Source organism: Sphingomonas aliaeris, from assembly GCF_016743815.1.
Classification (GTDB): Bacteria; Pseudomonadota; Alphaproteobacteria; order Sphingomonadales; family Sphingomonadaceae; genus Sphingomonas; species Sphingomonas aliaeris.
This window is the reverse complement of record NZ_CP061035.1, coordinates 2,501-60,171: the sequence shown is the minus strand read 5'-3', so window position 1 is coordinate 60,171 and position 57,671 is coordinate 2,501. Positions and strand designations below refer to the sequence as shown.

50 protein-coding genes, 1 tRNA gene, 2 rRNA genes and 2 pseudogenes (1 of these 55 cut by a window edge) are annotated in these 57,671 nt (G+C 62.6%); 30 read left to right on the top strand and 25 right to left on the bottom strand.

From position 1 onward, the window contains the following. Window positions 1-1,112, top strand: the final stretch of a protein-coding gene (locus H5J25_RS00295) for a TonB-dependent receptor plug domain-containing protein (RefSeq protein WP_202093715.1). Its footprint begins 1,987 nt before the window's first position; 1,112 of the gene's 3,099 nt are visible here — the last part of the coding sequence; its start codon lies beyond the left edge, outside the window; its stop codon occupies window positions 1,110-1,112. 235 nt (window positions 1,113-1,347) lie between these two features. On the opposite strand, the gene H5J25_RS00290 is transcribed toward H5J25_RS00295, so the two are convergent. Both H5J25_RS00290 and H5J25_RS00285 read right to left on the bottom strand, forming a co-directional pair. Continuing rightward, on the bottom strand, window positions 1,348-2,301 hold the full coding sequence (locus H5J25_RS00290) for an IS110 family RNA-guided transposase (protein ID WP_202090443.1): 954 nt from the start codon (window positions 2,299-2,301) through the stop codon (window positions 1,348-1,350). Between the two features lie 412 nt (window positions 2,302-2,713). After that, the gene (locus tag H5J25_RS00285) at window positions 2,714-3,988 is read right to left on the bottom strand and encodes an MFS transporter (protein ID WP_202093714.1); all 1,275 of its coding nucleotides are present in this window, start codon (window positions 3,986-3,988) and stop codon (window positions 2,714-2,716) included. Window positions 3,989-4,135: 147 nt separating this feature from the next. Between H5J25_RS00285 and H5J25_RS00280 the strand changes: the two genes are divergently transcribed. Together H5J25_RS00280 and ribB are read left to right on the top strand one after the other, a co-directional pair. Next, the gene (locus H5J25_RS00280) at window positions 4,136-5,710 is read left to right on the top strand and encodes a DUF5060 domain-containing protein (RefSeq protein WP_225883242.1); all 1,575 of its coding nucleotides are present in this window, start codon (window positions 4,136-4,138) and stop codon (window positions 5,708-5,710) included. 83 nt (window positions 5,711-5,793) lie between these two features. Further along, a complete protein-coding gene (gene ribB, locus H5J25_RS00275; protein ID WP_202093713.1) occupies window positions 5,794-7,095 on the top strand; it encodes a 3,4-dihydroxy-2-butanone-4-phosphate synthase in 1,302 nt (433 codons plus the stop codon). Window positions 7,096-7,955: 860 nt separating this feature from the next. Here ribB and H5J25_RS00270 read toward each other — a convergent pair. Further along, window positions 7,956-8,944 (bottom strand): IS630 family transposase gene (locus H5J25_RS00270; RefSeq protein ID WP_404829556.1). Its coding sequence is split into 2 segments (ribosomal slippage): window positions 7,956-8,489 and window positions 8,492-8,944, totalling 987 coding nucleotides; the frame shifts between segments, so codons are not numbered across the junction. A gap of 632 nt (window positions 8,945-9,576) precedes the next feature. Between H5J25_RS00270 and H5J25_RS00260 the strand changes: the two genes are divergently transcribed. Both H5J25_RS00260 and H5J25_RS00255 read left to right on the top strand, forming a co-directional pair. After that, window positions 9,577-10,308, top strand: a complete 732-nt coding sequence (locus H5J25_RS00260; RefSeq protein WP_202095833.1) for a zinc ribbon domain-containing protein — start codon at window positions 9,577-9,579, stop codon at window positions 10,306-10,308. Between the two features lie 190 nt (window positions 10,309-10,498). Beyond that, window positions 10,499-11,746 carry a tyrosine-type recombinase/integrase gene (locus H5J25_RS00255; RefSeq protein ID WP_202093712.1) on the top strand — a complete coding sequence of 416 codons (1,248 nt, stop codon included), beginning with the start codon at window positions 10,499-10,501 and terminating at the stop codon, window positions 11,744-11,746. Window positions 11,747-11,885: 139 nt separating this feature from the next. Here the strand turns inward: H5J25_RS00255 and H5J25_RS00250 are convergent, their stop codons facing one another. Together H5J25_RS00250 and H5J25_RS00245 are read right to left on the bottom strand one after the other, a co-directional pair. Beyond that, on the bottom strand, window positions 11,886-12,332 hold the full coding sequence (locus H5J25_RS00250; protein WP_202093711.1) for a hypothetical protein: 447 nt from the start codon (window positions 12,330-12,332) through the stop codon (window positions 11,886-11,888). Then, the gene (locus tag H5J25_RS00245; protein ID WP_202093710.1) at window positions 12,333-13,124 is read right to left on the bottom strand and encodes a trypsin-like peptidase domain-containing protein; all 792 of its coding nucleotides are present in this window, start codon (window positions 13,122-13,124) and stop codon (window positions 12,333-12,335) included. Between the two features lie 194 nt (window positions 13,125-13,318). Here H5J25_RS00245 and H5J25_RS00240 point away from each other — a divergent pair, with 194 nt between their 5' ends. From H5J25_RS00240 to H5J25_RS00230, 3 genes are read left to right on the top strand one after another with little or no spacing between them, the layout of a single operon-like run. Beyond that, window positions 13,319-13,684 (top strand): HEPN-associated N-terminal domain-containing protein, encoded by a 366-nt coding sequence (locus H5J25_RS00240; RefSeq protein WP_202093709.1) that lies wholly within the window; start codon window positions 13,319-13,321, stop codon window positions 13,682-13,684. Beyond that, window positions 13,624-14,505, top strand: a complete 882-nt coding sequence (locus H5J25_RS00235) for an RES domain-containing protein (protein ID WP_202093708.1) — start codon at window positions 13,624-13,626, stop codon at window positions 14,503-14,505. Before H5J25_RS00240 ends, H5J25_RS00235 begins: the two co-directional genes overlap by 61 nt. Window positions 14,506-14,515: 10 nt before the next feature. Further along, the gene (locus H5J25_RS00230) at window positions 14,516-15,307 is read left to right on the top strand and encodes an HNH endonuclease (RefSeq protein WP_202093707.1); all 792 of its coding nucleotides are present in this window, start codon (window positions 14,516-14,518) and stop codon (window positions 15,305-15,307) included. On the opposite strand, the gene H5J25_RS00225 is transcribed toward H5J25_RS00230, so the two are convergent. Together H5J25_RS00225 and H5J25_RS20400 are read right to left on the bottom strand one after the other, a co-directional pair. Next, window positions 15,308-16,843, bottom strand: a complete 1,536-nt coding sequence (locus H5J25_RS00225) for a hypothetical protein (RefSeq protein WP_202093706.1) — start codon at window positions 16,841-16,843, stop codon at window positions 15,308-15,310. Beyond that, entirely contained in the window at window positions 16,827-17,384 is a 558-nt protein-coding gene (locus tag H5J25_RS20400; protein WP_225883241.1) for a hypothetical protein, read from the bottom strand. Before H5J25_RS20400 ends, H5J25_RS00225 begins: the two co-directional genes overlap by 17 nt. A gap of 411 nt (window positions 17,385-17,795) precedes the next feature. Between H5J25_RS20400 and H5J25_RS00215 the strand changes: the two genes are divergently transcribed. The 7 genes from H5J25_RS00215 (at window position 17,796) to H5J25_RS00185 (ending at window position 26,680) form a co-directional block, all read left to right on the top strand. Beyond that, window positions 17,796-19,007 carry a helix-turn-helix domain-containing protein gene (locus tag H5J25_RS00215; protein ID WP_202093702.1) on the top strand — a complete coding sequence of 404 codons (1,212 nt, stop codon included), beginning with the start codon at window positions 17,796-17,798 and terminating at the stop codon, window positions 19,005-19,007. Continuing rightward, entirely contained in the window at window positions 19,007-19,627 is a 621-nt protein-coding gene (locus tag H5J25_RS00210) for an RES family NAD+ phosphorylase (protein WP_202093701.1), read from the top strand. Before H5J25_RS00215 ends, H5J25_RS00210 begins: the two co-directional genes overlap by 1 nt. Window positions 19,628-20,221: 594 nt before the next feature. Continuing rightward, a complete protein-coding gene (locus H5J25_RS00205) occupies window positions 20,222-21,514 on the top strand; it encodes a TRM11 family methyltransferase (RefSeq protein ID WP_202093699.1) in 1,293 nt (430 codons plus the stop codon). Next, window positions 21,511-23,595 carry a sensor histidine kinase gene (locus H5J25_RS00200; RefSeq protein WP_202093697.1) on the top strand — a complete coding sequence of 695 codons (2,085 nt, stop codon included), beginning with the start codon at window positions 21,511-21,513 and terminating at the stop codon, window positions 23,593-23,595. The genes H5J25_RS00205 and H5J25_RS00200 overlap by 4 nt, the downstream gene beginning before the upstream one ends. 51 nt (window positions 23,596-23,646) lie before the next feature. Next, window positions 23,647-24,309, top strand: coding sequence for a hypothetical protein (locus H5J25_RS00195; RefSeq protein ID WP_202093695.1), 663 nt, complete (start codon window positions 23,647-23,649; stop codon window positions 24,307-24,309). Next, on the top strand, window positions 24,306-25,325 hold the full coding sequence (locus H5J25_RS00190) for a ComEC/Rec2 family competence protein (RefSeq protein ID WP_202093693.1): 1,020 nt from the start codon (window positions 24,306-24,308) through the stop codon (window positions 25,323-25,325). Before H5J25_RS00195 ends, H5J25_RS00190 begins: the two co-directional genes overlap by 4 nt. A 203-nt stretch (window positions 25,326-25,528) precedes the next feature. Beyond that, window positions 25,529-26,680 (top strand): hypothetical protein, encoded by a 1,152-nt coding sequence (locus tag H5J25_RS00185; protein ID WP_202093691.1) that lies wholly within the window; start codon window positions 25,529-25,531, stop codon window positions 26,678-26,680. Window positions 26,681-27,011: 331 nt separating this feature from the next. On the opposite strand, the gene H5J25_RS00180 is transcribed toward H5J25_RS00185, so the two are convergent. The 3 genes from H5J25_RS00180 to H5J25_RS00170 all read right to left on the bottom strand — a co-directional run bounded on the left by H5J25_RS00180 (window position 27,012) and on the right by H5J25_RS00170 (window position 30,122). After that, window positions 27,012-28,793, bottom strand: a complete 1,782-nt coding sequence (locus tag H5J25_RS00180) for a YbhB/YbcL family Raf kinase inhibitor-like protein (protein WP_202093689.1) — start codon at window positions 28,791-28,793, stop codon at window positions 27,012-27,014. A 520-nt stretch (window positions 28,794-29,313) separates the two neighbouring features. Beyond that, window positions 29,314-29,655: a hypothetical protein gene (locus H5J25_RS00175; protein ID WP_202093687.1), complete on the bottom strand. Its 342-nt coding sequence runs from the start codon at window positions 29,653-29,655 to the stop codon at window positions 29,314-29,316. Between the two features lie 176 nt (window positions 29,656-29,831). After that, window positions 29,832-30,122 (bottom strand): hypothetical protein, encoded by a 291-nt coding sequence (locus H5J25_RS00170; protein WP_202093685.1) that lies wholly within the window; start codon window positions 30,120-30,122, stop codon window positions 29,832-29,834. 1,511 nt (window positions 30,123-31,633) lie between these two features. Here H5J25_RS00170 and H5J25_RS00165 point away from each other — a divergent pair. Genes H5J25_RS00165 through H5J25_RS00155 form a run of 3 tightly spaced genes read left to right on the top strand, consistent with a single transcriptional unit; the run spans window position 31,634 to window position 35,899 of the window. Then, window positions 31,634-32,320 (top strand): ABC transporter ATP-binding protein, encoded by a 687-nt coding sequence (locus H5J25_RS00165; protein ID WP_225883240.1) that lies wholly within the window; start codon window positions 31,634-31,636, stop codon window positions 32,318-32,320. Continuing rightward, window positions 32,310-34,838 carry an FtsX-like permease family protein gene (locus tag H5J25_RS00160; protein WP_225883239.1) on the top strand — a complete coding sequence of 843 codons (2,529 nt, stop codon included), beginning with the start codon at window positions 32,310-32,312 and terminating at the stop codon, window positions 34,836-34,838. The genes H5J25_RS00165 and H5J25_RS00160 overlap by 11 nt, the downstream gene beginning before the upstream one ends. Continuing rightward, window positions 34,838-35,899: a lipocalin-like domain-containing protein gene (locus tag H5J25_RS00155; RefSeq protein WP_202093681.1), complete on the top strand. Its 1,062-nt coding sequence runs from the start codon at window positions 34,838-34,840 to the stop codon at window positions 35,897-35,899. The genes H5J25_RS00160 and H5J25_RS00155 overlap by 1 nt, the downstream gene beginning before the upstream one ends. A 61-nt stretch (window positions 35,900-35,960) precedes the next feature. Here H5J25_RS00155 and H5J25_RS00150 read toward each other — a convergent pair whose 3' ends face one another. Beyond that, the gene (locus H5J25_RS00150; protein ID WP_202093679.1) at window positions 35,961-36,728 is read right to left on the bottom strand and encodes a hypothetical protein; all 768 of its coding nucleotides are present in this window, start codon (window positions 36,726-36,728) and stop codon (window positions 35,961-35,963) included. A 78-nt stretch (window positions 36,729-36,806) separates the two neighbouring features. Here H5J25_RS00150 and H5J25_RS00145 point away from each other — a divergent pair, with 78 nt between their 5' ends. Genes H5J25_RS00145 through H5J25_RS00135 form a run of 4 tightly spaced genes read left to right on the top strand, consistent with a single transcriptional unit; the run spans window position 36,807 to window position 40,048 of the window. After that, window positions 36,807-37,697 (top strand): fatty acid desaturase family protein, encoded by an 891-nt coding sequence (locus tag H5J25_RS00145; protein ID WP_202093677.1) that lies wholly within the window; start codon window positions 36,807-36,809, stop codon window positions 37,695-37,697. 25 nt (window positions 37,698-37,722) lie between these two features. Then, entirely contained in the window at window positions 37,723-38,160 is a 438-nt protein-coding gene (locus H5J25_RS21055) for an enoyl-CoA hydratase-related protein (RefSeq protein ID WP_318781338.1), read from the top strand. Further along, on the top strand, window positions 38,151-38,525 hold the full coding sequence (locus H5J25_RS21050; RefSeq protein WP_263973943.1) for an enoyl-CoA hydratase-related protein: 375 nt from the start codon (window positions 38,151-38,153) through the stop codon (window positions 38,523-38,525). Before H5J25_RS21055 ends, H5J25_RS21050 begins: the two co-directional genes overlap by 10 nt. Beyond that, complete coding sequence (locus H5J25_RS00135) at window positions 38,522-40,048, top strand: AMP-binding protein (protein ID WP_202093675.1); 1,527 nt, start codon at window positions 38,522-38,524, stop codon at window positions 40,046-40,048. Before H5J25_RS21050 ends, H5J25_RS00135 begins: the two co-directional genes overlap by 4 nt. Window positions 40,049-40,425: 377 nt before the next feature. Here the strand turns inward: H5J25_RS00135 and copD are convergent, their stop codons facing one another. Together copD and copC are read right to left on the bottom strand one after the other, a co-directional pair. Continuing rightward, window positions 40,426-41,349: a copper homeostasis membrane protein CopD gene (gene copD / locus H5J25_RS00130; protein ID WP_225883238.1), complete on the bottom strand. Its 924-nt coding sequence runs from the start codon at window positions 41,347-41,349 to the stop codon at window positions 40,426-40,428. 1 nt (window position 41,350) lies between these two features. After that, window positions 41,351-41,722 carry a copper homeostasis periplasmic binding protein CopC gene (gene copC, locus H5J25_RS00125; RefSeq protein ID WP_202093667.1) on the bottom strand — a complete coding sequence of 124 codons (372 nt, stop codon included), beginning with the start codon at window positions 41,720-41,722 and terminating at the stop codon, window positions 41,351-41,353. A gap of 390 nt (window positions 41,723-42,112) precedes the next feature. Between copC and H5J25_RS00115 the strand changes: the two genes are divergently transcribed. From H5J25_RS00115 to H5J25_RS00085, 7 genes and pseudogenes are all read left to right on the top strand, one after another. Beyond that, the gene (locus H5J25_RS00115; RefSeq protein WP_056399383.1) at window positions 42,113-42,553 is read left to right on the top strand and encodes a periplasmic heavy metal sensor; all 441 of its coding nucleotides are present in this window, start codon (window positions 42,113-42,115) and stop codon (window positions 42,551-42,553) included. A 10-nt stretch (window positions 42,554-42,563) separates the two neighbouring features. Further along, window positions 42,564-43,133 carry an RNA polymerase sigma factor gene (locus H5J25_RS00110; RefSeq protein ID WP_202093666.1) on the top strand — a complete coding sequence of 190 codons (570 nt, stop codon included), beginning with the start codon at window positions 42,564-42,566 and terminating at the stop codon, window positions 43,131-43,133. A gap of 66 nt (window positions 43,134-43,199) precedes the next feature. After that, window positions 43,200-45,137, top strand: a pseudogene (locus H5J25_RS00105) (copper resistance system multicopper oxidase); the annotation flags it as partial. 246 nt (window positions 45,138-45,383) lie between these two features. Beyond that, a complete protein-coding gene (locus H5J25_RS00100) occupies window positions 45,384-46,298 on the top strand; it encodes a copper resistance protein B (protein ID WP_404829599.1) in 915 nt (304 codons plus the stop codon). 104 nt (window positions 46,299-46,402) lie between these two features. Next, window positions 46,403-46,957, top strand: coding sequence for a hypothetical protein (locus H5J25_RS00095; protein WP_225883237.1), 555 nt, complete (start codon window positions 46,403-46,405; stop codon window positions 46,955-46,957). A gap of 160 nt (window positions 46,958-47,117) precedes the next feature. Further along, window positions 47,118-47,498 (top strand): DUF305 domain-containing protein, encoded by a 381-nt coding sequence (locus tag H5J25_RS00090; protein ID WP_202093664.1) that lies wholly within the window; start codon window positions 47,118-47,120, stop codon window positions 47,496-47,498. 59 nt (window positions 47,499-47,557) lie between these two features. Beyond that, a complete protein-coding gene (locus tag H5J25_RS00085; RefSeq protein WP_202095828.1) occupies window positions 47,558-47,989 on the top strand; it encodes a DUF411 domain-containing protein in 432 nt (143 codons plus the stop codon). Between the two features lie 35 nt (window positions 47,990-48,024). Here H5J25_RS00085 and H5J25_RS00080 read toward each other — a convergent pair whose 3' ends face one another. The 3 genes from H5J25_RS00080 to H5J25_RS00070 are packed head-to-tail and all read right to left on the bottom strand — an operon-like array spanning window position 48,025 to window position 49,421. After that, window positions 48,025-48,228 carry a hypothetical protein gene (locus H5J25_RS00080; protein WP_055818803.1) on the bottom strand — a complete coding sequence of 68 codons (204 nt, stop codon included), beginning with the start codon at window positions 48,226-48,228 and terminating at the stop codon, window positions 48,025-48,027. Window positions 48,229-48,270: 42 nt separating this feature from the next. Then, window positions 48,271-48,612: a hypothetical protein gene (locus H5J25_RS00075; protein ID WP_202093663.1), complete on the bottom strand. Its 342-nt coding sequence runs from the start codon at window positions 48,610-48,612 to the stop codon at window positions 48,271-48,273. A gap of 41 nt (window positions 48,613-48,653) precedes the next feature. Then, window positions 48,654-49,421 (bottom strand): MauE/DoxX family redox-associated membrane protein, encoded by a 768-nt coding sequence (locus H5J25_RS00070; protein WP_202093662.1) that lies wholly within the window; start codon window positions 49,419-49,421, stop codon window positions 48,654-48,656. Between the two features lie 62 nt (window positions 49,422-49,483). Between H5J25_RS00070 and H5J25_RS00065 the strand changes: the two are divergent. Further along, window positions 49,484-49,890, top strand: a pseudogene (locus tag H5J25_RS00065) (MerR family transcriptional regulator). Here the strand turns inward: H5J25_RS00065 and arsH are convergent. The 9 genes from arsH to H5J25_RS00020 all read right to left on the bottom strand — a co-directional run bounded on the left by arsH (window position 49,887) and on the right by H5J25_RS00020 (window position 57,662). Further along, window positions 49,887-50,639: an arsenical resistance protein ArsH gene (arsH, locus tag H5J25_RS00060; RefSeq protein WP_202093661.1), complete on the bottom strand. Its 753-nt coding sequence runs from the start codon at window positions 50,637-50,639 to the stop codon at window positions 49,887-49,889. The pseudogene H5J25_RS00065 and the gene arsH overlap by 4 nt on opposite strands. Next, the gene (locus H5J25_RS00055) at window positions 50,639-51,922 is read right to left on the bottom strand and encodes an arsenic transporter (protein ID WP_202093653.1); all 1,284 of its coding nucleotides are present in this window, start codon (window positions 51,920-51,922) and stop codon (window positions 50,639-50,641) included. Before H5J25_RS00055 ends, arsH begins: the two co-directional genes overlap by 1 nt. Further along, window positions 51,922-52,350 carry an arsenate reductase (glutaredoxin) gene (gene arsC / locus H5J25_RS00050; protein ID WP_202093651.1) on the bottom strand — a complete coding sequence of 143 codons (429 nt, stop codon included), beginning with the start codon at window positions 52,348-52,350 and terminating at the stop codon, window positions 51,922-51,924. The genes H5J25_RS00055 and arsC overlap by 1 nt, the downstream gene beginning before the upstream one ends. 11 nt (window positions 52,351-52,361) lie before the next feature. Continuing rightward, window positions 52,362-52,694, bottom strand: a complete 333-nt coding sequence (locus H5J25_RS00045) for an ArsR/SmtB family transcription factor (RefSeq protein ID WP_202093649.1) — start codon at window positions 52,692-52,694, stop codon at window positions 52,362-52,364. Between the two features lie 32 nt (window positions 52,695-52,726). Continuing rightward, on the bottom strand, window positions 52,727-53,659 hold the full coding sequence (gene dmeF, locus H5J25_RS00040; protein WP_202093648.1) for a CDF family Co(II)/Ni(II) efflux transporter DmeF: 933 nt from the start codon (window positions 53,657-53,659) through the stop codon (window positions 52,727-52,729). Between the two features lie 8 nt (window positions 53,660-53,667). Continuing rightward, window positions 53,668-53,940, bottom strand: a complete 273-nt coding sequence (locus H5J25_RS00035) for a metal/formaldehyde-sensitive transcriptional repressor (protein ID WP_202093642.1) — start codon at window positions 53,938-53,940, stop codon at window positions 53,668-53,670. Between the two features lie 480 nt (window positions 53,941-54,420). Further along, a tRNA-Met gene (locus H5J25_RS00030) sits at window positions 54,421-54,497 on the bottom strand. A gap of 62 nt (window positions 54,498-54,559) precedes the next feature. Further along, window positions 54,560-54,674: ribosomal RNA gene (gene rrf, locus H5J25_RS00025) — 5S ribosomal RNA — on the bottom strand. 196 nt (window positions 54,675-54,870) lie between these two features. After that, a 23S ribosomal RNA gene (locus H5J25_RS00020) occupies window positions 54,871-57,662 on the bottom strand. Window positions 57,663-57,671 lie beyond the last annotated feature (9 nt).

The window sequence follows — 57,671 nt, the reverse complement described above, 5'->3', positions numbered from 1 at the left end:
CGTTCGTCGCCTATAATGCCGGCCTTGAATGGAGCCCGGTTCGCGACTTGCGACTGCGCGCCGTCTACGCGCATGCCGTCCGCGCACCGAACATCGGGGAACTGTTTGCCGCCCCGACCGCAACCGTCAGCTCGGTCAACGATCCGTGCGCGGGCGTGACGGCGACGACGACCGGTACCACGAGCACCGTCTGCCGCGCCAATGCCGGTGTGCAGGCGAATATCGCGCAGAACGGCGTGTTCACGCTCAACCAGTCGGATCTTCAGGGCGTCGGCGGGCTGAACATCAGCAACCCGAACATCCAGCAGGAAACGGCGCGCACCTACACGCTGGGCGCGGTGCTCAACCCGGTGTCGATCCGCGCGTTGCGCAACCTCACGCTGACGGTGGATTACTACAACATCAAGCTGGACGACGCGATCAGCTCCACCGGTCGCGACTTCATCCTCCAGCAATGCTATCTGAACAACGACCCGCAATTCTGCTCGCTGATCTCACGGCGCACGGTCGCCTCGGGGCCATATAGCGCAGGTTCGATCCAGCAGGTGGATACGCAGCTGATCAACAGCGGCGGCGCCTTCACCAAGGGTATCGATGCGACCTTCTCCTACCGCCAGAATCTCGCGGACTGGGGGCTCGGCAACGGCATCGCCAACCTGTCCTTCGCCTATACGCACCTGATCAAGCAGTATCTCATTCCGCTGGCAGGCGCCGCGATCGACCGGTCGGATGGGGAGATCAACAATCCGAACGACCGCTTCCAGGCGTCGCTCAGCGCCGATATCGGGGCGTTCGGCTTCACCCTGAACGGCCAGTATATCGGTGCATCGTATCTCGACGACCAGTATCGCGCGCGCTTCCTGCTGGCCGATGGATCGTTGCCGGACAAGAAATTGTTCCGCATCGGCGCCAAGTTCTACACCGATGCGCAGGTCCGCTTCAACGTCGCGCAGAAGTTCGAATTCTTCGTCGGCGCGAACAATCTGCTCAACACCCAGCCGCCGCCCATCATCACCGGTCTGACGGGCAGCGTGACGGGCACCGAAACGGCGGCCGGGACATACGATCCCATTGGACGCCGCTTCTATTCGGGCTTCCGCCTGAAGCTTTGATCTCACGATCTCCCCCTTGGGGCGGCCTTCTGGCCGCCCCTTTTTTTGTCCGGCGAGGATGGCGGGTGCAGCGTCACCGCGGCGGGAGATCGAAGTGGCGGTCGGGCCACTTTCCAACGATTGGTTCGGGCATAGCCGAGCGACGGGCTGCGCGCTGCCGAGCCGTTTATGGCAACGCTAGAGCAGGATGACGTAAGGTCGGTCCATCTCTACCGTTCGTCCTGAGCAACTGTGTTCACGCGGTGCGATATTCGGTATTGTTTTTGACCATCGCGTTGAGGGTTACGAGCAGTTTTCGCATTGTGGCGACGATGGCAAGCTTGAAGGGTTTGCCGGCCTCTCGCAGGCGGTTGGTGGTAGCGGCGAGTTGCCCCTTGCCCGAGCGCGCGATGCTGAGCGCGGCCAGATAGAGACAACGCCTGATGCTGGGCCTGCCGCCCGAGCATCGCCCCGGCCGGCTGGTCTTGCCGCTTTGGCGATCGAAGGGGGCGAGGCCAGCAAGCGCTGCGACCTGTCGACTGGAGAGGCGTCCGAGTTCTGGCATGCGTGCCAGCAGGCATGCGGCAACGACCGGCCCGACGCCGGGTGCTGTGCGGAGCAGGGCTTCGCGAGCGGCCAGATCGGGCGAGGCGGCGATGACGCTGGCAATGGCTTTTTCGATGCGCAGAACCAGGGCCTTGAGCCGTGCGACCTGCGCGACGACGAGGCGGCGCATGGCGGGATCGGCGATGCTCTCCAACTGATTGCCGAACTGGACCGCCTGGGCGACGGCAAGATCGCGCATGCGGACATGCTCGGCCAGCCTCACGGCCTCGGGATCATGGACATAGGGCGTCAGTTCGGGATGCAGTGCTGCCAGACACCGCGCGATGACGGCCGCATCGAGTGGGTCGGTTTTCGCGAGTTGTCGCTCGGCACGGGCGAAACTGCGCACGCGTGCCGGATCGAGGAGATAGGCTGTAACGTCCATCCGATCGAGCAGGATGGCGAGCTTGCGCTCGTAACCGCCCGATGCCTCGAAGCCGATCCGCAGGCACGCCGTACCGGCAAGCCGGACAAGCTTGCGGCCGAGTGCGGCAATGCCGGTCTTGGTATTGGGTACCCGCCAGAGCATTCCTGCCGGATGAGCGTGGATAACGAGTTCGTCCTTGGCAACATCGATGCCGACAAAGAGGTCGGAGTGTGACATGATCCGGTCTCCCAAGCTTGTCATGCGGGGTCCGTAAGCACGGCCCCAGGCAACTGTCCGGGGTTTGGGAAGACGGATGTGGCCCTGCTCAGGAACGGTCTTTGTCGACCGGCTTGTCGAACGGCCTCACATCCGCCGCCTGAGCCGGGTGGCCACCCGGCTCAGGCACCTTGCCGATTACACCATTCCAGACAGACAAGCTTGTCGAAGGGCGGGTAGCGCAGGACAGGTGCTTCGACAGGCTCAGCACGAACGGGTCTTTAACGTCATCGCACTCTAGAACATACGGGCTGCAGTTGTCGGGAGTAGAGGGGCACATCGTCAGCCCTTCAAAGACAGAACCTTGCGGGTAGGCCGCAAATCGCCCGTCATCCAGCCGCAGCCGGAGGGCGGCCCCGGAAACGGCCGCGCCTTAGGCGTTGGCGCGGAGGTTGGCCTCGAGTTCCTCCAGCGATTTGCCCTCGTTGCGCGGAGCGAACAGCACGCCGATGACCCCGCTGATGACCAGGAAGCCCGTCAGGATCCACGCCAGCGTCTGGAAACCGGTCGCGGTCAGCACCGGCACGAAGAACGACCAGAAGCCGAGCGAGACCCGGACCATCGCAAACATGAACCCCTGCGCCGTGCTGCGCAGCAGCGTCGGGAACATCTCCGAACTCCACAGCTGGAAGAAGCATTGCGCACCGAAACCTTGCCCGAACGCCATCAGGAAAATGTGCAGCAGCGCGACCGGCAACGTCATTGGCAGCACCGCGAACAGCGCCATGCCGACCACTTGGATCAGCGCGGAGATGCCGAACAACAGCCGCTGATTGACCTTGTCCGACACCTTCATGAACACGAAATAGATCGACGCCATACCGATGCCGAAGCTCAACATCGTCAGGGCCACCGACATGAACTGCGTCTGCGCACCGACCGTGCGCAGGATATAGGGCAGGAAAAATCCATTCGTGCCCGCCCATAGGTTCCAGAACACGTACATTCCCGTCAGGAACGCCATCGATCCGATATGCTGCCGCGTGAAAAGGTCACGGAACCGCCCCTTGTCCGGCTGCGCACCGCTTTTCTTCGCTGCCTGCGCATCCAGCCAATATTGCGATTCGTGCATGCTCGATCGCAGGAATGTGAGCGCGATGGCCAGAATCGCGAGATGCGCGAACACGATCCGCGCACCGAGCAAACCGAGCGGTGCCAGCACGAGGAACAACGCCAGCACGACGACGGGCCCGAGATACCAGAGTACCTGCGCGACGCCGCTATGCTTGCCGCGCTCGCCCTTCGGCGCGATCTCCGCGATCAGCGACCACGAGGCGGGAATATCGGCACCGACTGCAAGCCCGACAAGGAAGAAGCCGAGTAGCACCATCCAGGCGTTCATCGCGAAGACCAGCCACAGCATGCCGAACGCGTAGAACAGCATGTCATATTGGTAGATACGCTTGCGGCCGAACAGGTCGCACAACCGGCCGCCGATCAGCGCGCCGACACCGGCCGAGATCGCGTTGGGGCCGAGCGCACCGATCGTACCGACCAGACTGTTGCTCATCTTGTACGCTTCGGTCCACAGGGCCAGCGCCGCCCCTCCGGCGACGATCGAGCCGGCGTCGATATAATTGGCCAGGCCTGCCAGGATGGTGTTCTTCCAGTCTTCGCGCGAACTGCCCGACGTGGCGACACTCGTCATAAGATTCCTCTCCGGCCGATGCTGACCGCCCATGCCGCCCGGAAGAGCTTGGCTGAGCGTGTATATCATAGTACTATTTCCCTGCGTAAAGCGAACCGCGTGATCCGGCAAGCAGTGCTGATGCGGGAAATTAAGGGAGATGATGCCGTGGTCGTTTCACGACGCAACATGTTGAAAGGTGCGATCGTTCTGGGCGGTGCGGCAGCAACGCCCGCGCTTGCCGCCGGTCGGGACCGTACGGAGCGTTGGGGTGTGCATGAGATCGTCCTGAGCGGGCCGTCTACCGGCAATCCGATCGACGACGTCACGGTCTCTGCGGCATTCGAGCGGGACGGAAACCGGTTGGTCGTGCCGGGCTTTTACGATGGCGATGGCACGTACCGCATCCGCTTCAGCCCGCCCGATGTCGGCCAGTGGACGTGGAAGACCAGCAGTAGCAGCGCCGCCTTGAACGGACGGTCAGGCGCGTTCCAGTGCGTCGCACCAAGCTCCGGCAATCACGGCCCGGTTCGCGTCACGGCGGATGGCTATCACTTCGCTTATGCCGACGGCACGCCGTTCCGCCAGATCGGGACGACCTGCTATTCCTGGGCGCTCCAGTCCGATGCGATGTGCGCACAGACGCTGGCGACGCTGCGCACCGCGCCGTTCAACAAGATGCGCATGTGCGTCTTCCCCAACGTTCCGTCGGTCGCGACCAACCCCTTCGTCAAGACCGGACCGGGGCTGCACGACTGGGATCCCAAACGCATCGACCCCGCCTTTTTTCGGCGTTTCGAGGATCGTATCGTGCGCCTCGGCGCATTGGGGATCGAGGCCGATATTATCCTCTACCACCCCTATGACGAAAAGCGCGGCTATTCGGACATGAGCCGTGCGGATGACGAGCGCTATCTACGGTATGTCGCGGCACGCTTCGGCGCGTTCCGCAACGTCTGGTGGTCGATGGGCAACGAATATGATGCCATCAAAACCAAGACGGTGGCCGACTGGGATCATTTGTTCGGCGTGCTGCAAGCCGCGGACCCGCATGATCGGCTGCGCTCGATTCATCAGATCATTGTCTATTACGATCACCGCAAACCGTGGATCACGCATGCCAGCGTGCAGAATGGCAGCGCGGTGACGGACGACGTTCCCGCGCAGCTACACCGTAGCTTTGCGCTCAAGCCAGTCATCTTCGACGAGGTGCTGTACGAGGGCAATTCGGACAAGCGCTGGGGCCGGCTCGACAGCCAGGGGCTGGTTGATCGCTTCTGGCACGGCCTGATCGGCGGCACCTATGTCGGCCATAGCGAGACGTTCAACCCCGATCGCAACGCTGATTTTTCCTGGCTTGGCCAAGGCGGAAAACTGGTCGGCACCAGCGCCCCGCGCCTCGCTTTCCTGCGCAAGATCATGGAAGCGGGCCCTACGCCCGGTATCGAACCGATCCAGACTTGGTGGGGCTATCATCTGGGCGGAAAGGAATTCGAATATTATCTGCGCTACTTCGGCGCGGACCAACCGACGGAATGGGCCGTGAACTTGCCCGGGCGGGACAAGGATCCCCGCAACACATACCGCGCCGACATCATCGACACCTGGAACATGACGGTAACGCCGGTCGAGGGCACCTTCCGCATGGCGAAGCGCGATGCCTATGAGTTTCACGATCCTGACCGTCCGACGATCAAACTTCCCGGCAAAAAGTGGACCGCAGTACGTCTGGTCAAAGTGTGAGCGGCACTGGTTCATACAGAGCGCAGGACAGTGATGTGATTCTCACTCTTGAAAATCACATCGCAGTGTGACTATTGAAGGGAATGAGCACACAATTGATCACAAAGCTGCGCGCATTGGTCACCGAAGGTGGCATGTCGCGCTCGGGATTGGCACGCGCGGCGGGGCTTCACGCCAACACCCTGCGCGATCTGGAACAGCCGGACTGGAACCCCACCGCCGATACGCTGCGCAAGCTCGAAACGTTCATCTTCTCGAACGACGATACGCCGTCCTTGGTCCCGATCGAGGAGATCATCGACGAAGCCCGGAATGGTCGCATGGTCATTCTGGTCGATGACGAAGGTCGCGAGAACGAGGGGGATCTGCTGATCCCGGCACAGATGGCGACCCCCGATGCGATCAATTTCATGGCGACGCATGGCCGGGGGCTGATCTGCCTCGCCATGACCAAGGACAGGATCGACACGCTCGGGCTCGAACCGATGAGTTCCGCGAACGGCACGCGGCACCAGACTGCATTCACGACCTCGATCGAGGCGCGTACCGGTGTGGATACCGGCATCTCCGCGGCGGATCGTGCGCGCACCATCTCGGTCGCGATCGATGCGTCGATGACGCGTGACGACATCGTTACACCGGGTCATGTCTTTCCGCTTGTCGCGCGGGACGGCGGCGTGCTCGTCCGCGCCGGTCATACCGAGGCTGCGGTCGATGTCGCGCGGCTCGCCGGTCTCAATCCGTCCGGTGTGATCTGTGAGATCATGCGCGACGACGGCACGATGGCGCGGCTCGACGATCTCGTCGCCTTCGCCCGGCTGCACAACATCAAGATCGGTACGATCCGCGACCTAATAGCGTATCGCCGCCGCCACGATCATCTCGTCGAAAAGCGCGCGGAGATGGTGTTCGACAGCAAATGGGGTGGCGATTGGCGCGCCATGACCTTCTTCAACAAGGCGAGCGGAGACGAGACGATCGCCCTCGTTAAAGGCCGGATAGACCCCACCAAGCCGACCCTCGTCCGCATGCACACCGCCTCGTTTTTCGTCGATATGTTCGGCGAACAGAATGAACGCGCCGGCCTGCTCTCGCGCTCGATGGAATTGATCGCGGAAGCCGGCACCGGCGTGATCGTCGTCATCAATCGCGCAATGAAGGACAGCACATCCCGCTTCATCCGACTGCGCAGCGAGGGCAAGACCGCCGGCGCGCCCGAGATCGAGGAATTGCGGGATTATGGCGTTGGCGCCCAGATCCTGGCCGAACTCGGCGTCGAGGAAATGGTCCTGCTCACCAACACGCATCACACGCTCGTCGGGCTTGAGGGTTATGGCTTGTCGATCGTCGGTGAAAAGCCGATCCCCGGCACCGGCGGCGAATAAGCATTGGAAGGGGGCACCAGCGCCCCCTTCCCCTCACGATCCTGTCGCGTCGAAGCGCGCAGCCAGAATACCTACCCGTATAGGTGAGGTCGAAATCCACGGCTCGCTTGCCCAATCGTCTTTTTCCGCTGTGTCTGCGCCCGAGCGTCGAGGGGATACGTCGCGCACGGCCGCCCCCGCTTTTGCGCACGTGGAACCGTCATTCTAAAAGCAATGGTCGCACCGATCCACCCGAAAGCCATGCCGGTCATGCTCGACGATCAGGATGACGATCTATGGCTAAACGCTTCGCGGTAAGACGCCCAAAAGCGAGTCGCATCGTATCCGTAGCAATTGATGAGCGCGACCCCTTAGCAATCGTTAATCCGGGCTTTACGACGTTACATTCACTAGATCTCGGCCAACTCTTGAAATATTAGTCCTTCAATGATATTCCGAGGTTCAGATGACGGAGCATCATCTCAGCTGAAGCTACATCGTTGATGAAAGTGGACGCATTCCCCGCCAAAAATGTCGGCAAGGTCCCAATAGGTCTTCCTTGTTCCGTGCTACGATGGAGGTCCGGATACCCGATCACCTCCGCACGTCTCCATACCGTCGGAAACCACGTTAATCACCTGCTCACCTGTAACAGATGATGCGCCAAGCGTGTTGCGTGCAGCAGTAAGGCCAGCCGCGAGCGGGGTCCCACCGACGGCACGCACACTGGATAACGCTCCGTGCAAGTGCGCACGATCTACCGACATCGGGGCGAGCATGTACCCTGGGATACCCATAGTGATGTTCACTCGCTGACCACGCTTCTGGTGACTACGTCTCTGACCCAAACCCAGACGTTTGCAGACTAGAGCGTTTTCTGATCAGCCTGCATCGTAACCAGCGGCTGCGAAGTAGTTCGAGCATTCCTGGGGCGAGTAGAGGTCGACGATACGGCCGATGGTATTCCAAAGGCCGTGAATGGTCCGCTCGGCCGCCTTTCGCAGGTGTGCCTTCAGTTTTGAGAAGGCCATCTCGATAGGGTTGAAATCGGGGCTGTAGGGCGGAAGGAACAGGAGCCGGGCACCTGCGGCTTCGATGGCGGCGCGCACGGCCGGCGCCTTATGGCTGGACAGGTTGTCCATGATGACGACGTTGCCGGGTGAGAGTTCGGGCACCAGCACGCGGGTCACGTAGGTGGTGAAGGCATCGCCGTTCATCGGCCCGTCGAGGACCCAGGGCGCGATCATGCCAGTACGGCTCAGGCCGGCAACGAAGGTGGTAGTTTTCCAGTGCCCGTGCGGCACGCCGGCCCGCAATCGTTCGCCGCGTGGCGCCCTGCCATAGCGACGCGCCATGTTCGTCGATGCCGCCTCACTATCCATGATCCCCCGGATCATGGATTCAACGCTCGTCTCTCATCGATGAAGATGAGCTGCCCGGGATCGAGATCGAGCTGGCCGTCGAACCATTCCTCGCGCCGCTTCAGGATGTCGGGGCGATCCTGCTCGGTCGCGTGCGCTGTCTTTTTTTTGCGCGTGATCCCGCGCCGCGCGAAGAACCGCCATATCGTGCCGAGTGCGACCTCGGTGCCGTGATCGGCCAGAAGCGCCTGCAACTCGACCAGGGTGATGTCGGGCGTCGCCTTGTAAGCCTCCAGGATCAACCCGGCATGCGCCTCGATCCTCATCGAACGTCGATCGCCACCCCGCTGCCGTGGCGCCGGCGTCCCATGCTGGTTTGCAAGCTGCTGCCACCGGACGGCGCTCGCGGCGCTGACACCGAACCGTACCGCCGCTTGTCGACGCGACAGACCACCCGCGATCGCGGCCACAACCCTATCACGAAGATCTGCCGATAATGCTCGCGCCATCCATGCCAGCCTCCTCCACCGGCATGAAACCTGAATCAGAAAATTGCGGCGACGGGAATCTCGTTTGATTCAGCCAGGTGAGAAACCGCTCTAAGGCCCGCATTGATCTTTGCATCAATGCCAGCCTTGCGGATAAAACCGTCATGGAACGTTTCGAGCTGGATTTTCGCACCGCCGAAGATCGGAACTCCTCCGATCTCAGGGCAGACACTTCGGTATCGACGCGGGCGTTGGTCAGAACATCGATGTTCCTACGTAGACATCTTGAAATGGATCGCCACCACAAAGAAAGATCACGTGGGTTTGAAGACACGAACGCCGGCAGGTAATGGTTGATGCAGCCAGAAAGCGGTTCCGGCTTTCTCGTCCTGACGACGCTATCGCGGTCCTGGTGCACGACCACGCCTTGTGGTTCGCGTGACCATGCATAAAATAATTCGCCTTACCCATCCGCCGATACGAAAAGCCCGCCACGGTGCCGGGCATGGCGCGTCGATCAACATATACGGCTTCCAGTTCTCCGGCCCCTGCCGACGAGATGGACGGCTATGCGCTGGTTCGACTTGTTCGGCTGCTGGCTCGACAAGCGGCGGCGGAGCATTATCGCGCTTATCTTTTAGACGACGCCCCACCTGCTGTCCGGGCTGATCCGCTGCAGCTGCTGTGGTTCGGCCTACACGATCTCGGGGAAGGACTATTACCGCTGTGCCGGCCAGAAGGAGCGTGGCACTTGCACCAACACGGTGTCGGTGCGCAAAGCCCAATTGGAAACGGCGACCCTCGGCATCCTCCAGCATCATCTGCTGATCGAGGACCACGCCCGGCTGTTTGCAGACGAGTTCACCCGCGAAATGGGGCGGCTTGCGAGCACCACGGTGCTGCAAGACCAGAGTGCCATCGAACGCTTGGCCATAGTCGCCCGTGAAATCGACAATTTGGCAGCCAACATGCTGGCAGCCGTGGCGAGTCCTACCCTGCTGAAGCTCTTGGCAGAGCGCGAGTCCGAGAAAGCCCGGCTCGAGGGACAGCTGCAGCTGAAGGCACCCACGACGGTCGTGCCATCAGCGACGATCCTGCCGCACCCGGCGCTGCTGCAACTCTTCGAGGAGAAGGTCGGTCGGTTGCGCGAAACATTGGACGCTGAGACGGTCCGCGGCGAAGCGGCCGAGATACTGTCGACGCCCATCGAGAGTGTGACGATCTACCCGGATGGCGAGCATGGTCCCGAGGCAGAGGTGGTGGCAAAGGTCGATGATCTGCTCACCTGGGCCACAAACGACAACGCCACCCCGAGGGGCGGCGATAGTAGTTCTATGGTGCTGGTTGCGGGGACAGGATTTGAACCTGTGACCTTCAGGTTATGAGTGATGTAGAGTTTACTACGCTCTATTACGCGACGCCTCCTTTGTCTTCGCTATTACAGGTCCTTAGCTTGACTATGAGCGGCGATAACCGCTCCTAGACTACACCGGCCTACGCACCGTTACTACGCACCCTGCTACCGGTGTGCGTCCTGAAAACGGATTCCACCTTCGGCCGGTATCGGAGGCGAACTTGACCAAGTTGACGAAGGCAATCGTAGACACCACCCTCACCTATCACAAAGAGTACCTCTGGGATGACGAAGTAAAGAACTTCGGCATGAGATTTCTAGCGTCCGGGCGGCGTAAATGGGTCTACCGCTACCGAAACCAAGCTAGGCTCTGGCGCTATCTGTCGCTGGGTGAGGTAGGCGTGTTGACGGTTACGATCGCCCGCGACCAAGCACGGATCGCGGCGGCGAAGGTGCAGATGGGTGGCGATCCGGCCGCCGAGCGAGAAGCAAAGCGAAAAGCAATATCGGTTCAAGAGCTCGCAGCGATATTTGAAAACTCGCACGTGGCCCTGCAGTTGAAGGCCTCCTCTGCCGCTGAGTACCGTCGCGCGCTGAAGCTCTACGTTCTTCCAGTGATCGGTACCAAGAAGGTCGGAGAGGTCACACGCCAGGACATTTCCTGCCTCCATCGTGATCTCGCCCACAAGCCGACGCAAGCGAACCGAACCATCGAGGTAATCTCGAAAATGTTCAGCCTAGCAGAGGAATGGGGCTACCGCCCAGAGGGCACGAACCCTCGTAAGGGCGTCAAGAAGTACCCAGAGACGAAGCGTGAGCGCTTTTTAAGCGAGGCTGAGCTGGCCCGCGTTGGTGAGGTGTTGGTGGAGATGGAGTGCGAGCGCATCGAGATGCCCGCTGCGATCACGGCCGTCCGCCTGCTGATGTTGACTGGCTGCCGACTGAACGAGATTATGAAGCTGAAGTGGCAGTACGTGGACTTTAGGCTCGGGCTGCTTCGGCTGCCAGATTCGAAGACCGGGGCGAAGGATGTGCCGGTTGCTCCCGAGGTGCTAGACGTCCTTCAGAACGTACCACGTCTCGATAACAACCCGTGGGTCCTCACCGGCAAGCTGGAGGGAGGCCGGCTGACGGATTTGCAGCCCTTTTGGCAGCGCGTGCGCCAGCGAGCGGGGTTAAGCGATGCACGCATCCATGATCTGCGCCACACCTTTGCCTCGGTTGCGGCGACCAATGGCATGTCTCTTCTCACGATCGGCAAGATCCTCGGCCACAAGAGCGAGCAGACGACGAAGCGTTATGCGCACCTTGATCGCGGCACCCTGCGCGAGGCCGCAGGGCAGATCGCTTCTTCAATCGCGCGCAGCATGGCAACACCTGTCGTTGTCGAGCCTATGATGCCCGTCACAAATCGATGCCAGTGGTCCCCGATTGTTGATGGGACCAACGGCCCTCACAAACCATCATAGCAGCTTGGCCTTGAAGCCCGGTTGCGCCGCACTCCCTTCGCTCACCTCATAGGCCCCTTGTGGTGGAAAACGGAATGGCCGCTTTGGAGCGGCAAACCCGCGTAAGCGGCCCTTCGTTCAGGCTCAGCTGTTCGGCAGCTTAGCGCCCCATAATCGGCCATTCGAACCACTTCGATGGGCACCTTAGAGCGGACATGAGATCTCGCTTTCGAAAGGCGTAGGCGAGCAACTGGTCATGATCCCAGGGGATGCCGAACAATGCCTGGGTGGTCTCGCCGTCGATCCAGGCGACGCTCTTCTGTCCCGCGGCGAGGGCGCGGTGCCGTTTCTTGTTCTTGTCCAGGCGCCGAGGGACCGCATGTTCGAGCATCGGTTTCGACAGCAGATGATTGCCGCCAAATGGCAGCACGGTCGCGAGATAATATTCGAGCGCTGACTTGGCGTTGTTGCAGGGCGCGCACGCCGCGACCTGCGGGATCGCGCCCCGGTGCGTCTCGGGCAGGAAGCTGCGGGCAATAACATGATCGGCGGTCGCGCCCGGATCGCCGCCATAGGCGCACGTTGCCGACTTGAACCGTTTGCCCACCTAGCTGTCCGCAGCATCGCTGCCGCCGATCTCGGGCGTGAGGCGGACGAGCATCGAGCGTACATAGGACCAGCTCTTTGCTCTGAAGTATCCGGCGCTCGGCCGGTAGGTCGACTGGACGCCGACCAGCGTGAGGCATTGCGCTGCGGTCCAGAAGCGCATGCCGTCCGGTTCGCGATATTCCCAGATCGCCGCACCGCTGCAGCCGGGCAAGGTCGGCACGTCGCGCGTGACCCCGTCGATGGTCTCGCCGCTCGTCTCGTAGTGGAAGAAGAGGTCGAGATCGGGGTGGACCGGCCTGTCTACCTGGGGTGGCACCGCGTCGAGGCGATTGGTGTGGAGTGACAGAAGTGTGCTGCCCAGCAGGCCGCCGACGCGCTTGCTTTTCACCGACGGATAGCCGGCCATGACGAAGTGCCCGGTCGGCGACGCAGTCGCGACATGGTCGGACGGCAGCACCGACCAGCTCGCCCGCGCACGCGCGATGGCGGGCGGATGCTTCAGCTCGACGATGGCAATGTCGATCGCCGCCGTGTCGGCGCGGTATAGCTCGTACGGACCGATGCCATAAAGCTGGGTCGTGTTGCTGCTTGGGATGACAAGATCTTCGGGCTTGTGGTCGTCGAAAAGGTGACGCGCGGTCACGAGCAGCAGGCGACCGTCAAGGTCGAACAGTGTGCCGGTGCCGATCTGATCAACGAGTTCGGGGCCAGTTTCGAACAGGATCGGCACGGTAACGGTGGCCGCAAAGCGCTCGACCGCCAGCATGATGTGCCGATCTTCTTCCGTCATAACGTTGTGCCCATCTGATTGTTGCCGCCGAGTGGGTTTCTTGGCCCGTTCGTACCATGGGCCAAATCTTGTGCGGCTGGAATATCGATTGCGGCGACGGTGCTGGGGCGCTGGAGAGAGACGTTTCGCGCAGCGGTGGATGACTTACCGAGTGGTCGATCCTATCTCCGGTCAGTGGTTTCTCGGGAGGCGGCATGGGCATCGTCAAGGCATGGATGATGGAGATGGAGGAGCGCGGCTATGGCGAGTCCGACGACCATGTCTGTGCGTCATGCGTCACCGACGGGTTCCTGGCCCAGTGGATCGGCGACCATGCCGGGGCCAATGCTTGCAGCTTTTGCGCCGCCGTCTCCGATCAGCCGATCGCGGCACCGTTCGAGGATTTCACGGCCGTCGTGCTCGGCGGGCTTGGGTTCGATTGGAATGAGCCGACCAACGAGGGGATCATGTATATCGCGCGCGAAGGGGGTGGCAGGCGCCGCTGTCGACCACCTCCGACGTGCTCTATGATGCCGGCTTCTCCGAGAATGATGACATGCTCGAAGCGCTCGCTGACATGATCGAGTGCGAAGCGTGGGTCGAACGCGAATTCTACCGGGGGACCGACAGCCAGCGTCTCACCGGGGGCTGGGACAGCTTCAAGGCCTTCACCAAGAACCACACCCGGTACTTCTTTTTGCAATCGGGCGAAGACGACTATGACGAGCTTACGCCGGGTGATGTGCTTGGTTCGGTCGCGGACATGATCCTCACGAAGCTCGCCGATGAAGGGCTGATCAAGCCGATCCCCGGCGAGACCGACCTGATCCGCATCCGTGTCGATGACGCGCGCCAGCACGCCGCGACCGCGATCGGCACGCCCAAGCCCGAACATGCGCGTCAGTCAAACCGCATGAGCCCCGCCGGTATCCCGATGTTCTACGGCGCGTTCGATGCCGCGACGGCACATGCCGAAACTATCGATCCCGACGCGCATGCCGGAAAGGTGCTGTCGGTCGGGACGTTCCGGCCGGTTCGCGACTTGGTCCTGCTCGATCTTGCGGAGCTTCCGGTCGTGCCGAGCGTGTTCGACCTCGATCGCCAGGCGCTGATCCATCCGCTGCGGTTCCTTCACGCCTTTGCGACCGACATCTCGCAGCCGATCGCGCGCGATGGCCGCGAGCACATCGAATATGTCCCGACCCAGATCGTCACCGAGTATTTCCGGCGGCTGTTCCGCGCGGCGGACGGGAAAAGTCTCGACGGCATCATCTATCGCAGCGCCAAACAGGCCGGGGCCAAGGCGTTCGTGCTCTTCTGCGAGAACGAACAATGCATCGATCTCGACGCGCCGCAGGAGGACGCGTCGCTGCTTCGCCTGATCTCGGTCGAACATCAGTAAGGCGAGACGGATGGGGCGCACCGTCAAGCCGAGCAAGGCTGAATTCCTGCGCGCGCATCCCCTGTGCTGCTTTTGCGGCGGCCGGCGTCCTGCCTTCGAACGCGATCATGCCCCGGCGCGGATCGTGTTTCGCGGCAAGCATGGTCCTGACGATTTTGAATTTCCGGCCTGCGCGGAATGCAATCGTGCGGTGGCGCTGAGCGAGCAGGTCACCGCCTTCTACATCCGCAGCATCGATCAGAGCTACGAGCAGCTCGACGAAGCGGAATACGACAAGCTCATTCGAGGGATCGTCAACAATGCGCCCGAGGCCTTGCCCTACCAGGACCGGACCTGCGCGCCCGAACATTATACCCGCTATATTGCGCCCAATGCCGAGGAGCGGACCGTCAGCATCCCCGAGATCGCCAAGCGGCATTTCGAGCTGTTTGGCACGAAGATGCTCTACGCCATGTATTATCGGGTGACCGGCAAACCCGCCTCGTCGAGCCTGCGGCGGATCGTCGTCTGGGCGCAGGCCGGGACCCCAGCGGCCGATCAGGTGCGGTTCAATGCCAGCCAGTGGTTCGACGATCTGCAGGTCGCGCAGCGCCCCAATGTCGATCTCGGTAACCAGTTTCGCTATCAGACCGGCCATAATGCGGCGCATGGATATCTCGGCCTGCACATGTCGTTCGGCGAAGCTTTCGTGTTCTTCTGCGTGCTCGGCCCCGCGCGCGAAATGATCCGGCTGAAACCGAAGCCGGAACTCTACCAGACCATCAAGGTCCTCGGCGACCGCATCAAGGTGCGCAAACCCTGATCAGGCCGGACGGGCCGCTTCGTGGCGATGCCGCAGGATCGTCTCGAACCCGCGCCACCAGGTGTCGAGTTGCCGGCCGAAGGTCTGACGCCTGGCACTACGCAGCAACTCGACAAAGACCGCGTCCGATCCCTCAAGCATGATGTCACGGCGGCCCACGCTCCAGCGCGACCGCGTCTCCGAGGCGCTGATCTCGGTGATGTCGCGGATCGCGCCGGCAAAGCCATAGACCACGGCGTCGGCAGCGGCGTCGTCCGGCTCCCATTCGAAACTGGTCTCGATCCGAAACAGCCAGTCGGGCAGCTGGCGATGGGCATAGGCCATCGATAGGTTGCCGCCGAACGGGCCAAGGTCGTGGTAGTCGTCGCGCAGGGGATCGGACAGTTTTCCATGGAGTCCGACCTCGATACCGCCCCGGCACATCAGGGCGGCGCGCATCGCCAGTACATCGAGAGTGCCGTCGTTTGCCAACTGCTCCATAGTAACGAGATCCTGTTCGGCGAGGCCCGACCAATAAGCGATGACCTCTGCCGGCGCATCGACGGCACCATCACGCAGTCCGCGGACAAGCTCGAGATAGAGACATAGGCGCGCGAACAGCGAGGAGCGTTCCGTCGCAATCGCGGAACTCTTCTCACCGCGCGGCAGGCGCGCGACCGTCCGCCGCAACATCATCAGCATGTCGGTATGCTCGAGGATCTTGGGAAAGAAGCCGAACAGATCCGCGACGGAGATACCGGCGTCGATCGCGGTCTGGGTGGCGAGGATCACGCCCAGCGCGTCGGCCTGGGTTTCCTGAATCTGCTGGCGCCGCATGTGCAGGAACTGGCGCGCGAACTTCGTGGTCTGGATCGAAAACCCGGTCGGCACGCCATCGGTGTCGAACTTCTGGGTGACCTCGGGTTCGAGAAAGCGCTCGAACGGGAGCTTGGGATCCTTGCGGTCGGTGTTGATCGCATCGTGGCGCGCGGCTACCCAGTCGAAGAGAGGCTGCGTGCCCGGATCCTCGCTTGCCTGCGCCAGATGGCCGATCTCATGACCGGTGATGAAGGCGAGGATCAGCCGCGACTTCAGGATCGTCGGGAGCAGTTCGTCGATCGCGACCGGACGCAGGATCCGGGCTTCGGTCTCGTGATGGCAGCAATAGGCCCAAAGGCGATCATTGGCGCGTTCCGCGATCGCGGCGGCCAGCGTGACGTCGCCATCGTCGTAGAATGTCTCCGCCGCGCGGATCATGAATTCGATATAGCTGAAGATCGGATGCTCGAGCCACGCCATTCGGGCGAACAGGAACGAGACGGCATTGGCCTGTTCGACGTCGACGAGAGCGATGTGCGCCCCGTCGTGGTGCATCATTACGCTCGACCATTGCATGGTGCTGATCGGCAGCACATCACAGGCCCGCGCGACCGCATAGTGGCGATGCGCGTTGCGGATGACCGTGCGGATCGCCGCTCGGTCTACTGTGGTCGCGATAAAGGCCTGACGGCGCCCGAGGCGATCCTTGATCGCGCGCCAGCTAGCTCTCGGGATCACCGGGCGGCTTCGTCTTCCGGGCGTCGAAGATCTCCAGGACTTCCTTTATCTTCGATGGCTTGAGATTCTTGATCCTGACCTTCTCGCCATCATGTTCGACTTCGATCTCGCCGCGCGAGGCAACAAGATAGCCGATCGCCGCGGTGAAAATCGGTGCAACCGCCGGCACCACTTCGACGACCCATTGCACCATCGTCGCACCGTCGAAATTCTCGACGTCGATTGGATCGCTGAGATCGACTTGCGGGTCGAGGCCTTCGGCAAGCCGCAAGTCCTTCCACAGTTGGCGGAACTGCGGCGCAGCCGTTGTCGGGATGCTCAAGATCGTCCGCATCGAAGTTTTTCGCCTTTCGTTCAGATCTGGCCTTTGTGTTGCCGGCTCGCCGACCGATGGATCGGGAAGCAATGCTGCGTTTGATATAGGTAGTCCCGGGAAGCATTGCGCGGGCATTTTATCGCGCGTCCCATTTTCAGTGCGGCTGCCATCGGTCTTCTGACTGCGATGATCCCCTCGCCTGAACACTGTCCTCAGGTTGTGCAATTTAGCGAAATTCCTCGGTCAGGGAAAATCTTCCGTCAGCAAAAATCCCGCGGCTTGATCTTGATGCCTTCGGTCGGCTGCCCGGGAATGATACCCGAGCCGGGGCGTAGATCGGGAATATAGATTTCACGAGCGGGGTGCCCCAATGTTCGATCGGCCAGTGGACTGTCCGCGGTGGCTCGGCTGGCGTTCGGGCGATTGATCACCGCAGCGCTCGAGCGCTGGTGTGGCGGCGCTGACCTGCCGACGCTTACGATCCTCGGCGAGCAGCCTGATCGCTAGGGAAATGGCTCGGGTGGGTATGCTTGAAGTCTTGCTGCGGCCGCGCGGTTGACGGCCGGTTGATAAGGGTTGGTTGACAATATCGGAATATCGCCCATATCAACCAGATGTTATCAACCGAGTTCGTCCATGGCCGATCCTGAAATCTCCATCGCCGCCTTGCTCGCCGGGACCGGCAGTCCGACCCGCGTCTTTGCCGGGGGCGGGCCGGGCATTCCGGTCGGCGGGCTGGACGATGCGTCCGAACGGGTGCTGATCACATTGCTGTTGCAGCGCCTGCAGCAGCAAAATGCGCGCGTCCACGGCATAATGGTGCCGCCCGCGATCGGGGCCGGTAGTGACGAATACCGGATGGTGATGGGGCTGCCGGCCCCGTCTAGCGAACCGCATTTCGCCCATTGGTACACGCAAGGCAGCCAAGCGGTCGCGACCCATATGCGGCCGCCCGCCGATGGTCAGAGGGCGCAGGCATATGATTTCGATCTGCTCGACACCTGCCGCAGCGACGTCGCGTCGGTAGCGCGCTTTGCGCAGCGGGTCGATTTCGCGAGCTATCATCTGGCTGCCGCCTATGACGGGTCGGACGATGCGCACAGCTGGCGACCGGCGGCGAAGCGCGGTGTACAGATCGCCAAGGCGTATCGGAGCTATTTCAGCCGGCTCGCCGAAGCGTCGTTCGAGCGCTGGCATACGGTCCGGTCGATCCTGATCCACGACTGGACGCCGACCGCCGAGGCCGAGCCCCTGTGCCGTGCGGCCTATTGGAGTCTGTGCGAGCTCACTCCCGCTGACCAGCAGCTCAAGATCCTGTTCGTGCATGACGCGGACCGCGCCCGCCATGAGTTGGTGCGGCATGTGGATGTGGTGGCCGAGCAACTGGCGCTGACCGCGAGCCTGAGCGAGGATCTGTCCGCCGAAAGCGCAGCTGCCGACAAGGGTACCGATGCGGCGCGGCTTGATGCACTTCAGGAGGCGCTGCTCGGCAAGGCGGGTGCGCGGCTCACACTGACCGAAGCCTCGGAGCGGCTCGGCATCTCGCGCCAGGCCCTTTACAAGAAGATCAAGACCGGCGCCGCTTTGGGGCTAATGATCGGCGACACGTTCGTGGTGCCTGAAGCGCAACTGGTTGCGCGCAAGGACGGAAGTTCCGTGGTCGCGCATCTGCGCGATGTGCTGTCCCTGTTCACCGAGGCGGGCGCCGGCGGCTGGTCGGCGCTGCAATATCTGATCGAGCCCGATCCGGCGCTCGGGGGAGACGTGCCGCTCAATCATCTGAAAGCTGGTGACGCCAAATTGGTCGTTGCGGCCGCGCGTGCCTATCTTTGCTTGGATGCGGGGTGATGGCTTCCCCAGCGCCGGATTTGCCGGATGAGTGTCTGGCCATCCGGCTGGACCCCGGCACCCCGCTTGTGCGGGTCCACCACAAGGATAACGGCCCGGTCTGGTTCGGGCCGGCAAAAGGCGCACTGCCCGGCAGTCGGTTCGATGCGCCGGGCGGCGAGTTCGGGACGCTTTACGTCGCCGACACGCTGAAGGGCGCATTCGTCGAGACCGTGCTGCGCAAGGCCAATCGCATCGTCGCGCGGCCGTTCGTCGAGCAGCGCGCGTTTTCGGTGCTGAGGCCCAAGCGCGAGCTGACCCTGGTGCAGGTTCATGGCGACGGGCTGATCCAGCTTGGGGTGACCAGCGACATTTGCGCGGGTGACGACTATGGGCCGTCACAGGCTTTGGCGCTGGCGCTGCACACCAAATTCCCGCTCGACGGCCTCGCTTATCGGGCGCGGCATAACAATGACGAAATCTGCTTCGCAGTGAATGACCGCGTTGCGGTCGACGATCTCGAAATCGTCGAGACCAGCCTGTTCAGCGATCACCGTTCACTGGTCGATGCATTGCTGCGCCGCCACGGCGCGGCCTGGGATCCGGCGAGCACGCTGCCCGATCTGTCGAAACTGCCCTAAACGGGGGCGGAGTCTCGAACTACGGCTGGTCGCTACCCCGGGTTGCGAGCCAGGACTATACGTCGGGGGAGGCGCAGGCGTCAGCGCGACGCCGCGCCGAACAGCGAGGCCGGATCATCGATCCGTTCGGAAGCTGCACGTCGCGCGGGCTGAGACCGCGGACGTCATGGGTGGTAGGATGATCTCGACCCGGTCATGGACGTTCGACCATTCGCGCTTTGGCTCTTACCCCACCGGTTCCTCTCCGGAAGTGCAGCCCGGCTCGGCTGCGGCAGCAGGAACAAGGCGGGACGCAATATGGGACGGCCAACCCGACGCGCGGTGCCCCGATCGCCACCGGCATCGCGGCGATATGAACCAAGGTCGTATTCAGACGAAGGTGTTCCAAAAACGGCCAGTCCGCAATCGGCCCACTTCCAGCCGTTTACCGCGTAGAACGCGATGATGGCTGCTATTGGGCCGTCAGCTGAAGGTCTAATTTGGAGTGTCCGGCCTCAAAAGCGGCCTCAACGCTCGTTTCCATTGCGCTCACTCGGTGGGTTCGCCAATAGATCCTGACAGGAGGGTGATTTCAACGCACTCGGCATAACGGGGATGATTTTGGCGCCGGACTCGCCTATTGAAGCGACTGATTTTGAACGTCTACTTGCGCGCGCCAATTCGGAAGCGCTGAGTGGGGAGGCGGCTGAGCTCGCGCCAGAAGTCCAGCCGATCTTGAACGGCGTACCTTACAAGGCGTTCCGTCAGTCCGTCAGCCTCGAGGATCGTCGTGAGCTCGGCGCCTTTTTTTCCGGTCCAGAACTCAGTCGCGAGCTAGCTCGAGCGTTACGGACGAGGCTGCCCGAAGGTGGGTTGGTGCTTGATCCGACCTGCGGCATCGGCGATCTTTTGATCGCGTACGCCGAAAAACTGCCGCTCGCAGGGTCGCTGAACGAGACCATCGAGAATTGGGGGCGTCGGCTCGCCGGTATCGATCAGCGAGAAGATTTGGTCGCAATGACGAAGGCGCGACTTGTCGCCCTTGCGCGCTCGCGGGGTAGGTTCACTGCTCCGATTGCGGCGGTGGACGGGCTGTTCCCCGACATAATTGTTGGAGACATGCGACGGGAAACCGAATTGATCGCAAGGGCCGATGGGATCCTATTCAATCCCCCGTTTGGCGGTGTTAGCGACCATGACATCTCCGGGTGGGGTATGGGTAAGCTGAGCGCCGCAGCGATTCTCCTTGACGCAATCTTGGAGGCGCGAGCGCCCGACGTCGTTATTGCCGCGGTCCTCCCCGACGTGCTGCGAAGCGGGTCACGCTACCGGAGATTTCGTGAGCGGATCACGGGGATGGGGGTTTCAGGCGGGTTCCGGTCGCATGGCCGCTTCGACGCGTGGACCGATGTGGACGTGTTCACGACGCTTCTCGCACCGGAGCCGGGACCGCTCTGGGCGTCGCCCCCGTCGTCGAAAAGGAAGGTCGGAGACCGGTTTACCGTTCGCGTCGGCCCGGTGGTCCCTCATCGTCACGAGCAGAAAGGGCAATGGCAGCGCTTCATTTGCGCAAGGACCGTCCCGGCATGGGCGGAAGCGTTCACACCGGGAGCAAGCCGTCGCTTTAAAGGCACCCTCTTCCAGCCGCCGTTTGTAGTCGTTCGGCGAACTTCCAGCCCCAGCGACCGAAAGCGAGCGGTGGGAGCGATCATCGTTGGTGAAAGGCCCGTGGCAGTAGAAAATCATCTGATCGTTCTCATACCTGATGATGGTCGCTACGAGACCTGCAACGAGTTGCTGAGCATCCTGGGCGCCGACGGCACAACGGACTATTTGAACGATCTAATCCGTTGTCGTCATCTTACCACAGGCTCCGTCACTTCTATTCCTTGGTTGACTGCCGGGTGAGCGACGGCTTCCGCTTCTCGCCGGACATCTTGGCACGCCTCGGAGAGGAGCTGGTCCCGGACGCGGACCAAGGGATCGTCGAACTCGCGAAGAACGCCTACGACGCCGACGCGACGAACTGCACCGTCCGGCTTGAGGCGGTGCATTCTGGCCACGGGTCGATCAGTATTTCCGACAATGGAAGCGGCATGTCCGCCGATGCGATCCGCGGCGGTTGGCTCGTTATCGGCCGATCGTCGAAGCAGCAAAAGCCCGCCACGGAAATCTACAAGCGAGTGCCGGCGGGTGATAAAGGCCTGGGTCGCCTTGCCGCGCTTAGGTTGGGCGACCGAGTCGAACTGCGCACTCGCCCACTTGCCGAGCCTGGGGTGGAACACCGGCTGGTGATCGACTGGACAGCGTTCGCCGCTGCCGAGCATGTCGAAGACGTGTCGATTGACGTCGAGACGGTCGATACGGATCTTTCGCACGGTACCGATATTCTCATCCAGCGCGTCTCAGACAAGTTCGGTCGCTCGGCGGTGAACAAGTTGGCGCGCAGCCTTTTGCTCCTGTCGGACCCATTTGGTAACTCAGCTGAGTTTTCGCAGGACAGGCCGGCGCGCGGGCCGGCCGAGGAAGATGAGCCCCCCGCTCGATCTGATCCAGGCTTCAGCGCCCGCCTCGAGACTCCTGAGTTTTCGGACCTCGAAGCAAAGGTTAACAACGCCTATTTCAGCGACGCCCAGTACCGCATTCACGCCGAAGTCGATGCCCAAGCTAAAGTGACGTTCCAGCTACTCGACTGGAAAGGCGGCACCCTTCACGAGATGATCGACAGCGCGGCTTACGATGCGCCGCTGATGACATTTGATCTGTGGGTTTTCATCCTCGACGCACAGTCCTTCTCAACCCGAAGTTCTACGGTCGGTGAGGTGCGTGAATGGCTCACCGAGGTGGGCGGCGTGCATATCTATGAAGACGGCATTCGGGTGCCACCCTATGGGGGCGCGGGCGATGACTGGCTGGAAATGAACCTCCGGCGCGTTCGAAGCCCTGAAGGACGCCCGTCGACCAACACCTCGATCGGCGTGCTGCGCCTTTCAAACGTTGCCGGGATTCTCTCCCAGAAGACCGACCGCAACGGGTACATCGAAAACGAAGCCTTCCAAGAGCTTCGCCGCGTATGCACCGATGCGCTGGAATGGTCCGCCAAAATCCAGATTCGCGAGCGAGACGAGCGGCGCCAGGCGGAAAAGGAAGCAATCGCCCGCTCGACTTCAACCGCTAAGACCAAACTCAACACCGTATTGGACAGGTCGGTCAAAAGTACTGAACGCAGGAAAGTCGAAAAGGCAATCGACCAGTTGGTCAAAGACTCGGGCGTAGAGAACCGGAGCTTGCGCGAGGAATTGCAGCTCTATCGATCCCTCGCCACCGCAGGCATGACATCAGCGGTTCTCATGCACGAGATCGGCCGGCCCCTTAGCATGATCGATAAAGCAATCGATTCCTTGCGGCGCCTTATTCCCACCGAGAAACATGCGGAAGCCGACCAGCGCATTGCGCGTCTGGGGCGAGTAAAACAGCGTCTGAGCTCCTTCATTTCCATCCCCTTGACCCTGCTTGCCAAGCGCAAGCGCCGCTCGGGCCGCGTCGATGTCAATGAATGTCTCACCGAGCTGAAGTCCCTGCTTGAGCCAGTGACTGAGTTTTTCCGGGCAGAGGTCGAGTTGGACCTTGCCGCCGGCTACGCCGTGATCAACGGCAGCGCCGCGCTCATCGACGGAATTTGCCTCAATCTGGTGATGAACGCGCTCAATGCTTTCCAGCGGGTGGGCTATTCACAACCACAACGGATCATTCGTCTGCAAACTCGCCAGGAAGGTGCCCATCTAATCCTTGCAGTTGAAGATAATGCGGGGGGGATCGACGGTGTGGAGATCAGCGAAATTTGGCTGCCCGGTGTCACGACCTCTCAGGATGGAACCGGGTTCGGCCTCACCATCGTACGAGATTCCGTTACCGACCTTGGGGGAGTATCGATGTCGTCGGTAAATCCGAATTCGGGGGCGCCCGCTTCACCGCTCGTTTTCCGGTGATGGGGCTGGTCTGAGATGAACGTTCATCAAATGCTGAGGCCCTCCAGCCGCGTGACCGTCATCGACGACGATGAAGACGGTTGCGAGGAAATCATGGAAATCCTGCGCGACTTCGATTTCGTCCCCTCCACGGTCAACGGCTCCTTCGACGATCGGGTCGGGGACTTGGTTGAGGCGATCGAAGCGCAGGACCCGAATTTCGTCATCTGCGACAACCGACTCCAAGCGCGGCAGATGGCGCAATTCCATGGCGTGGAGGTCGTAAAAGAGCTGGTCGCGCGCCGGCGCCCGGCGATGCTATTAACGATGTACGGCTCGCCCGATCGCCTGATGTTGCGCCGGTCTCGCTTCGATGTGCCTGTCATTGTCCATCGGGACGCGTTTGACCCTGAGCGGATCGGTGAGTATTTCGAGACCTGCTGGCGCGAGATCGTCGACGACCCAGTCGATGCAAGGCGGCCACATCGCTCCCTGATCCGCATCGACAGTGTGACGGAAGGGCCGGTTCGCCAGATTGACGGAGTCGTTCCCGCCTGGCGACCGGACCACGCAGTGCCTATTCCGATCGAGTGCATCGCAGAGGAATTGCGCAACCGCATCACGGCGGGGACTTATTTGCTGGGTGACGTCAACATCGGCACCAAGCATGAGGACGAACTCTTCTTTCACCACGTCAACGAGGTCGCGCCGCCGCCCAGCGAGGGGGTTCGGTGACGAAGGTGATTCTGCTCGACGTCGGCCACGGGAACTGCGCGATCGTCCGAAGCGGCGGCGCGACCGCAGTAATCGATTCCCCGACCGGGGCAATGTTGCTCGACACGCTGCGGGATCTTGAAGTCGAGACTGTGGAAACAGCGATTATCTCGCACGCGGACAAGGACCATATCGCTGGCATCCTGTCGCTGCTAACTAGTGACAACATTCGCGTGGAACGGATCTACGTCAATCCGGACAGCCAGAAGAATACGAGGATTTGGCGTGATTTCCGGGTCGCGGTTGCGGTCGCCGAGCAGAAGGGTAGCTGCAAGGTCGTCACCGGGCTTTCCACGACCATTCCGGGAACTATCGAGGTTGGTGCCGCCCGTATCGCGGTTCTGTGCCCCAGCTCGGCGCTAGCGCTGACCGGCGTAGGCGGAACGACCGCTTCTGGACGCAAAGTGGACGCAAACACATTGTCCGGCGTCCTGCGGATAGACGCGGAGGAGGGCGCGGGCAGCATCCTCATGGCGGCAGACATGGATGAGACCGGCCTCGCGGAAGCGATCGACGCCGAGACTAATTTGGAAGCAGATGTTCTCGTCTTCCCGCATCATGGCGGGCTTCCGGGTACCAGTGACGCCCAAGCGTTCACAACGCGATTATTGACGGCGGTACGGCCGGACACGGTCGTCTTCTCGAACGGGCGCGGACGGCACGACAATCCGCGTCTGGGGGTCGTTGAAACAGTGCGGCATCAGGGGTGCGCAATAGCCTGCACCCAGCTGTCGGAGCGCTGCCATTCCCAGCCGGTGGATGCGCAAGACTTTCTCGAACCCCTTCGTGCCAGCGGGCGAACGAAGGGTTTCAGCTGCGCGGGTTCGATGACCCTGGAGCTTCAGCCCAAGGGCCAGCGAACGCCCGAACATTCGGCGCGGCACCGGTCGTTCATCTCAGAGCACGTCGCCACGCCGATGTGCAGGCATAGGTCCGCCGGCGACGAGACAGACAGTCACCTCGGCCTTCCCCGCTAAATCAGTGCGCCGAAGCTAGCTGAAGAGGTGCTTCCCGACATCGGATTAGCGTGTGAAAAGTGCGGTTGCTACGTAGCGCGAGGCTGCCAACAAAAGGCGGCCGCGGCGCGAAGAGGCCACACCACTCTACTCAGGCCAGGACGGGCATTGCCCGAGCAGTCGCGCCTTTCCTTGCGAGACACGACCTGTTCAAGCGCCAGCTGTTGGAGATAGTCTGCGGCGGCAACAAAGGCGATCGTCGCTACGCCATCGTGCACTATATAAGCGTCATGCCGATCTCGACCGACAATTCCGTCTTCGACAAGAACGGACGCCTTCTCTTCTGCAGCGTCGAACGCTTCGTTCGGGACATCTGCGAAGGCGAACATTGCTTCATCTGCGGCCGTAGTGAGCAGGAGACGCCCTTCAACCGCGAACATATCCTGCCTAATTGGCTGCTGCGCCAGTTCACCCTTCACGCCAAGACGATGACGCTGCCCAATAGGGAGCGGCATGGTTACGGAACGTACACGATCCCGTGCTGCGTCGATTGCAACAGCCGGCTTAGCAGCACCTTTGAGACGCCGGTGAGCGAAGCGTTTGCCAGCGGGTTCGCAGGCGTGGAGGCATTGATCGACCTGGAAGGCACTCACCGCCTATTCCAATGGCTCGCGCTCATCTTTCTCAAGCTCCACCTCAAGGACCGCCGGCTGAAGAAGCATCTCGACCGTCGACTCGGCGACGCGCCGATCTCTGAGACTTATGAGTGGGAGACCTTTCATCATGTCCATTGCCTGGCTCGAGCACATTATACGGAAGCGCTCCTCGGCGATTTCGTGTTTGGCTCCTTCATGCTTGTGCAGTTGGTCCCGGATTCAGAGGATGAGCCGTTCGATGTGGTGTCTGTCACCGACGCATCCTCCTTGTTCCTACGGGCTGGGGACGTTGCACTCTATGCGGTCCTCAACGACGGACAGGCCTGTGTCCGCGCAATCGAGCCGACCCTGGGCCGCATCACGGGACCACTTCACCCAATGCAGGCGCGCGAGCTGGCCGCCGAGCTCGCTGCAGCGAAACTCCACTTGAAGAATCCGCCGCGCTTCAGCACGCTCATGTCGGACGAGGATGGAGCAGATCTTCAGATGATCGCGGATCTCGATCCGGCGGGGCCCCTGTTCCTTGAGAAGGATGCCCCCACGGTCGGCTTCGTAAAGCACTTCGCTTTCCGGCATGTGCTCGACCGGATCGAGGGCCACACACGCGAAGAGGCTGTGGCGCTACTCAAGCAGAACCGGCTGTCGTTCCTGTTCGATGACAATGGCAACTTCATCACCGGCCGGCGGGGCCCTGAATCGGAAGTGACGTCCATCAGCTGACGCTCACCCGTACTTGGCACGATGAATTGAACGGCGGGTTTTGGCGGCACGCGTAGCAACGCTGAACGGCGACAGTGGGGCGCTAAGCTGCCGTGGGTTGCATCATGAACGAAGGTCCGGTTTCGGGAATAGGCCGAGACCGCCTGAGCGTCCGGATGTGGGTCTAAAGAACCGCGTACAAAGCCTTGCGACGGGTCTTAGGTACTCGACAGCCGCAATGCCGCAGCGATGCGGAATGCGAGCAGGAGCCGAACTCCGCCCCCAAGATGCTAGCATCACGCTAGCGAGCTCAGGGGGGGTGGATCACTACGCGGAAAGAAGCCGCCGCAGCTCATTTCGGTTCGGCATACGTGCCGACAAGGTCGCCGCTCCCGATCACGTGCCCTGCCGCGGCCGTGAGCAACTGGTCTCGCGTCGCTCCAAGCGGCAGGTCCAGCTGGCGATCGAGCGCGAGCACCTGAAAGTGATAACGATGTGGCTTGTCGCCTTTCGGCGGGCGTGGGCCGTACCAGCCCACCGTGCCGCGTCCGCTCGCGCCCTGCATGATCCCCTCGAGCGGTCCGCCGCTCAAGCGGTCGCGCTCCTGCAGTCCTTCGGGCAGGCGGGTGGTGCCCGCAGGCACGTTCCAGGCGACCCAGTGGATGACCGGCTTCGACGCGCCGTCCGGGTCTTCAACGAGGATCGCGTAGGAGACGGCATTTGGAACGGCGGACCAGCTCAGCGCGGGCGAGATGCCAAGCCCGTATTCGCTGTACTCCCGCGGGATCGGACCGTTGACAGTGAACGCGGCCGCGGCGACCGTCAGCCCCGCCGGGCTGCTCGCTTGCGTCTCTGGACGTGCAAGAGCCAGCGGTACGTTGGTCCCGCGCGCTGCCTGTTCCAGCATCGGGCCGGGCGGCGGCGCGAGCGGCGCGGCCTGCCCCGTCGCACCGTCATAGGTGATGCGGTAGATCACGCCATTGGCATCGTCCGAGAGCAGGATCGAGCCATCGCGCATGACTGCCACGCCGCAAGGCCGGCCGTATTGGCCCGTGCCGTCGCGGCTCATGAACCCGCTGACGAAGGTCTCGACGCGGGTCGCCTGGCCCTTTGCATCGAAGCGGATGCGCGCCAGCTCGTAGCCCGATGCAGGCTTGCGATTCCAGCTGCCGCGGAGGGCAACGAAGGCATCGCCAGCGACGTCCGGCCCGAAGCCGCCGCCTGGATGAAAGGCCATTTGCATGCCTGCCGAGTGCGCGACGTGCATGAGCACCGGATTGGTAGACGACGCAGCCCATTGCGCAGCCGTGATGCCGCCCGGCGGCTCGTCCTGCGGGTTCCGCTTGCCGTCCTCGAAGACGTACGGCCAGCCGTAGCGCTTGCCGCGCTCGATCCTGTTCACCTCCTCGCGCTGGAGGTCGTTGCCGAGCCAGTCGATGCCCTGATCCCAGCCCCATAGCTCGCCCGTGCGCGGGTGCCATCCGAAGCCGATCGTGTTGCGCAAGCCCGAGGCCCACACCCGCCGCGCCTTGCCGTCGAGGCTCGCCCTGATGAGCGTCGCGTTCTCCTGACTGGACTCGTCGCAGGCGTTACACGTCGAACCCGAGCTAATGTAGAGCATGTTGTCCGGACCGACCGCTAACGTCCGGTTGAGGTGCTGTCCGGCGTCGGGCAGGTCGTCGATCAGCGTTTTCACGGTGCCTATGCCGCCGTCGGGCCGGAGTGGCGCGCGAAACACTTCCTTGGCTGTCATGAAGTAGAGCATTCCGTCGTGGATGGTCAGTCCGTGCAGTCCCGGTCGGTTGACGATGACGGTCGGTGCCCCGTCCGCGCGGCCGTCTCGGTTCGCGTCCACCAGCCTGATGATATCGGCCTCCGACCGTCGGCTTACATAGACCGAGCCGTCCGGCGCTACGGCCATGACGCGCGTGTTGCCCAGGTCGCTCGCCCATACGGCAACACGGTAGCCGCGAGGCAACTTCAGCGAGGCGGCAAAGTCGGCCGCCGGTTTCAATGGCGTGAGTTCGTAAAAGTGGGCCTGGACCGGGCGCTTGTCATTGTCTTCCGGACTGCTCTGCGCGAGCACGGGTGAGCCAACGAAGAGAAGCGCGGAGGCTAAGTGTGCGGCTTTCATTAAATACCATCCCCTTTTGCTGGGGCTACAATGCGCGAGCGGCCTCGTCGGGCGCACGAGTTTGGGCCGCACGATGCGACAAGCAAGTGGCCGCTTTCGCGGTTGATACCCTCGTACCTGCGCGTCAGGCATCGTCGCCTACATTGAGGGTTTGAAGTTCGCACCGCTTCGCTCGGCTACCTGCAAGCTTAAAGCCAGGTCATCGCTAAGCCACTGATTATAAGCACTATTTACCATCCCGACCTTTTCAAAGTGACTGGATTGCGTAACCCCCGGGTGGAAATATCGACCACGGATAAAAAAATGCCCCTCGCCGATGTCCGAGGTAAAGCCCCATGGTTTTGACGCCCCCCTCCCCTTCTGATCGGTCGAGGTCGCGCAATGATGTGATCCCGCAGCATTCCGCTTGTTGCTGACCCTCGGCGCCTGCCGGCTCGCGCTCGATCGATCGACAATCGTCACCATCCGCAATCGGTAGGGATGGCGCGGTCCGGGTCGCGACCGACCTCCCATTGCGGCGTTACTGGAGCGACGGGCGCGACGATCGAGCGCCGTGCGTGCCGGCCCCTTCAACAAGTCGGGACCGGGCTTCGTCCGCCAACACATCGGCACGTGCTGCGTCGAGCAGACGCGACAGGGTGGCGAGCTGCGCGGCATGGAGGCGAAACCCCCTGCCCAGCTCGAGGCGCGAGAGCACGCAAGCGCAGAGCACTAAGGCGAAGCTGGCGAACGGAAGAGCGAGCGGGATAGGCCAGCCGGTCACCCGGCCATCCGCTGGGACGTACACATCCGGCCAGGGGTTGACCGTCGAGCGATCGAGAATTTCGCCAGCATGCCAGCCGAGCTTCGCGAACCCGGCCAAAGTCAGCAGGACCTTATTTGCAACATAGGCCCGGAGCGACCCTGCGAGAGAGGCTCGCGTATTCAGGAACGCCTTCCGCTGCTCGAGCGATACGCCAGGGAGAGCACGGCCGATCCGCAGACTCTTCTCCACGCTCGCAAGAATCTCGCCCTTATTTTCTAGATCTTGATGGTTAGTTAATGGTTCCCCCGCAATTTTTGCCAGGGGGTGGCAATTTCTGCGGGGGTCGCAGGGCTGACCCTAGCAAAATTTGCGGGGGTCGCATGGACCCGCCAGATACCGCCTTTTCCGACCGTTTCGTGTCGTTCGGCATAGCCGTCCGCCTGGAACGAGGCGACGTGAGCGGACAGCAACCGGCGCGAGATCGAGCGCTTCGTCTGCATGTCCAGCTTGCCACGTTCCGACTTCAGCGCGATCCAGGTGAGACCATCGTCATTCGCGGCATCGGCGAACGCGAGCAGAACCATCTTCTTCGCGCAGGGCTCAATTGTTAGCGGCCAAATTTGACCCAACAGCTGAAAGCTCACGACGACAAACGCCGCTTACAGCCCAAGCTGAGCGGATCGTTCCAATCAAGTCCAATCACGGCCGCCGCTCCACGACCTGCAATCCGAGGCGTTCAAATTCCTCAATGTCAGTAACACGATACAGAACCCGACCGCCCGCACGGACCCAACTCGGCCCCCGTTTTTCATACCGCCAGCGTTCGAGCGTCCGCCCGCTGAGATGCCACCGCTGCGCCAATTCGTGCTGATTTAAAAACATTCTTATCGTCCCAGCTATCAATGCTGGAGACGTCAAATACGCGCAAATGCACCTGCGTCTACAAGCTAGGGGCATGGTCTATGCCCATTTTTTTGGGTGTTCAGGTACCTCACCCCGCGGATTGCAGCACAACGCGTCAGAGGCGTTTTGAGCCGGGGTATCGGAGACCGGCAATGCGTTTCAGATCCCTCAAACCTCCCGTCCGCGCGGTGCGTGGCCCAAATCGAGCTATTCCATCACAATTAACGGTGCAACGGATAGAAACAGCGCTCTCTGCGGCGCCGCCGGCCGACTGATGCGGGTCGACAAAATCGTAGCTCAAGCTTTTTTGATAATTTCAATGCTACCTGGCTCGATCAGAGGGTCCTACCGCTTACAATCAGGTCAAAATTGCCGATGAGCCGCGAGGGCGAGTTCGCCGCCCCACAAAAAAAATTTTCACGATGGGCTGCTTAAGCGGCTTTCAGTTCTCAATTCACTCTAGATTTCTCGCTAAACCGCGCGCATTTCCGGCGACTCGACTCGCTACTGATTGGTGGGATCCGACATTGTTGTTACCTCGTCGGTCGACGCCGCGAAGTTGATTGCTGCAACGCGGCGATAGGTGATGCGTCGCGATCCGCATCGCGTCGCTTCTTCATAGGCCTAAATGTTGGCCAGTGCGTACCGGATCGCACCGCGTACGTTGCCGCCGAAGCGGTGAAAACTTTGGTCCGATCTAACACCAACGCCAACCCTCAAGCGTCCGCTCGTTAACCCGAAGCCGAGCAGCAACCTCGCGCTGGTTCAGGTAAATGTAATAAGTTTTCGCCATCTTGTCCGTGCAATATGGCATTTCCTAATACACACGGATTTGCCTAGATCCACAACGGTCTCTGCAGCGCCTGGTCGATGTTATTCCCACCGATTGATCCTTAATCATGAAATGATACGCAGCGGTTTTTTTATTTTCTTTTTAAACTAAATTGCCCTTTCCATATATACCCGCAAACTTATTTTCAAAGATTGTGCAGAACTACGACTTCTCTTGATTCCGCCGCGCAAACCACTCTGTCTCCCCCGTGTGCAGCTTGGACGGGCTGCCGGATTCGGGTTGCTGCTTCGCTATTTGCTCTTAGTTTGTACTGGCTCGTGATCTTCAAGCTACGTATTAAGAGACCCGCCGAAAGCGGGGAGCATTGCGGCACCGCCTTACGTGCCCCACCTGAGGTACGTGAACGGAAACCCGATCCTCCTCGACGTCCACGCGCTCGGCAAGTCGGTGCCAGGTCCGCGCCGGTTGTTTCGATCGCTCAACCTTCAGGTCGGTGCTGGCGAGCTGATCGCGATCATCGGCGACTCAGGCGTTGGAAAATCCACGCTCCTCAACATCCTCGCCGGGCTCGATGATGCCGATGAGGGCAGTGTCGCAATCAACGGCACGGTGCTCGGCGCGCTAGACGACGCCGCGCGGACACGATTGCGGCGGGAGCGGATCGGGTTCGTTTTCCAGGCTTTTCATATCCTGCCCTATCTCACGCTCCGCCAGAACGTCGCGCTGCCGCTTGCTCTGGTGTCTCCGGACGCCGCCGCCGCAGATACGCGCGCGACGGCGATGCTGGAGGCCGTCGGCCTCGGGGATCGCGGGGACGGCTATGCGCGGGACTTGTCGGGCGGCGAGCTGCAGCGGGTCGCCATCGCGCGTGCTCTGGTCCACCGGCCCGCGCTCATCCTTGCGGACGAACCGACCGGCAATCTCGATCCCGAGACCGCCGCCCGCGTGCTCAAGCTGTTCGCCGAAGCTGTCCGGGAGAACGGTGCGGCGGGCGTGATGGTGACGCATTCCGACGCAAGTGCGGCCGTCGCCGACCGGGTGCTGACGCTGAGTGCGGATGGGTTGGCGGAGCGGCGTGGCCGCTGATCCCGGTCTCTTGTCGGCCCGGCTCGCGCTTGGCTGGCTGATCGGCGGTGAGTGGCGGTTCCACCCTGCCCGCTTCCTGACCACCGCGGTGGCGATCGCAGTCGGCGTCGCGCTCGGGTTCGCGGTGCATCTGGTCAACGGCTCCGCCCTCGCCTCGTTCGACGGCGCGGTGCGCGGGGTGAATGGCGCCGCCGAACTGTCGGTGCGCGCGACGAGCCCGCTCGGGATCGACGAACGGATTTACCCGCGGGTGGCGCGCGCCGCCGGGGTCGCGGATGCCAGCCCGGTGGTTCGGATGGACGCCCGGATCGGAACCGCCCGACTGACTCTTCTCGGGATCGACGTGATCCGTGCAGGCGTGGTGACGCCCTCGCTGGTCGGACTCCCTCCACGCGGACCAGACACGGGCAACGATGCGGTGTTCGACGAAGCCTCGCTCTTTCTTTCACGCGCCGCGCTGTCGACGGTCGGCGCTACCGTCGGCGATCGTCTGACGGTGACCGCGAACGGCCGCGCGGTGCAGCTCCGCATAGCAGGGACGTTGCCGGCCGCCGACGCCGATGCCGCGATCGGCGTGATGGATATCGCCGCCGCGCAGTGGCGCTTCGGTCGGCTGGGCAGGATCGACCGGATCGACCTGACGCTGTCGGACCGTCAGGCGGCGGAGGCGGACCTTGCCCGCTTGCTTCCTGCGGATGCGATCCTGTCGACGGCGGAAGCGCGCGGTGCGCAAGGATCGGCGCTGTCGCGCGCGTACCGCGTCAACCTGGACATGCTGGCGCTCGTGGCGCTGCTGACCGGCGGTTTCCTGGTTTATTCGACGCAGTCGCTGTCTGTCGCACGGCGGCAGCGCGCGTTCGCGCTGCTCCGCACGCTCGGGATGCCGCGTGGCGGCGTTATCGCGGCGGTGGTCGTCGAGGGCATGGTCATCGGGATCGTCGGCGCGCTCGCGGGTCTTGCCGTCGGATACGGGCTTGCCTGGGGAGCGCTGCACTGGTTCGGCGGCGACCTGGGCGCCGGATATTTCGGCGGAACGGCGCCGCGGGTGATCTTCCAGCCTGCCGCCGCAGCCGGTTTCTTCGGCCTAGGGCTACTTGCGGCCGTCCTTGGCAGCGCGATTCCGGCGCGCGCCGCCGCGCGCGCAGCACCGGCGGCGGCGCTCAAGAATTCTGGAGACGTGCTCGACCCGCGTCGTCCTGTCGCCTGGTGGCCGGGCGCCGTGCTGCTGATCGCCGGCGGAGCGGCGGCGCTGTTGCCGGCGGTGAGCGGACTCCCGCTGTTCGGCTTCACGGGCATGGCGTTGATGCTGGCCGGCGGGGTCGCTGGCGTGCCGTGGTTCGCGCGGACGCTGATGGCGCCGCTTGCCCGGCGAAGTTGGAGCAGCGTGCCCGTGCAACTCGCCATCCGGCACCTCCATGGTGCGCCCGGCGAGGCCGCGACTGCGCTGTGCGGCATCGTCGCCTCGACGGCGCTGATGATCGCCATGGCAACGATGGTGACCAGCTTTCGGGGAGCGGTCGACACCTGGCTCGGACAGGTGCTCGGCGCCGATCTGTACCTTCGCGCCAACGCCGGTGCCAGTTTCGATCCCGCCACCCGCGCCCGCCTTTCCGCAACACCCGGCGTCGCGCACCTCGCGTTCAGCCGGCAATTGCCTTTGACCATCGCCGCCGACCGACCGCCGATCAGCCTTATCGCCCGGCCAGAGCGCGGCGGTCGCGACCCGTTATTGCTCCTTATCGACCGCGCGCCGCCGCTGCCCGCCAGCGCGCTGCTGGTCTGGGTGTCGGAGCCGACGCAGCGCCTGTATGGCTGGGATCCGGGCGAGACGATCACGCTGCCGATCGCCGGCCGGACCCGTTTCACGGTGGCCGGCATATGGCGCGATTATGGTCGCCAGGCGGGCGCGGTGCTCGTCGACGAGGCGGATTATCAGCGACTGACCGGCGACGACGGGCGCGACGAAGTCTCGGCCATGCTCCGACCGGGAAGCGATGCGGTCGCGATCGGGGAGGCGATGGTCGCCCGCCTGCCTGCGTCGCTCCGGGGCCAGGTGGAGGTGACGCAGCCGGCGACGCTGCGGCGATTGGCGCTCACGTTGTTCGACCGGAGCTTTGCGGTGACCTATCTGCTCGAAGCAGTGGCGATCCTCGTTGGGCTGGCGGGGGTGGCGGCGACGATGTCCGCGCAGACGATCGCGCGGGAACGCGAATTCGGCATGCTGCGGCATCTGGGGCTGACCCGAAGGCAATTGAGCGCGATGCTCGCCACCGAGGGCGCGATGGTCGGGCTGACCGGCGCGCTTGCCGGGATCGGGCTCGGCCTGCTGCTGGCGCAGGTGCTGATCCACGTCATCAATCCGCAATCGTTCAACTGGACGATGACGACGTTGGTACCGATTGGGACGCTGCTGGGGGTCGCGGCGGCGCTGAACGGCGCGGCGGCGGTTACGGCGGTTCTGGCAGGCCGCCGCGCCACCGCAAGAGATGCCGTGCAATCGGTGCGGGAGGATTGGTGATGCGCGGGTTCGTGATCCTCTTGCTCGCAGGCGTCGCGGCCGCGGCCCCCGCCGCCACCCCTTACCCCGTGGTTCGGCCCGGCATCACGCTCGCGTTCCCGGCGGATCACGGTGCGCATCCAGCGTTCCGCACCGAATGGTGGTACGTCACCGGCTGGCTCAAGACAGATGCGGGCGAGGACCTTGGTTTTCAGGTGACTTTCTTCCGCACGCGTCCGCCCGTCGACGCAAACAATCCCAGCCGGTTCGCCGCAAAACAGGTACTGTTCGCGCATGCCGCTTTGTCCGACCCGGCCACCGGTCGCCTACTCCACGGCGAGCGCGCCGCACGCGAGGGGTTCGGGCTGGCTGGCGCACGCACCGGCGACGCCGATATCGCGATCCGCGACTGGCGGCTTCGCCGCACCCCCGACGGCCACTGGGCAACGCGCCTTGGCGCCGAAGGGTTCGGGCTGGCGCTCGACTTCCGCCCCACGCAGCCGCCGCTGCCGCAGGGGCTGGGCGGCTATAGCCGCAAGGGACCGACGCCAGAGCAGGCGAGCTACTATTACTCGATCCCGCATCTGCGGGTCTCAGGCAAGGTCCGACGCGGCAACCGCACCGTGACGGTCACCGGCGAGGCGTGGCTCGATCGCGAATGGTCGTCCGATTACCTCGCACCCGAGGCGCAGGGTTGGGACTGGACCGGGCTCAATTTCGACGACGGCTCCGCCCTGATGGCGTTCAGGATCCGGCGGAAGGGCGGCGGTACCTTATGGGCCGGCGGCGCGCTCCGCCGACCGAATGGCGTGACGACCGCGCTCGGGCCGCGCGACGTCGCGTTCCGGCCGCTGGCGACGTGGCGAAGCGGGGTGACCGGCGCTACCTACCCGGTATCGCAGGAAGTTAGCATCCGGACCGGTGGCCGTGTCGTGCGGTGGCGCCTGACTCCGATGTTTGCCGCGCAGGAACTGGATGCGCGCCGCAGTGGCCTGCCGGTCTATTGGGAGGGTGCGGTGCGGACGCGTGGCGGACGCGGCTATCTCGAACTTACCGGCTACGACCGTGCGCTGAAAATGTAGCGGCGCGCCCATGAGAGATGGTCGACGCGATCCTTGTCTTCTGCACTATCGCGTAGCCCGCTCATTTCACCTTGCTCCAATGGCGCAGTGCCATCGCGTTATAGCCGATCATCGTGTCCACGAGGGTTCGGCGCAGGTCGGTATCGACCAGTTCGGCTGGTAATAAAGGATCGGAATTGATCGCGCGGATGACCGATTGCCCGAGCAGGAAGGTTTCGCGCGCGGCTTCGGTGACCGACATCTCAACCGTCCTGAGTTCGCTCGCTTCCATTTCGTCGATCCAGAACCGATAACTCTCCTCGAGCGACCCGCGCGACCACAAAGTGCGAAAGCGGGCGTCGTCGAAGGGTTGTGCGATGCAGCCGCCGAGTATCGTGGCTCCGGCGTCGAGCCCAAGCCCCTCGAGTTCGCCGGCCAGTACGGATGTTTCACGACTGAGGTTGTCGGGTCGCACCCACGCGCCGGCACCTGCCTCTGCAAAACCGGTCAGCCGCAACGATCGCTCGCCCGCCTGCAATCGGGGCCGGTTGATGCGCCCCAGATGATGCGTCAGCACCACGATCCACGCGCCGTCCCACTGCCGTACGCCATCCTCGACCGACAGCCATTTGCGCGCCTTCACATGCAATGCCGCTGCTTTGGGACCAAGCGAGTAGAGCCCCCTTTCGGTCTGATCAGCAAGTCCGTCGCGGACCAGCCGCCCGAGCGCGACACGGACCGCCGATGGTTCGATATCGAAGATGCGCGCACGATCGATCAGCGTGCCAGCACGCAGCGGCGCAGGCGCGGCTGTCGATAGGAACCACAGGGCGAGCGACTTAGGCGTCACTGGCGCACGCCAATCATATAACATTTTTTGACTCATAATGCGTTTTGTCGTTACTATCGCGTCAGGAGGATCGTCGGAATGAAGATAACGGATTATCTCGCAAGAGACGAACTTGCCTTGCTGACGCGACGATCGGACATGCTTGCGTGGTGGGCCTTTGCCGTAAACTGGGGCCTGATCGCCGGCGCGTTCGCCACTGCGATCGCCTGGCCGAACCCCGTGACGATCGTGGCCGCGATCCTGATCATCGCCGCGCGACAGCTCGGCCTCGGCATCCTGGTTCATGATTGCGCGCACCATGCCCTGTTCGCCGAACGGCGCACGAATGAGCGTGTGGGGCAATGGTTCGCCGGGACGCCGATCAATCTGTCTTTGTCTGAATATCGAAGGTACCATTTGGCCCACCATCGTCATGCCGGAACCAGCGATGATCCAGACTTGGGCTTCGTCGCCGGTTATCCGATCCCGCCCGAGGCGTTACGGCGCAAGCTGATGCGCGACGTTACCGGCCGTACTGGCTTTCGTGACCTCACCCGCTCCCTCTCGAACTTCAAAGTCGCCGAGCAATGGCCATGGGTCGCGTTTCACCTTGGCTTGTTCGGAGTGCTCGCATCGGCCGGCGGCTGGTGGGCGTACGGGATGTGGTGGATCGCGCAGATCTTCGCCTATCCGGTCATCGTCCGCCTCCGCCAGATCGGGGAACATGGCGTCGTTGTCGATCGAGGTAATGCGGATCCGCGTTTGAACACCGCAACTACGTTGGTATCCTGGTGGGAGCGGCTGCTGGTCGCGCCGAACCACGTCAATTATCATGTCGAACATCATCTGGCGGCGGGCGTCCCACCTTATCGCCTCGCGGGGATGCATCGGCTTCTGAAATCCCGCGGTTTCTATGAGGGGTTCGATTCCCTCTCGCATGGCTATGCGGACGTTATCCGCCGAGCGACCCGTCGAGCCGAAAGCCAATAAGTCCATACAATAACTGGAGCACGAGATGACCGATCGGGCAGATAGTGGTGGGAGCGTACGGGTCGAGTACAACGGGCCAGTCACCACTATCGTTATGTCGAGACCCCGGCAGCGCAACGCGGTAGACCGGGAAATGGCTGATGGCCTGCGCTCCGCTTTGCTCGCGTTCGAAGCGGACGAGGCGCAGCGCGTCGCGATACTCTGGGGCGAACATGGCACCTTTTGCGCCGGGGCGGACCTTTCGGCGGTCGAAGACCCGGATCGGTCGCTCACGCTCGATCTCGCAGGCGGTGGAACCGGTCCGATGGGTCCGACGAGGATTGCCCTGTCCAAGCCGCTGATCGCCGCGGTTGCAGGTCATGCCGTGGCGGGCGGGCTGGAACTGGCGCTACTTGCAGATCTTCGCGTGGCGGAAGAAAGCGCGACGTTCGGTGTATTCTGCCGGCGCTGGGGGTGCCGCTGATCGATGGCGGAACCGTCCGCCTGCCGCGCATCGTGGGCCAGGGCCGCGCCCTCGACATGATACTCACCGGCCGGCCGGTCGGCGCACAAGAGGCACTGTCCTTTGGGCTCGTAAACCGGATCGTTCCCGATGGCAGCGCGCGAGGCGCAGCCGAACATCTCGCTGCGCAAATTGCCGCGTTCCCACAGCAATGTATGCTCGCCGACCGCAACTCGATGTTCGCACAGTGGAGCCTGCCGCTCGACGAAGCGCTGAAGAACGAGGGAGCTTTAGGTGTGCCAATCGTCCAGGCAGAAGGTAAGGCGGGGGCGCGCCGCTTTACCGCGGGAGCCGGCCGTCACGGTGTGTTCGAGGACAGACGATGATCGCCAATGCGCCCACATATCGCGAGCTTATCGAACGCGGCGCCCGCGCCCATGCGGATCGCATCGCGATGATCGTAGACGGGCAAAGCTTCACGTTCACCGAAATCGACCATCGGGCGAACCGGCTTGCTCAGGCACTCGTTCGTTCGGGTACGGCCAAAGGCACGCGCGTGGCGGTCTTGCTAGACAATGGGCCTGACACGATCCCGATCGATTTCGCATTCGCCAAAGCGGGACTCAACAAAGTGCCCCTGAACGCGCGCCTGTCACGTGAGGAACATGTGCGAATGGTGATGGAGGCGCGGTGCGATTTCCTGCTCTTTGGCGCAAGTCTCGCCGGACGCGCGATGGACTTGATCGCCGCAATACCAGGGTTGTCGCCGCTCGCTCTTGGCGGGACTTCAACGAAAGGACACGATATCGGCGCAATGGCAGATACGCAGGATCCGGTGCCGCCACTGGTCGCGATCGATCATGATGACATCGTATTGACGCTGTATACTTCTGGTACGACCGGCGTGCTCAAAGCCGCTCAACATACCCAGGCTAGCTATGCGGCGATCTGCCGGAACGTGCTGCTAAACCTGTTTCCGATCCAGTCGGATGATCGAATGCTACACGCGGCATCGTTGATCCATGCGAGCGGCACGTTCGTCCTACCCTTCTGGCTGCGGGGTGCTTGCAGCGTCGTGCTGCCGGCGTTCGCACTCGACACCTACCTCGCAGCTATCCAAGACCACCGGGTAACCGCGATCAACCTGGTGCCCACCATGATGCAGATGCTGCTGGATCATTCCGCGCTCAATGTCGCCGATATCTCATCCTTGCGTCACATAATCTACGGCGCATCCCCTATGCCACGCCCCTTGCTGGAGCGGGCGATCGACCAGTTAGGACAGAAGCGATTTTGGCAATATTACGGCCAGACGGAGGCTCCGTTATGCATCACCGTTTTGCGTCCAGAGGATCACACGCCAGAGCGATTAAGTTCTTGCGGGCGCCCTTCGGTGGACGTTGATCTCCGATTGCTAGACGAGAATGGCCAAGATGCGGGGAACGGACCAGGTGAAGTAACGGTCCGCATGGCTTCCTCCGCCGCGGGATATCTCAACGCCTGTAACCTGTCTGCGCAGACTTTCGCCGATGGTTGGGTCCACACACGCGACGTGGGTCGGATCGATCGAGACGGATACCTGCATCTGCTCGATCGGACGTCTGATATGATTATCACCGGAGGCTACAACGTGTATCCGCGCGAAGTGGAGGATGCATTGCTGTCGCATCCGGCGGTGCTCGAAGCAGCGGTGGTAGGGATGCCAGACGTGAAGTGGGTAGAAGCGATCGTCGCCTTCGTCGTGGTACGTGGTGGGCAAGAAATAGACGAGGCCTCGTTGGTGGCGCATGTCGCCACGCAGATCGCCTCGTACAAGAAGCCAAATCGTATAGTTTTTATTGCCGGGCTCCCCAAAACGGCGATTGGCAAGATGGACCGCAAGGCACTCCGGCGCCGCGCTTACAACTGAACCCGTAAGGCGACCCGACGAAGTGCAGGATAAGAGTTGTTCGTCCGCCGACGCAGCAGGTCTGGCACGACAGATCCCGGAAGTACGCTTTTGCCTTCTTAAAATTTGCGGTCATCTTTCGACGATGGAGCGTACAGGAAAGGTGACGAACCTCAGACGCAAGTGTTCGTTGCAAGTTAGCTGAATGACCCACAAGACGACATTCAGCTGTCGTTTCGCGCTCTCCAACTTCAGACGTCTATTCATGTTCGCCCGACGCATCGACAAGCGATTGCGGGAATGGCGAAAAGTGGAGACTTTCCTGCCAGTCAGCTTTCAAGATCGGAAGGGTCGAAAGCCGCCGGTGCGCGGGTGTCACAACCGTTCGGTTGTGACACTCACGGGGCGGGCGGTTCAAGTGTCCCGAGCCATGCTATCAACGCAAGAATAGTAATTATGCACCCCGTCTCGGCACCCAAACTTCGCCGCAACGCGCCAAGCGCGCCGTGATGATCGCTCGCGGCGATCGACGCCTCGAATTGCGGCGTCAGGCGAAAGCGATTCAGCGCGGCAAGACCCAGCATGAGGGCGAACAGCGCCAGCTTCGCGAGCAGGAGCCGCCCGTAGAGCGTTGCTCCCAGCGCCGCGATGTTATCAGGGCCGACCAGCAGCCAGGCATTGATGATGCCGGTGACGACGAGCGTCGCGACAACGATCGTCCCGACCGTGCCGAACCTGTGGAGAGCACGGTGCGAGAGCGCGAGGTGCGTGGCATCGACCCGGTGCGCGGGCCGCGCCACTAGCAGGAGCAATCCGAGCAGCGCACCGGTCCAGGCCCCCGCCGCGACCAGGTGGAGAATGTCGGCGGCCAGATGCACCCAGCCCACCGTTCCCTCATTCATCGCGCCATGCCCGGTCCAGGCGAGCGTCGCCAGCGACACGCCCGAGGCGAGCCCGATCACCAACAGGCAAAGCCCGCGCCGAGCCGTGAATAGCGCCGTCAGCGCCGCCACGGCGAGCGCGGCCACCCGCAGCTTCCACGCCGTTCCGATCCCCGGCTGATCGAGCAGCATCCCGACCGCATCGCGATCGACCGGCCAAGGTGGCGTTCCCATCATCGCAGCAGCGAGCAGCGCGAGCGCGACGGCCGAGAGCAGCAGGCCGAGCACCGCACCCGCCACCAGCCAAGGGCGGAGCGCGAGCGCACTGGCGCGCTCGCCAGCGCGAAGACCATAGAGGCTGAATGCCGACAAGCCGAACAGGCCGCCCAGCACGCCGTAGAGCGCAAAGCGGACGCCGATCATCGGCCAGTCGGCACCCACCTTACTTCACCGCGAAAGCGTAGTTTCCGATGATCCGGTGCGTATCGGCCGAGACGACGTGCCAGGCGACGCTATAGGTGCCTGCACCGAGGGGCGACTTCGGCGCGATGAGCAGCGTGCGGCCATCGGCCGCGACCGTGGCGGCGCTCGCGACCTTCATGGGCGCGTGCTTCATGCCGTTCATCTCCGTCATCATCAGGTCCGCGCCCGAGAACTTCGGCATCAGCTTCTCGCTGAATCGCAGCGTGACGCGAGCGGGCGCGGCAACCGTCGCGTTCGGTGCGGGGGTTGCGGAGACGAGCTTGGGATGCGCGTTCGCGGCACCCGCAACGACGATAAGGGCGGCAGCGGCAGGAACAAACACACGACGCATGGAACACTCTCCAAAAAGGGGGCTACATCCATCTACGCGCCAAGGACGCCCACCCCTTACCATGCGCCGTGAGGGGTAGCGGGCGATCCCGCGTAACATGGAGCAAGGGGAGCGGAGGTGAACGACATGAACGATCTTGACGAGGCGCTGACCAGGCTCGCGCGAGCGCCGGTGCCCGAACTGGACGGACTGGAGGCGCGGGTTCTCGCGCAGATCGCGACGCCTCGCGCCACCCAGGCTGGACTTGGCATAGGCGCGATCATGGTCGCGGCGCTCGCGATCGGCATGATCGGGGCGGGCTTCCCGGCATCACCCAGCGCCGCGGCCTCGATATCCCCGTTAGGGGCAAACTCCCCCGTTCGCGCCCTCGACCTTGCTTGTCGGGGCGCAATGAGCGCGCGCGCGCGGCTGATTTTGTGCGTGATCGCGGCGTTCGTCGCCGCGATCGGCGGCGTGTTCGTCGGGCGCGCGCTTTTGCCCGCCCCGGCTCAGCCAGGCGCGGAGCTGCACGACGTGCTGCATCATCGGCTCGCGCTCGACACGAACCAGGAGGCTCGACTGAAAGAGCTGGAGCAGCGGTTCGCGGTCGAACGCCGTGCGCTGGAGCTGGAATTGCGGGCCGACAATGCGCGGCTCGCCGAGGCGATAGAGGCCGAGCATGGCAACGGCCCCCGTGTAGCCGCAGCGGTCGATCGGAGCCACGCCGCGATGGGCGAGCTGCAAAAGGCGACGCTCGCGCATATTTTCGCGATGCGGCAGCTCTTGCGACCCGACCAGACCGCGCAGTTCGACCGGGCGGTGGTGAAGGCGCTCACCGACGACGCCCGTTGAGATCGGGGCGGTGAGCCTCGACTGGTCATCTCTTTCCGATGGAGAGCTGGCAACGCTCAGCCTTGCGGGGCGGCAGGCCGCGTTCGCCGAGATCATGCGCCGCCACGGGCAGGCGATCTTTCGGCTGTCCCGAGGGTGCATCGGCGATGCCGACGAGGCGCTGGACTTGTCCCAGGAGACGTTCGTCGCCGCGTATCGAGCGATTGGCCGCTATGACGGCGCGCGCCCGATGCGGACCTGGCTATCGGCGATCGCACTCAATAAATGCCGCGACTGGACCCGCAAACGAAAGGTGCGGCGGTTCCTGTCGTTCGCGGTCCCGATCGGCGCGGACGCCGAGGCCGTCGCCGATATCGGCGTGGCGGTCGATGACGCCGCAAGCGACCGGCAGGAGCTGGACCGGGTTCGCCGCGCCATTGCCGAGCTGCCGGCGACGTTGAAGGAACCCTTGGTGCTCCACACCATAGAGGGGCTTAGCCAGGCCGACACCGCGGCCGTCCTGTCCATCAGCGAAAAGGCAGTCGAAACCCGGCTTTACCGCGCCCGCGCGAAGCTGCGGGAAAAGCTGGACGCGAGGTAAGGGGTAACGACCAGGCCCGCGTATCATCGTTGACCACACCAACGCGTCCAATCGACCAGGAAGCCCATGACCCGGACCATCGACCGCCGCCAGCTTTTGCGCGGCGCAACCCTCGCAGGGGGCGGACTCGCTTTATCGGCCTACATGCCGGCATGGGCGCAGACGACTTCCGGCGGCATCGTCAAGCCGATGCCGACCGTCTCGGGCGACGACATCACCCTTCGCGTCGCGCACCAGATGATGATGATCGACGGGCGCGAGAGTCACGCGATCGGCATCAACGGCACCGCGCCCGCACCGCTGATCCGGTTGCGCGAAGGGCAGAACGCCCGGCTGACCCTCACCAACGCGCTGCCCGACGAGCAGACCTCGATCCACTGGCATGGGCTGATCCTGCCTTTCCAGATGGACGGCGTTCCCGGCATCAGCTTCCCCGGCGTCGATCCGGGCAAAAGCTTCACCTACGAGTTTCCGGTCAAGCAGGCCGGCACCTACTGGTATCACAGCCATTCCGGTTTGCAGGAGCAGATGGGGCATTACGGCCCGCTGGTGATCGATCCGGCCGGCGAAGACCCGATCGCGTCCGACCGCGAGCACGTCATCATGCTGTCCGACCACAGCCAGCTTCACCCGCATGTCATCTTCCGCAAGCTCAAGATGCAGGGCGGCTATTTCAACTATCAGAAGCAGACGCTTGGCGGGCTGCTACGCGGCGACGGCCAGTCCCCGAAGGAGCGCGCCGAGTGGGGCAAGATGCGGATGGACCCCACCGACGTCGCCGACGTGACCGGCTCGACCTACACCTATCTCGTCAACGGCCACGGTCCCAAGGACAACTGGACCGGGCTGTTCCGCCCAGGCGAGCGGGTGCGGCTTCGCGTCATCAACGCTTCCGCCATGACCACCTTCAATGTCCGCATCCCCGGCCTGAAAATGACCGTGGTGGCGTGCGACGGCCTGAATGTCCGGCCGGTGACGTTCGACGAGTTCCAGATCGGCGTCGCCGAAACCTATGACGTGATCGTCACCCCGACCGACGATCGCGCCTACACGCTTGTCGGCGAGAGCGTAGATCGCTCCGGCATGGCGCGCGCGACGCTCGCGCCGCGCGAGGGCATGGCCGCGGCCGTGCCGCCGCTTCGCAAGCGCCCGCTCGCCAGCATGAAGGACATGGGCATGGGCGGCATGGACATGAGCGGCGGTTCGATGGCCGGCATGGATCATGCCGCAATGGGCCATGCCATGCCCGCGACGGGTGCGGCGACTGGCGCGATGGCGGGCATGAACCACGGTGGCGCTCCCCAGGCGGGTGCGGCCGTCGATCACGCCGCTATGGGGCATACGATGCCCGCCGAGGGAGCAGCCGCAAGCGGCATGGCCGGAATGGATCACGGGGCCATGCAGGGCGGCGCTGGCGGACAGATGGCGGGTATGGACCACGGCGCGGGCGGCATGAATCACTCGATGCGCGACTTCTCGAATGCGCCGGGGGTCAAGAAGACCCCGACCGTGCAGACCATATCCCCGATGCCGATGGACCGTATGGGCGAACCGGGCCAGGGGCTGGAAAATGTCGGGCACAAGGTGCTGGTCTATCGCGAACTGATGGCAGTTGACCGCAACCCCGACGTACGCGCGCCGGATCGCGCGATGCAAATCCACCTCACCGGCAACATGGAACGCTATATGTGGGCGTTCGACGGCGAAAAGCTGTCGGAGGTCAAAGACCCGATCCCGTTCCTTGAGGGCGAGCGGGTGCGGGTGACGCTCGTCAACGACACGATGATGGGTCACCCGATCCATCTTCACGGCCACTTTTTCGAGCTGGTGACGGGCCACGGCGAGTTCGCGCCTCGCAAGCACACCGTCATGGTTCAGCCGGGCGGGACCGCGACGTTCGACCTTACGGCCGATGCCGTCGGTGATTGGGCGTTCCACTGCCACATGCTTTACCACATGCACGCCGGCATGATGCAGGTCGTGACCGTCCGGCCACGCGGGGAGACGCGGCATGAAGGCGCTTTCCGTACTCGTCGCCGCGGCCCCGATCGCGCTTGCGACCCCCGTCACCGCGCAGGATCACTCGATGCACAACATGCCGGGGATGACCATGCCGGCGAAGCCGGCAGCGAAGCCCCAGGCGAAGCCAACCGCCAAGCCGCGCCCCCCGCTCGCACGAAAGCAAAGCCCGCACCGAAAAAGCCGTCGCCAGCTCCGGCCGCGGCGGCCGACCCGCACGCGGGCCACACCATGCCCGGAATGACGATGCCTGACGCCCCGACCCAGGCAGATCCCCATGCCGGGCACGTCATGCCCGATAGCGCGGCGGTAGCGACGCCGGCCAATCCTCAGGCGGGCCATGACATGAGCGGCATGGCGGGCGGGATGAGCCACGATATGGGAACGGGGGGAACCGCCCTTCCCCCCGGCAACGCACCCGCCCCGGCCGCGCCCAAGCCGAATTATGCCGATCGCGTTTATTCGCCGCAGGAGATGGCCGATGCCCGCGCCATTCTTCGCGGCGAGCATGGCGGCAGCACTTTCTGGCAGGTCAATTTCAACTTGGCCGAGGTGCAGATACGCGACGGGCGCGACAGCTTTCGCTGGGATGGCGAAGCGTGGTTCGGGGGCGACATCAACCGGCTGACCGTCAAGACCGAGGGTGAAGGCGAGTTCGGGCGCAGCGTTGACGATGCCGAGGTGCAGGCGCTCTACAGCCGCGCGATCGGCCCCTATTTCAATCTCCAGGCCGGCATTCGCTATGACTTCAAGCCGAACCCCTCGCGCACCTACGCCACGCTCGGATTCGAGGGACTGGCACCCTATTGGTTCGACGTGGAGGGCGCGCTGTTTCTGTCCGACAAGGGCGACGTGCTGGGGCGGCTTGAGGGCTATTACGACCAGCGCATCACCCAGCGACTTGTCCTGCAACCGCGCGCCGAGCTTAATTTCGCGGCGCAGGACGTGCCGGAGAACGGTATCGGTTCGGGCCTGAGCGACGTCGAGCTGGGGCTTCGCCTTCGTTACGAGATCAAGCGCGAGTTCGCGCCCTATATCGGCGTCTCCTACGATCGCCGTCTAGGCGACAGCGCCCGCTTCGCGCGCGCCGAGGGCGAGGGCGTTGGCGGACCCAGCTTTGTTGTCGGCGTTCGGACGTGGTTCTGAGGGGCCGGCGCGCGAGGCTTCACCAGCTAGCGAGCAAAACGCATAAATGGCTCGCGATCATTATCGGCATCCAGCTCCTCCTCTGGTTCACCAGTGGGACGGTGATGAGCTTCCTGCCGATCGACAAGGTGCATGGCGATCACCTCGTTGATCGGAAGACCGTCGCCCCTATACCGGCGGGCATGGCCTTGGCGTCGCCAGCGGACCTGACGAGAAGCGTCGGAACGCCCGTCACATCGCTCACCTATCGCATGTTGCTCGGGCGTCCCGTCGCCGAGCTGTCAACGGCCAAGGGCACCCGGCTTGCCGATGCGACCACGGGGGTGCTCCTGCCGGCTGCTAGCGCCGCCCAGGCCGAGGCCGTGGCACGCGCTGCTTGGCGAGGGGAAGGTCGACCGGTTGCTCGCGTGGAGCGGATCGAGCGTGCCGCACCCGAATATCGTGGCGCGCTCCCCGCATGGCGGATCGCGTTTGACGACCCCAACAACACCCGCGTCTTTGTCGCCGGTGACACAGGACGGATCACCGCTGTCAGGACAGGCACCTGGCGGCTTTACGATTTTTTCTGGGGTCTCCACATCATGGACTGGAAGAACCACGAGGACTTTAACACGCCTTGGCTGCTCGCTTTCGCGATCGGGGGCTGGCGTTGTGGATAGGCGGCGCGGTTCTCCTGTGGATGCGCTGGCCCGTCCGGCGACGCCGCAGATCGCCGGGAAGCTGACCCAGAGCCAATCGCGTCCGACATGAGGGGTAGGTGCTCGCGCCGCGTAATTGACGTGAGAGGCATTTAACACCTCGCACCCCAGGAGATTGATGATGAAACTCGCACCCCTTTTCCTCGTCGCCGCGCTGGCGACCCCGGCTCTTGCACAGCAGGCGAACCACCAGGGCATGAACCACGGCAACATGGCCGGCATGAACCATGCGATGCCAGCGACCGCAGCCAACCCCTACGGTCCGGCCGAGATGAAAATGCACGAGAAGATGATGGCGGCGATGGGGCCCGACGCCGGCGAAACGTGGACGCGCAAGATGATCGAGCATCATCGTGGCGCGGTGGAAATGTCGCAGATCGCGCTTCGTAGCACGCAGAATGCCGAAGTTCGCCGCGAGGCGCAGAAGGCCATCGCCAGCCAGAATCGCGAGATCGCCATGTTGAACGCTATGCTTCGCAAGATGGGCAAGCCCGCTCAATAAATGCATGGCCCCGCTCCTAACCCGGCGGGGCCGCCAACCAGGCATCGACCATGACCAATATGCGCTACCTGTTTGCCGCCCTCGCGCTGAGCGTCCCCTCCGTCGCCGTCGCGGCCGATGCGATCCTCGTGCATCGCGACCCCGGATGCGGGTGTTGCGGCGAATGGGCGAAGATCGTGAAGGCGCAGTTCGGCCGCACGGTGCGGATTGTTGACGATGCGAACCGTCCCGCAATGATGAAGGCACGCGGCGTCCCCGCCGACCTTGCATCCTGTCACACCGCGATCATCGACGGGATGACCTTCGAGGGTCATGTCCCGATCGCCGATATGAAGGGCGCGCTCGCGCAGCGTCCAAAGGGTGTCAGCGGTCTAGCGGTCGCCGGAATGCCGCTTGGATCACCCGGAATGGACATGCCGGGACGAGCGGCGCAGTCTTTCGAGGTCGTCGCGTTCGGGCCGAACGGGCGCAGGGTTTTCGCGCGCCATTGAGACGAAGGGGAGGCGCGAACGCCTCCCCCGCCGACTTACTTCTTGGGCGCGCCCGGCATGTCGTGGCCGGCGTGGTCGCCGCCCTTCTTCATGTCCGCGCAGCAGTCCCCTTTGCCGTCCTTGCAGCAGTCCGCCCCCTCCTTGCAGCACGCCATGTCGGCGCAGCAGGAGCCGGCCGCGAACGCCGCGGTTGGGAGGGCTAGCGCCAGTGCGGCACCGATCAGTTTCAGCTTGGTCATCAGAAAATCTCCGTCGATCGAATATGTGAGGTTGTTGAAGCGTCACACGGTTCGAGGAGGCGGTGTCGCCGGCGGGATCGGAGAACCGGCCAGCCCGGTCAACGGGGCAGGCCAGGGCGCGACCGGAAGGCTGGCGATCGGCTCGACCCGCACCAGGGCTTCGCCGGGAACGGCCGTGCAAGGCGTGGCGCAGGTCGATAACGGAGCCTTTTTGTTGGGCGCTGGCGTGCCATCGCCATCGCACCCGACCATCGCCGACGCGATCGGTGCGGCTTGCGCCGCCGTTTCGCAAAACGGGCCGAGACGCACTAGCAGCAGCGCCGCGAGCACGATCAGGACGGTCGCGCGAAGCGTTCGGGCTAAGGCTGGTGCTCCCTTCGTCATCCCGGCTATCGGCACCGTCTCTGATCCAATGTCAACAAGCGTCAGTGCGCCCCGGCGATACCGATAGCGGCGGTGGCCATCCACAGCGCCATCGCCACCATCATCACGTTTTCGGTGAGCGAGATGAAGCCCAGGGGCACGTTGCTGTCCCCGCCCACGCACGCGCACTTCAGCTCGCGCTTGTCGATATAGACGGCCTTGAACACCGACACCGCCCCGATCGAGCCGATGAACAGCGCGACCGGCACCGACAGCCAGGTAAGCGCGCCCGCGATCATCAGCACGCCCGCTCCGCCTTCCGCGAACGGGTAGATATAGGAGTAGGGCACCCAGCGCTTGGCGAGCAGATCGTAGTTGAGGAACATGCTCGAAAAGCTCTCGATGTTCTGGAGCTTGAGCAGCGCCAGCACACACATCGAGAAGGCGATGAACCATTCGATCGCGCGAATTGTGAACGGCGTACCCAGCACCGCGTAGCTGGCGGCGAGCGCCATCAGCGCCGTCATCGTGAACAGCGCGATCACGGGCCGATAGGTAAGCGCCTTGGGGTCGCGGACGGTCTTGCCGAAAAACCGGCGCAGATCGTCATAGCCGCCTACCCGCTCGCCACCGATGAAGGTTTGCGGCGTCGTCTTGACCCCGTGCTTTGCTTTGAAGGCGTCCGTTTCGTCGCGCGTCGTCAGCCAGTGGTCATCGACCGCATAGCCTTGGCGACGCAGAAGGTCTTTCGCCTTCAGTCCATAGGGGCAGGTGTGTTCCGACATCACCATCCGGTAGATCGTCGCCTGTTTGGCGGGGGCAGTCGCCATTGTTCTTCTCCGATTACTTGCCACGCCTATATGGGGTCCGTACCATAGTCCGGAGTCAAGGCATGGCGAGCATGACGATCGCGGGGTTGGCGCGTGAGGGCGGCGTAGGCGTCGAGACGGTGCGATATTACCAGCGCCGCGGTTTGCTCGCCACGCCCGACCGGCCAGGCGCTTCCAGCGCGGGGGCGGTATCCGGCGCTACAGCGCCGCCGATGCGCGACGGCTGCGCTTCATCCGCTATGCCCAAGCCGCAGGGTTCACGCTTGAGCAGATCGGCGAGCTTCTGGCGCTGGACGCGACCGACGACCGCGCCCGCGCGCGTCAGCTCGCCAATGAGCGCATCGCAGCGCTGGATGCGAAGATCGAGGAGCTTGAAACGGCGCGTGCATCGCTACGGCGGCTTGCGCGGGAATGCGGTGCAGGGTCAGAAGGACCATGCCCTATCCTGACTGCGTTCGAGTCCGACTAGCGTTGTTGCGCGGCGGCAGTGGCGATGCTCGACAGATCGTTTGCCCGGTCGATCGGCACCCCAGCTTCCTTCCGCTCGGAATAACGATCGACAAGCTGGGCTGCATGGGGGCGCAGCAGCACCGTGAACCGCACCAGTTCCTCCATTACATCGACGATACGATCGTAATAGCTAGACGGCTTCATCCGATCGGCATCATCAAACTCGTTGAACGCCTTGGCGACACTCGACTGATTGGGGATCGTCACCATCCGCATCCAGCGGCCAAGGACGCGCAGCGTGTTCACGCTGTTGAACGACTGCGATCCCGCTGACACCTGCATGACGGCGAGCGTGCGGCCCTGCGTCGGGCGCATCCCGCCCATCGACAGCGGCAGGTGATCGACTTGCAGCTTCATGATCCCGGTGATCTGGCCATGCCGCTCGGGGCTGCACCACACATGCCCCTCCGACCACATCGACAGTTCCCGCAGCTCGTGGACGGCGGGATGATCGTCTCCCGTCACCTGATCGGGTAGCGGCAGCGTGGCGGGGTCAAAAATGCGCGTCTCGCAGCCGAAGAATTGCAGCAGGCGGGCGGCTTCCTCAACGCACAGGCGCGAATACGACCGCTCCCGCAGGGAGCCGTAGAGCAGCAGGATGCGCGGAGGCGGATCACCCGCGCCCAGTCCGAGGGCGGGACGGTCGAGCGCATAGCGGCGATCAAGCGCGGGCAGGTGATCGGGATCCGAGAGCGTGCGCAACGGCATTACAGACTAAGCCTTATCGCGAGTGCGGCGAGCGTCACCAGCAGCACCGGGATGGTGAGCGTTGCGCCGACCTTGAAGTAATAGCCCCAGCCGATCCGGATGCCTTTCTGCCCGAGGACGTGCAGCCACAGCAGCGTCGCGAGCGAGCCGATCGGCGTGATCTTCGGACCGAGGTCGCAACCGATGACATTGGCGTACATCATCGCTTCCTTGATCGCGCCCGTGGCGTGCGTCGCGTCGATCGACAGCGCCCCCACCAAGACGGTTGGCATATTGTTCATCACCGACGACAGCAGCGCGGCGATGATGCCGGTGCCGAACGCCGCGCCCCATACGCCGCCTTGCGCGGTGCGATCGAGCAGGCCGGCAAGGTGGTCGGTCAAGCCGGCATTTCGCAGGCCGTAGACGACCAGGTACATGCCGAGCGAGAAGATCACGACTTGCCACGGCGCGCCGGCCAATACCTTACGGGTCTGGATGACATGGCCGCGCGCGGCGATGACGAGCAGGAGGACCGCGCCGGCCGCGGCAACGGCGCTGACCGGCACGCCGATAGGTTCGAGCAGCAAGAAGCCGGCGAGCAGCAGGGCGAGGACGACCCAGCCCGCCTTAAACGTGGCATGGTCCCGGATCGCGTCAGCAGGTGCGCGGAGCTGCGCCACGTCATAGCTGCCCGGTATGTCGCGCCGGAAGAACAGTAGCAGCGCGACCAGTGTCGCGGCGATCGACGCCAGATCGACCGGACCCATCACCGAGGCATAATCGGCAAAGCCGATCCGAAAAAAGTCGGCCGACACGATGTTGACGAGGTTGGAGACGATCAGCGGCAGACTGGCGGTATCGGCGATGAACCCCGCAGCCATCACGAACGCCAGCGTTGCCCTGTCCTTGTACCCCAGCGCCCGCAGCATCGCGATAACGATGGGCGTCAGGATCAGCGCCGCGCCATCATTAGCGAACAGCGCCGACACCGCCGCACCGAGCAGAACGATCAGCACGAACAGCCGGCGACCATGCCCCCGACCCCAGCGCGCGACGTGGAGCGCTGCCCATTCGAAGAACCCGGCTTCATCGAGCAATAGGCTGACGATGATGATCGCGACGAACGTCGCGGTAGCGTTCCAGACGATGCCCCAGACCACCGGCACGTCGGAGAGCGAGACGACCCCGGCGAGCAGTGCGACGGCCGCGCCGCCTAGCGCGCTCCAGCCGATGCCCAAGCCCTTGGGTTGCCAGATGACGAGCGCGATCGTGACGACGAAGATAGCGAGCGCGAGCAGCATCAGGCGATGCGCTGACCCGAGGCGTCCACGACCTGTTCGCCGTCTTCCTTGGCAAACGCTCCCTGTTGCGGTTCGGGCAGCAGATCGAGGACCGCTTCGGACGGTCGGCACAGCTTCACGCCGAGCGGCGAGACGACCAGCGGCCGGTTGATGAGGACCGGATGCGCCATCATCGCGTCCACCAGCGCATCGTCCGACAGCACCTCGTTACCAAGGCCCAACTCCGCATAGGGTGTCCCCTCCTCGCGCAGCAGATCGCGGGGCATCATGCTGGCGCGGTCGATCAGCTCGACCAGCAACGCGCGCGAGGGCGGGGTTTTCAGATATTCGATGATGTGCGGCTCGATGCCGGCATTGCGGATCATCGCCAGCGTGTTGCGCGACGTGCCGCACTCAGGGTTGTGATAGATCACGATATCGACGGCCACGGGGCGTCCTTTCAGCAGCAGGGGGTGAGTTCGGCCAGGAGCGGCGCGCACAGCTCGGGCGAGCCGGCGCAGCAATCCTTGACGAGGAACAGCGTCAGCGCGCGCAGCCTGTCCAGATCGGCGCGGTAGATGATCGAACGGCTATGCCGTTCGGAACGGACCAGGCTGGCGCGGGCGAGAATGCCGAGGTGCGCTGACATGGTGTTCTGCGGCACGTCGAGCTGGCGGGCGATCTCGCCAGCCGCCATGCCATCCGGTTCATGCCGCACCAACAGGCGGAACACATCGAGCCGCGTGCTTTGCGCTAGCGCGCCCAATGCGGAGATAGCCGACTCATTTTCCATATATCCAGCTTAGAGGATATATGGAGTCTTGCCTACCTACACTCGACCGTCAGGTGCGCCAGTTCATGGACCGGCGCGAGGCGGGCGCGGATCGTGTCGCTGTTGAGCCCTTGTCGGCCAACGACACTGACAATCGCCGCGTGCGCTTCCGGGCCAACCCGCCAGACATGGAGGTCCGCAATCCGCGCATCCCCAGGCGTTTCGACCAGCTCGCGCACTTCGTCGGCAACGTGATTGTCGGTCGCATCCAGTAGCACCGAGGCCGTGTCGCGCATCAGTGTCCACGACCATCGCGCGATCACAACCGCGCCGACAATGCCCATCACCGGGTCCATCCATACCCAGCCGAGATAGCGCCCAGCCAATAGCGCTGCGATGGCGAGGACGGAGGTGAGCGCGTCGGCGAGGACGTGGACATAGGCCGAGCGCATGTTGTTATCGCCACCATGCGCGCCGTGAGCATGGCCGTGATCGTGCTCATGATGATGATCGTGCCCGTGGTGATGCCCAACTGAGAGCAGGAAGGCGCTGGCGATGTTCACGCCCAGGCCAACGACAGCGATGATCGTTGCTTCCCCGAAGGCAACCGTGATCGGCTGAAACAGGCGCAGGACGGATTCCACCGCGATCCCGAGCGCGATCAGCCCCAGAACCATCGCCGAGGCGAATCCGGCCAGGTCGCCCACCTTCCCCGTTCCGAAGCTGTAGGCGGGGTTGCGGGCGTGCCGTTTGGCGTATGCATAGGCGGCAGCGGCGACGCCGAGCGCGCCCGCATGTGTCGCCATATGGAACCCGTCCGCAAGCAGCGCCATCGAGCCGGTGAGGTATCCGGCGGCAATCTCGACCACCATCATCCCGGCAGTGAGTGCGACCACCCAGAGGGTGCGCCGGGCGTTCTCGTCATGCGAGGAGCCGAGGAAAACGTGATCGTGGGTATGACCCTCGATTGCGGGGAGCGTTGCCATAGATATTCCTATTTGGAGTAGCGGCGGATCGCAGCGATAAGCTGCTCCGCGCCAGCGGCTCGATCATCATCGGACAGATCAGGCCGGGCGACATGCTCGCGAACGTGCGATTCAATAATCGCATCCATGAGTCCGTTCATCGCGCCTCGCGTCGCCGCAGCCAGGTGAAGAGTGGTCGCGCAATCCTTCCCCGAGACCAGCGCGCGTTCGATCGCGGTAACTTGCCCGGCGATGCGCCGGACGCGCTTGAGTAGAGCATCATCGGTTTGTAGGTGGGCCATAGCATACCCACCTACCCTATAACGAACGAAATAGGCAATGCAGTGTCAAAACCGCTCGGTTTTGACACTGCAGACGCGACCACGGTTTTTCGGGGGTTTGCATGTGTCAGAACCCCGGTTCAGAATGTCAGCTTCCAAGACCGGCAACTTGCCTCGGCTACGTCTGCCTTTGGGTCGAAAGCGGCCCTTTCTCTCCATGCTGAACGAATGTCGGCTTTCAGCCATCGCCATCCGAAAGCGGCCACCCCGAAATCCACCACGATTGACGTTCGTGATCAAAGTCGCGCTCCGTGAGCAAAACGATTGCACCTCGGTGGTCGATAGCGACCGGAAAAATGCGGATAGCCGGTGAGCTAGGTCTGCCGCTAATTACGCGGGGCTACGTTCCAGCTTGCTACCTGGACGATACCTGCGGCGTGTCCCGGCGATCTGCGCCGGACGCAAAAAAACCGCTAAGTCATTGACCTAGCGGTGTGTTGTTGGTTGCGGGGACAGGATTTGAACCTGTGACCTTCAGGTTATGAGCCTGACGAGCTACCGGGCTGCTCCACCCCGCGCCAGGGTGAGACATGTGAATGGGTTCTGATATCGTTTCGAATGTTTGCTCACCGGCTACAATGCCTGGCGACGACCTACTCTTCCATCGCTTGAGCGATAGTACCATCGGCGCAGTCAGGTTTCACGGCCGAGTTCGGGATGGGATCGGGTGGGGCACTGACGCTATAGCCACCAAGCAATGGAGCCGGCGAGCGGGCGTCCCCTCAAGGTTGAGGGAACGCCACAATGAAACGGTTCTGTTCAAATCGATGCACGCTTTCCTGATCTCATGACGAGTTCAGGGCATTGGTTGTTTATTAGGCATGAGCAAGATCGTCATCCGCCATCATGACGTCGCTGGTGTGACCCAGTGTTGTCGTTGATGGTGGGACTCTCAAGCGCAAATAGAGCAATTAGTATCGGTTAGCTCCATGCGTTACCGCACTTCTACATCCGATCTATCAACGTCGTGGTCTCCGACGGCTCTATGAAATCTTATCTCGAGGGAGGCTTCCCGCTTAGATGCTTTCAGCGGTTATCCCGTCCATACATAGCTACCCTGCTGCGCTCTTGGCAGAACGACAGGTACACCAGAGGTATGTTCAACCCGGTCCTCTCGTACTAGGGTCAACTCCTCTCAAATTTCGACGCCCACGGCAGATAGGGACCAAACTGTCTCGCGACGTTCTGAACCCAGCTCACGTACCACTTTAATTGGCGAACAGCCAAACCCTTGGGACCTGCTCCAGCCCCAGGATGTGATGAGCCGACATCGAGGTGCCAAACAACCCCGTCGATATGAGCTCTTGGGGGTTATCAGCCTGTTATCCCCGGCGTACCTTTTATCCGTTGAGCGATGGCCCTTCCACGAGGGACCACCGGATCACTATGACCGACTTTCGTCTCTGCTCGACTTGTCAGTCTCGCAGTCAGGCGGGCTTATGCCATTGCACTCTAACAGACGGTTTCCAACCGTCCTGAGCCCACCATCGCGCGCCTCCGTTACTCTTTAGGAGGCGACCGCCCCAGTCAAACTACCCGCCACAGAGGGTCCCCGATCCAGTTTCATGGATCTGGGTTAGACATCAGAAAACAACAGGGTGGTATTTCACCTATGGCTCCACGTCAGCTGGCGCCAACGCTTCAAAGCCTCCCACCTATGCTACACAGTTCTTTCCTAATGCCACTCTGAAGCTGCAGTAAAGGTGCACGGGGTCTTTCCGTCTAACCGCGGGTACTCCGCATCTTCACGGAGAATTCAATTTCGCTGAGCATGTCCTGGAGACAGTGGGGAAGTCGTTACGCCATTCGTGCAGGTCGGAACTTACCCGACAAGGAATTTCGCTACCTTAGGACCGTTATAGTTACGGCCGCCGTTTACCTGGGCTTCATTTCGCAGCTTGCACCACTCCACTTAACCTTCAGGCACCGGGCAGGCGTCAGGCCCTATACGTCGTCTTGAAGCCGACTTAGCAGAGCCCTGTGTTTTTGCTAAACAGTCGCTACCCCCTGGCCTGTGCCCCCTCAAAATGCTTGCGCACAGTGAGGGCCTCCTTCTTCCGAAGGTACGGAGGCAATTTGCCGAGTTCCTTCAGGACACTTCTCTCAAGCGCCTTGGTATACTCTACCTGACCACCTGTGTCGGTTTCGGGTACGGTCTATACGGTGGGGCTATTTCCTGGAACCTCTTCGAAGCCTGCCCAATCCAATAAGGGCAAACAACACACGAGATCCGTCACACACCACCAGGCCCACGAATATTAACGTGGTTCCCATCGACTACCCCCTTCGGGCTCGTCTTAGGGGCCGGCTCACCCTGCGCGGATTAGCCTTGCGCAGGAACCCTTGGTCTTTCGGCGAGAGGGCATCTCACCCTCTTTATCGCTACTCATGTCTGCATTCGCACTTCCGATACCTCCACGACCCATTACCAGATCGCTTCACAGGCTTACGGAACGCTCCGCTACCGCGTGACTTACGTCACACCCTAAGCTTCGGTGCATCACTTTAGCCCCGTTACATCTTCGCCGCAGAACCTCTTATTTAGACCAGTGAGCTGTTACGCTTTCTTTAAAGGATGGCTGCTTCTAAGCCAACCTCCTGGTTGTTTTGGAAGTTCCACATGCTTTCCCACTTAGTGATGACTTGGGGACCTTAGCTGTAGGTCAGGGCTGTTTCCCTTTCGACGACGGACCTTAGCACCCGCCGTCTGTCTCCCGGATATCACTCCTAGGTATTCGGAGTTTGGTTAGAGTTGGTAGGTCTCGCGACCCCCGCATCCATCCAGTGCTCTACCCCCTAGGGTGTCCATCCGAGGCACTACCTAAATAGTTTTCGCGGAGAACCAGCTATTTCCCGGCTTGATTGGCCTTTCACCCCTAAACACAACTCATCCGGTAACTTTTCAACGTTAATCGGTTCGGACCTCCAGTGCATGTTACTGCACCTTCATCCTGGTCATGCCTAGATCGCCGGGTTTCGGGTCTAATACATCAAACTCTGGCGCCCTATTCAGACTCGCTTTCGCTGCGCCTACACCTATCGGCTTAAGCTTGCTTGATACATTAAGTCACAGACCCATTATACAAAAGGTACGCAGTCAGGCCACATGAGCCCTCCTACTGCTTGTAGGCAATCCGTTTCAGGTACTGTTTCACTCCCCTCATCGGGGTGCTTTTCACCTTTCCCTCACGGTACTAGTTCACTATCGGTCGCATACGAGTATTTAGGCTTAGAGGGTGGTCCCCCTATGTTCAGACAGAATTACACGTGTTCCGCCCTACTCGAGTCCTGAAATCTCACTTTCGCATACGGGGCTGTCACCCGCTATGGCCACTCTTTCCAAAGTGTTCTGCTAGTTGAATTTCAGGCACTGGCCTGGTCCGCGTTCGCTCGCCACTACTAACGGAATCTCGGTTGATGTCTTTTCCTCCAGCTACTGAGATGTTTCAGTTCGCCGGGTTCGCTTCACGAAGCCTATGTATTCAGCTAAGTGATACCTTGCCCCAATTAGCTTCACTACGATTTGCATCGCAGCAAAGATAATCGGGATAGGTGGGTTTCCCCATTCGGAAATCGTCGGGTCAAAGGTTGCTCACACCTCACCGACGCTTATCGCAGCGTGCCACGTCCTTCATCGCCTGTATGCGCCAAGGCATCCACGAATTGCCCTTACCTTACGCTTGAGAGTCCGC

Bases quoted from the DNA above. Each gene is read 5' to 3' on its own strand.
- H5J25_RS21055 (WP_318781338.1), top strand. From the start codon at position 37,723: ATGACCGATCGGGCAGATAGTGGTGGGAGCGTACGGGTCGAGTACAAC.
- H5J25_RS00075 (WP_202093663.1), bottom strand. From the start codon at position 48,612: ATGACGAAGGGAGCACCAGCCTTAGCCCGAACGCTTCGCGCGACCGTC.
- H5J25_RS00245 (WP_202093710.1), bottom strand. From the start codon at position 13,124: ATGACGGAAGAAGATCGGCACATCATGCTGGCGGTCGAGCGCTTTGCG.
- H5J25_RS00230 (WP_202093707.1), top strand. From the start codon at position 14,516: ATGGGGCGCACCGTCAAGCCGAGCAAGGCTGAATTCCTGCGCGCGCAT.
- H5J25_RS00115 (WP_056399383.1), top strand. From the start codon at position 42,113: ATGAGCGCGCGCGCGCGGCTGATTTTGTGCGTGATCGCGGCGTTCGTC.
- H5J25_RS00080 (WP_055818803.1), bottom strand. From the start codon at position 48,228: ATGACCAAGCTGAAACTGATCGGTGCCGCACTGGCGCTAGCCCTCCCA.
- H5J25_RS00095 (WP_225883237.1), top strand. From the start codon at position 46,403: ATGAGCTTCCTGCCGATCGACAAGGTGCATGGCGATCACCTCGTTGAT.
- H5J25_RS00090 (WP_202093664.1), top strand. From the start codon at position 47,118: ATGAAACTCGCACCCCTTTTCCTCGTCGCCGCGCTGGCGACCCCGGCT.
- H5J25_RS00210 (WP_202093701.1), top strand. From the start codon at position 19,007: ATGGCTTCCCCAGCGCCGGATTTGCCGGATGAGTGTCTGGCCATCCGG.
- arsH (WP_202093661.1), bottom strand. From the start codon at position 50,639: ATGCCGTTGCGCACGCTCTCGGATCCCGATCACCTGCCCGCGCTTGAT.
- H5J25_RS00285 (WP_202093714.1), bottom strand. From the start codon at position 3,988: ATGACGAGTGTCGCCACGTCGGGCAGTTCGCGCGAAGACTGGAAGAAC.
- H5J25_RS00155 (WP_202093681.1), top strand. From the start codon at position 34,838: ATGCGCGGGTTCGTGATCCTCTTGCTCGCAGGCGTCGCGGCCGCGGCC.
- dmeF (WP_202093648.1), bottom strand. From the start codon at position 53,659: ATGGCAACGCTCCCCGCAATCGAGGGTCATACCCACGATCACGTTTTC.
- H5J25_RS00045 (WP_202093649.1), bottom strand. From the start codon at position 52,694: ATGGAAAATGAGTCGGCTATCTCCGCATTGGGCGCGCTAGCGCAAAGC.
- H5J25_RS00170 (WP_202093685.1), bottom strand. From the start codon at position 30,122: ATGGTTCTGCTCGCGTTCGCCGATGCCGCGAATGACGATGGTCTCACC.
- copC (WP_202093667.1), bottom strand. From the start codon at position 41,722: ATGCGTCGTGTGTTTGTTCCTGCCGCTGCCGCCCTTATCGTCGTTGCG.
- H5J25_RS00215 (WP_202093702.1), top strand. From the start codon at position 17,796: ATGGCCGATCCTGAAATCTCCATCGCCGCCTTGCTCGCCGGGACCGGC.
- H5J25_RS00100 (WP_404829599.1), top strand. From the start codon at position 45,384: ATGCCCGGAATGACGATGCCTGACGCCCCGACCCAGGCAGATCCCCAT.
- H5J25_RS00290 (WP_202090443.1), bottom strand. From the start codon at position 2,301: ATGTCACACTCCGACCTCTTTGTCGGCATCGATGTTGCCAAGGACGAA.
- H5J25_RS00240 (WP_202093709.1), top strand. From the start codon at position 13,319: ATGGGCATCGTCAAGGCATGGATGATGGAGATGGAGGAGCGCGGCTAT.
- H5J25_RS00085 (WP_202095828.1), top strand. From the start codon at position 47,558: ATGCGCTACCTGTTTGCCGCCCTCGCGCTGAGCGTCCCCTCCGTCGCC.
- H5J25_RS00070 (WP_202093662.1), bottom strand. From the start codon at position 49,421: ATGGCGACTGCCCCCGCCAAACAGGCGACGATCTACCGGATGGTGATG.
- H5J25_RS00205 (WP_202093699.1), top strand. From the start codon at position 20,222: ATGATTTTGGCGCCGGACTCGCCTATTGAAGCGACTGATTTTGAACGT.
- ribB (WP_202093713.1), top strand. From the start codon at position 5,794: ATGAGCACACAATTGATCACAAAGCTGCGCGCATTGGTCACCGAAGGT.
- H5J25_RS00035 (WP_202093642.1), bottom strand. From the start codon at position 53,940: ATGGCCCACCTACAAACCGATGATGCTCTACTCAAGCGCGTCCGGCGC.
- H5J25_RS00180 (WP_202093689.1), bottom strand. From the start codon at position 28,793: ATGAAAGCCGCACACTTAGCCTCCGCGCTTCTCTTCGTTGGCTCACCC.
- H5J25_RS00055 (WP_202093653.1), bottom strand. From the start codon at position 51,922: ATGCTGCTCGCGCTCGCTATCTTCGTCGTCACGATCGCGCTCGTCATC.
- H5J25_RS00135 (WP_202093675.1), top strand. From the start codon at position 38,522: ATGATCGCCAATGCGCCCACATATCGCGAGCTTATCGAACGCGGCGCC.
- H5J25_RS00145 (WP_202093677.1), top strand. From the start codon at position 36,807: ATGAAGATAACGGATTATCTCGCAAGAGACGAACTTGCCTTGCTGACG.